We start from the raw sequence: 57,671 nt of genomic DNA, 5'->3' as shown, positions 1-57,671 counted from the left end.
GATAATTGTGTATCAGGTGTTATTTTAAAAAAACAAGGAACAATTTTTTCTGGTGCTGTTGTTTTAACAACAGGTACATTTTTAAATGGCTTTATTCATATTGGTAATAAAACATGGGCTGCTGGTCGTATGGGAGATCAGTCAAGTGTGAAACTTGCTGAACATTTGAAAAAATATCATATAAAACTTGGACGATTAAAAACAGGAACCCCTGCTCGTCTGAGTAAAAAAACAATTGCTTGGGAAACTCTCCAAAAACAACAAGCAGATGAAAATCCCGTTCCCTTTTCTCTTTTAACAGAGAAAATTGAACAGCCACAAATTGAATGTGCAATAACGCGTACAAATGCACAAACACATAAAATTATTCGCGAAAATATCTATCGTTCTGCTTTATATTCTGGAAATATTGAAGGATTAGGACCACGTTATTGTCCTTCAATTGAAGATAAAATCGTTAAATTTGGAGAACGTGATGGACATCAGATTTTTCTAGAACCAGAAGGATTAAATGATGATACTGTTTATCCAAATGGTCTTTCTACTTCTCTTCCTGAAGATGTACAAATTTCTTTATTGAAAACCATTGAAGGATTGGAAAATGCTACAGTTTTGCAACCTGGCTATGCTATTGAATATGATTTTGTTAATCCTCAACAATTAACGAAAAGTTTGGAAGTACGCTCTTTACCAGGTTTGTTTTTAGCGGGCCAAATTAATGGCACAACAGGATACGAGGAAGCGGCAGCACAAGGTCTTTTAGCTGGATTAAATGCTGCACGCAAGGTAGGTAAATTAGATGAAATACTTATAAGTCGTTCTACTGCTTATATTGGTGTTATGGTTGATGATTTGGTTTCACGTGGTGTTTGTGAACCTTATAGAATGTTTACATCACGTGCTGAATTTCGTTTATCTTTAAGATCTGATAATGCTGATACGCGTTTAACACCTTTGGCAAAAGAATGGGGTATTGTGAGTAAAGTACGTTGGGATTATTATCAGAAAAAGCAACAACGGCTTGATCAAGCACGATCAATATGTCAAAATCTCTTTTTAACACCTAATGAAGCTTCTGCTCATGGATTACACGTTAACCATGATGGAATTCGGCGTTCGGCTTATGATTTTCTTGCATATCCTCATATGACTGTAGAGCGTCTTTCACATTTATGGCCACAATTACAAGAAATTGATTCTAAAACAGTTGAAGCTTTAGAAATTGAAGCACAATATGCGGTTTATTTAGATAAACAAGCACAAGATATTGCCTCTCTTCAAAGAGATGAACGTTTAGAAATTCCTTCTTCTCTTAATATTGAGGCAATTTCAGGTCTTTCAAATGAACTTAAATCAAAAATTCAAGAAGTATCGCCTCGTTCAATTGCTGATGCACAAAAAATTGATGGCATGACTCCTGCCGCATTATCACTTATTATTACATATATTCAACGTCAACGGCGTGAAAAGGCTAAAACAGCTTAATGGATTTTTCTACAGAAAAAAAATATCAACAATTATTAAATATTATTCCTTCTGTTTCACGTGAAACGATGGAAAATTTAATGCAGTTTGAGTCTTTAATACTTCAATGGAATGCACATATTAATTTGATATCTGCTACAACTATACCAGATCTATGGACACGACATATTTTAGATTCAGCACAAATTTTTCCTTTATATGCTCATTCTTTACATTGGTGTGATTTAGGATCAGGAGGAGGTTTTCCTGCAATTGTGATTGCTATCTTTTTGAAAGAAAAAAAAGCAGGACATATTAATCTTGTTGAAAGTAATGGGAAAAAAGTTGCTTTTTTGCGAACAGTTATTGCTCAACTTAATCTTCCAGCAACGGTTTATCACGCTAGAATTGAAGATATATATCAAAAAATTCCCATATCTGATATTATAACGGCACGAGGATTAGCGCCGCTTGATACTCTTTTACAACTCATTTTTCCTTTATTAACAGAAAAAACAATAGCTCTTTTGCAAAAAGGTCGGGATTACGCTACAGAAATAAAAAATGCCTCTGCCAATTGGCACTTTGATCTGTTAAAACATAAAAGTAAAGTTGATGAAAATTCTGTTATTTTGGAAATTTCTCATATTCGATCATATAGAGGGTAGAGCAAAATGAGCGAAACACGAATTATCGCTATTGCAAACCAAAAGGGTGGAGTCGGAAAAACAACCACAGCAATTAATCTTGCTACAGCTTTAGCGGCTATTGGTGAAAATGTCCTTATTATGGATGTTGATCCACAAGGTAATGCTAGTACAGGTTTAGGGATTGATCGTAATAGCCGTCCTTTATCTTCTTATGATGTTTTGGTTTCGGGCGTTTCAATTACACAGGCGGCTTTAAAAACAGCCGTACCCAATCTTTATATAGTTCCCTCTACACTTGATCTCTTAGGAGTGGAAATGGAAATTTCTTCATCAAAAGATCGCATACAACGCTTACGTAAAGCTCTCTATGATGATCCGGAAATGGAAAAAAAATTCAATTATGTTTTAATTGATTGTCCTCCTTCCCTTAATCTTTTAACACTTAATGCTATGGGGGCTGCGGATTCTGTTTTAGTGCCTATGCAGTGTGAATTTTTAGCACTTGAAGGTTTAAGTCAATTACTTGAAACAGTAAAACAAGTGCGATCCGTACTTAATCCATCTTTAGAGATCCAAGGTATTGTTCTAACAATGTATGATGGACGTAATAATCTTTCAAATCAAGTTGTTGAAGATGTACGCTCTTTTATGGGAGATAAAGTTTATCGTACTGTTATTCCACGAAATGTAAGAGTATCAGAAGCGCCCTCTTTTGGTAAACCTGTATTGCTTTACGATCTCAAATGTGCTGGAAGTCAAGCTTATTTGCGTCTAGCATCAGAAGTGATTCAACGTGAAAAACAAGCACGCGCTGCTGCTTAGAAATATAAAAAAATAATCTAAAAATTCAAAGAGAAAAATTATGAATGATGATCTCTCAAAAAAAAGACTAGGACGTGGATTAGCGGCATTGATTGGAGATATCAATTTAAACAATAATATTGCACGTTCATCAAGCTTTGATAAATTAAATGAATCCGGTAGTCTTTCTGAGCAATTTATTCCACTTGAATCTATTTCATGTAATCCTCATAATCCTCGGCGTCATTTTACTGAAACAGAGCTTGATAATTTGACACAATCAATTCGTCAACACGGTGTGGTTCAACCGGTTATTGTAAGGCCTTTAAGAGATCATCCTCATCGGTTTGAATTGATTGCTGGTGAACGGCGCTGGCGTGCAGCACAACGTGCAAATTTAAACCAATTGCCAGTTATTATTCGCGATGTAGATGATAAAACGGCTTTGGAATTGGCAATTATTGAAAATGTTCAACGTGCAGATCTTAATCCTATCGAAGAAGCAAAGGGATATGAGATGCTTCTAAATGAACATGATTATACGCAAGTAGATTTAGCGCAAGTTATAGGAAAAAGTCGTAGTCATGTTGCAAATACGCTTCGTTTGTTAAAACTTCCAGAAAAAGTACAACAATTTTTAACTGATGGACAACTTTCCGCAGGTCATGCACGTTGTCTTATAACCGTTGATAATCCACAAGATTTAGCTGAGAAAATTATTCGTGAAGGGCTTTCTGTACGTCAAACAGAAATACTTGCATATGAGCAAGCTAATCCTAAAACTAAAAAACGTACCAATTCGGAGAAAGATGCTGAAACAAAATCTTTAGAAAAATTACTTGCAGATGTGATAGGAATGAAAGTTATTATTCGACATGGTAAAAAAGGTGGAGATTTAAAAATACATTACTCTTCATTAGAACAATTAGATGAAATTTGTCGGCGTTTACAAAGTTAATCAATTGTTCTAAAAATGTTTTTTAACAGTTATCTTTTAAAATTTTTATTATTCTATACATATGCTCTTTAGCAAATTCTATATTGCTTGAAGGTAAAAAGTTTTTTTCATAAGTAGAATTTTCTTCATTAGTAAGTACATACAATGTCGCTTGAAGTGCTAGGTGAGCAACAACAAAATCTTTCGGTGTTATATTATTTTCTTTTAAAATATTCACAAGTTTTGGATTATTAGAAATATAGGCAGCGTATTTTTCAATATTATCATTATAAGTATTTAAATCACTTTTTTTATTCGTTTGTTCTGGTTTTGAATATAAATTTTTACATTCTATTTTGATTTTTTCCAGCTTTAAAAGAAGATCTTCTGTTAAGGGATAATTTGCAATGAAAGGCGATATAAAAGAAAGCTCATCTATTTCTTGTTTTTTTTCTTGAGCGTATGATGCAAAAGGAAAAATGAAGAAAAAGCACAATAGAAGTTTAAACATGACTAAAATTATCCTTTCTTTTTTGAATTTCAATAAATATTTTTTCGTCTGTTATTCTTTATTTTTAGAAAAACATTTGTTAAATGTAATCGAAATAAACACAATTATTAGGAATGATAAAAACACGGTGATTTTTTAATGCACGGACTTTTTTATTAGATTAATGGGATGATATTTTTTAATGTCTCATAGCTGATTAGTTGCTCAAAATGAGTTTTTCACAGCTATCTAAAAGAATTGTCGCTTTAAAAAAATGTTTTTTAACAAATTCAAGATTGTTTAGAAATATAGTATTTTTCTCAGTAGAATATTCCTTTTCAGGTACAAATATGAGAAGCGTTGATATTTCTTTAAGAGCTAAGGTTCCTGAAGCAAAATCTTTCGGTGTTATATTATTTTCTTTTAAAATATTTACAAGTTTTGGTTTACTAGAAATATAGGTAGTGTAATTTTCAATACTAGAATGGATACTAGAATCATAACTTATAAGATTATTTTTTGTTTCTGGAAGTAAATTTTTACATTCTTTTTCAATTTTTTCCAGCTTTAAAAAAAAATCTTCTGTTAAGGGATAATTTGCGATGAGAGATGATATAAGAGAAGAATTATCTGTTTCCTTTTCCTCTGCCCTTGTTAGTTGAATATGTATCACGAAAAGAAAAAGGAGGAACAAACGTAATACGAACTTAAGCATGATTAAAAATTATCCTTTCTTCTTCGAATTTCAGCAAAGACTTCTTCATCTGTTTCTTCTTCCATTACAAGGTTTCTTCGCAACACACTATCATCCCAGCGGAGAAAGGGATTTGTTGTTTTTTCTTGCCCTAAAGTGACAGGAAGAGTCATGGCATTTTTTGCGCGCAGTAAAAAAACATCTTCTACTCTTTGCTGGAGTTTTTTATTATGTGGGTCAATTGTTAGCGCGAAAAGAGCGTTATTTTTTGTGTACTCGTGTCCACAATAGAGGAGTGTTTCATCGGGAAGTTTACGAAGTTTTTTTAAAGAATTTAGCATTTGTGCAGCTGTTCCTTCAAAAAGACGTCCACAACCAAGTGAAAAAAGTGTGTCTCCAGCAAACAGTAATTTTTTTTCAGAAAAATAGTAAGATAGCGCTCCTAGCGTATGGCCAGGTGTTGATAGAGCTAAAAGTGTGTGAGAACCAAAAAAAAGTTTCTCATCATGGTGAAGTGTTTGATCAAGATGATGAATCTTTTCTTTTTCTGCTTCTGGTCCAATAATTATAGCATTGTAAACTTGTTTTAATTCTGCTAGGGCTTCTACATGGTCGTGATGATGGTGAGTCACAAAAATAGTGTTAAGTGTCCAATTACGGCGCTTTAAAGCGTTATGAATCGCTTTGCTTTCTGGAGCATCTATTGCGGCTGTCATACCGCTTTTTTCATCATGAATGAGCACACCAAAATTATCTTCTCGACAGATAAACTGTTCAATCAGCATGTTTTTTCTCCTGAACAGTGTTTCGCAATGAATCTATAAAATAATTTGTGATGGTAAGTTTTTTAAGAATCAGATTTGTCCTCTTCTGTAAAAAGTCCTTTTGAATGTTTTATAATGATAGGCATTTGGGTAAGCATGAAAAGGACTGTTATAGGCATGACGCCAAAAACTTTGAAACTCGTCCAAAAATTATCGCTAAAATTGCGCCAAATAATTTCATTCAAAAGAGCAAGAAAAATGAAAAAAAACGCCCAACGATAGGTCAATTTTTGCCAGCCTAAATCATCAAGTTTTAAGGTAGAATCAAGAGCATAACGCAAAAGCGGTTTTTTAAAAAACATTCCACCAAAAAGTATCAAAGCAAATAAGCTATTAATGATTGTTGGTTTCATTTTTATGAAAGTTTCATTATGAAGCCAGAGAGTTAAAAAACCAAAAACTAAAACAAATATTCCCGAAATAAGAGGCATAATAGGAATTTGTTTTGCAAGGATCCATGATAAGCTTAGAGAAATAATAATTGCTACCATAAAAATAGCTGTTGCAGGGAAAATAGGCTTGCTAAAATTTTGAAAAAATTCAATGTTTTTTATCAACCATTCTCCTTTATAATTAGCAAAAAAGAAGGCGACCAATGGTCCCATTTCTAAAAGAAACTTAAGTGTTGGTGAAAGGGGCGTTTTTTTATTGTTATTCACATTTTTTTCAGAATTATTATGTGAATTAGGGTTAGATAAAGGCTGTTTCATACATGTTTTCCTGCAATAGTTTCGGCAAAGTCAGAAGCAGAAAAGGGTTGAAGGTCTTCAATATTCTCTCCTATACCGATAAAATAAACGGGTAATTTATATTTTGCTGCGATAGCGACAAGAATTCCTCCTCGTGCTGTTCCATCCAGCTTTGTCATGACCAAACCATTAACACCAGCAATATCACGGAAAATGTCCACTTGGTTGAGTGCATTTTGTCCGGTCGTTGCATCAAGTGTTTGAAGGATTGTATGGGGCGCTTGGGGGGTGTGTTTTCTTAAAACACGAATAATTTTTGCTAACTCATCCATCAATTCAGATTTATTTTGTAAACGTCCTGCTGTATCAATAATTAATACATCACTGTTTGCTTTTTTTGCTTTCTCAAAAGCATCAAAGGCTAAACTTGCAGCATCTGCACCTAATTTTGTAGAAATAACAGGAGAATCAGTACGTTCACCCCAAATATGCAGTTGCTCAATAGCTGCGGCTCGGAAAGTGTCACCGGCTGCAAGCATAACTTTTAATCCCCCTGCTGTTAATTTGGCGGCAAGTTTTCCAATAGTTGTCGTTTTTCCAGTGCCATTTACACCTACTAGCAAAATAACATGAGGCTTATGGCTGAGATCAAGTTCTAATGGTATTGCAACAGGTTCCAGAACTTTTTTGATCTCATCAGCTACAATAGTATGAATGTCATCTGGAGAGAGGTCTTTTCCATAACGACTGGAAGCTAAAGTATTTGTGATGCGCGTTGCCGTTTCTACACCGAGGTCAGCTTGAATCAGAATATCTTCGAGCTCTTGCAGTGTAGCTTCATCAAGTTTTCTTTTAACAAAGAGGTCACTAATTGATCCGCTTAGGCGTTGTGAAGAAAGCGATAGACCTTTTTTAAGGCGTCCAAACCACGCTGTCTTTTTTTGTTCAACAAAGGATTCAGACAAAATTTCTTCATCCTTTTTTTCACGGATGGTGTTTGTGACAATAATTTTTCCATAAGGGGGAATTTTAACAGAAAGGGAAGCTTTATCAGAATGAGATTCTAAAGGTGGAGATTTTTCATCACACTTTGTAGGTGTTGACTTTTTATTTTTTGTTTGTTCTTCTTTTTCTGTATCTATAGAGATTTCGTTGTTTTTTGTTCTTTCATTTTTGTCCTTCTTTTTTTCTATGATATCACTTTTATCAGGAATAGAAATTTGTTCCATTTCCTGCTCTTTAGATTTGTTAAAAGAAAATATTTTTTTTATAAAAGATTTTGTCATAAGAAATTTCCTGTTCAAGCAGCGTTTAATTTTGGAAGGACAGCAATTAATTTATCGCCATCATGGTCAACGATAAGGGCTTGAACAATTGTTCCTGCTTTTACACCTTTAATTTGTACAAGAGTATAATCTTCCGTTCGTCCGATTTCATCTCTTTCAACGAGAATTGTTTGTTGACTGTTTTTTAAATGAGCAAGATGCTTTTGGTAAGCTTCCTCACCTGCTTTACGTAGTCTTTCAGCACGCATTTTCACTATTCTACGGTTGATTTGTGGCATACGTGCGGCAGGTGTTCCTTCTCTTGGACTAAAGGGAAAGACATGTAGGTGGGTTAAATTACACTCTTTAATCAAAGCAAGACTGTTTTGAAACATCTCTTCTGTTTCGGTAGGAAAACCAGCAATTAAGTCGGCACCATAAACCATTGTAGGACGTTTGGCATGCAATTCTTGGCAAAATTGAATGGCATGTTCACGCAAATGCCGTCGTTTCATCCGTTTTAAAATCATATTATCACCTGCTTGCAAAGATAAATGCAAATGGGGCATGATTCTTTTTTCATAGGCTAAAAGATTTATGAGTTCTTCATCTGCTTCAATAGAGTCAATAGATGAGAGGCGTAATCGCGCTAAGTCAGGAATATGATGCAAAATAGCTGAAGTTAATTTTCCTAGAGTAGCTTTTCCAGGAAGATCGTGGCCATAACTTGTAAGGTCAACACCTGTAAGGACCACTTCTTGAATACCCACATCTGTCAGCTTTTTAATTTGTTCTATGACAGCACCCATGGGAACTGAACGAGATGGTCCACGTCCATAAGGAATAATGCAAAATGTACAGCGGTGATCGCATCCGTTTTGTACCTGTACAAAAGCGCGGGTACGTTCTTGCATTGCACTAACCATATGTGGAGCAATTTTTTTCACTTCCATGATATCATTGATACGCACCTTTTCGGTATGGTTAATACCAAAATCAGGAAGTTGACGATAAGAATGGGCGTGAAGTTTATCTTCGTTTCCTAAAACGAGATCCACTTCTGTCATTGAGGCAAAATTTTGTGCTTCTGTTTGGGCTGCACATCCTGTTACAATGATGCGCGCATGAGGATTTTCACGTCGCGCTTTGCGGATAGCTTGTTTTGCTTGTCGTACGGCTTCGGCAGTGACAGCGCAGGTATTAAAAATAATAGCACCATCTTTAAGCTGGTTTAGCCCTGAAGAAGTGCTCTCTTTGCGAATTATTTCCGATTCGTAGCTATTGAGTCGACAACCAAAAGTTACAATTTCTACTGCCATCAGGAGTGATCCTTTTTGTAGCACCCTGTTAAAGGGCTTAAAAAACCACTAAATTGATATTTTATTGGTCCTGTCATGATAATATGATTGTCTTCTCGGTAAAAAATATTAAGAGCTCCCTTTGGTAAATTCACATCAACATGGCGCTCTGTAAGTCCACGACGATAAGCAGCCACAGCACTTGCACAAGCAGCACTCCCACATGCTTGTGTTAATCCTGCCCCTCTCTCCCATGTGCGTAAATTTAGACTTTTCTTTGACGTTATGCAAGCAATGGAAATATTGCACCGTTCGGGAAACAGGGGATCATGTTCAAGTTTTGGTCCATATTTTTCTAAAGGAAAATGTTGAATATCATTTTCAATAAAAAAGATAGCATGGAGATTGCCAATGGATATAAGGCAAGCATCTTTTAGAGGACCAGCCGTAATTTCTACGTGATTGGTATCAACTATTTCACGTGAAACAGGCATCTCTTTTGCATTGAAATTTGGGCATCCCATATCAACAGAGATAAGATCGCCGGTTTGGCGTTTTCCTTCAATAATGCCAGCAGGAGTTTCTAAACGAAAATTTTCACCAAAATTACGGTCTGTGAGCCATGCAATAACACAGCGGGTACCATTGCCACAAGCTTTAGCTTTTGAACCATCAGCATTCCATATTTCGATGCGGAAGTCGGCTTTTTTCTGGGTTGGTGTGTGGATAGCCATGATTTGATCAAAATGCATTTCGGGATCTACCGATAAAGCAAGGATTGCTTGTGGTGTAAAAGCATGTGCGCTTTCACGCATATCCGCAACAATAATTTGATTTCCAAGACCGTCCATTTTGCTAAATGGCGTTTTCATGAAACTTCTCTATTTCTAATGATTACTTAATTAAGGGATATATGACTGAAAATCTTATAAATTTCTAGTGTTTAATAAATATAAAATTGGGTATATAAATTATTTCATTTAAAATAAGTAATTTAAATCCTGTTTTTTTTCATTTGTTAATTTATCTTTGTAACTATAACAAATATTCACTTGATTTTTTATAAGCTTATTTATTGCTGTGGGAGAGAGTACAGACATGGCGTTTTCAAAAGTTTCGTTTTTCGTTGCACTATCAACTGTAATGTTTTTAGGGGGATGTTCAACAACACGGTTTGATGGTAATGACGATGGTAACGCATTAGAAGTTTTTTATCCATCTCAACAAATGACAATATTAGAAGCGTCTGATCTGTCGTCCACTTCTTCGTCGATATCTGAAGATGCAAACGCTCCGATGTATGAAAAAGGAGATTCTCAGAGCGATGGACGAATGGCTAGTCTCGAATTGCCAAGCAATGCCACTGATTTATTTCCTGCAAGTATTGCTGGGGTATGGAATCTTTCTATGGGAGGAAAAGTTTGCCGGATTGCAACTCCACAAACAAAGTTTGGACAAGGGTACCGTGCTGGTCCTTTACACTGTCCAGGAATTGCTTCCCAAGTGAGATCGTGGGCTGTTAAAGGAAAAAGATTATATTTTTATAATAACTCTGGACGTGTTATCCTCGTTTTTTATTCTTCAAATGTTGATCGTTTTGAGGGACGCACACTTGATGATTATCCCGTTATTTTAAGTCGTTAAATCATTTTTGACCGTTTATGAAAAAGTAAGTTATAGAAACAGATTCGTGAAAAAAATTTGTATTTTTCATTGAGAACGGTTTGAAAAAGGTTGTTTGGATGATTCTCGTTTCAACACGCTATAAGGAGTTGGTCTCTAAAGGAGAAGTTTGTTTTGATCCAGCTCAATTAGTTTTAACAGAGCATTTTGATCATTTATTAAAAAAAATTGAGGAACAAAATGTTTCTCGTCCTTGGTTTTTGGTATTTTTGTCTTTTTTAAAAAGAATACTTAAAAGGAAAAAACAAAATATTGCTCGTGTTGCAAAACAAGGGGCTGAAAATGGATCTTTTCAGGGGCTGTATATTTATGGTGAAGTAGGACGGGGCAAAACCATGCTGATGGATTTGTTCTTTTCTTGTTTGCCGAAAGGTCATAAAAAGCGCGCCCATTTTAATGACTTTATGGCTGATGTGCATGAGCGCATTAATTTGTATCGTCAAGCATCTGGGCATACAAAATCTAAACAGGATAATCCTATTTTAGCTGTTGCTGAAGATCTTGCACGAGAAACAAAGGTGCTTTGTTTTGATGAATTTAGTGTAACAGATATCGCTGATGCTATGGTGTTGGGGCGGCTTATTTCTGCTTTGTTTGATAAAGGAATTTTCTTTATTGCAACTTCAAATGTGGCGCCCGATAACCTTTATTATAACGGTTTAAATCGCGAACTCTTTTTGCCTTTTATTCAAGTTTTAAAAGCATATGTTCGTGTTGTTAATCTTGATGCAAAAACAGATTATCGTCTTGAAAAATCAAATCTACAGCCCGTGTATGTAACACCTTTAGGGAAAAAAGCAGATGAATGCATGGATAAAGCATGGGCACTTGTATTGCAAGGAAATAAGGAGATATCTGATGAGTTTTCTATAAAAGGGCGCCTTATTCCTATTCCGCGTTTTGGTGCGGGATGTGCACGCTTTGATTATCGAGATTTGTGTGTACAGCCTTTGGCCGCGGCTGAGTATTTGGTATTAGGCGAGCGTTATCATACGATTTTTATCGATAATGTACCGGTTATGGATGATACATGTCGCAATGAAACAAAACGGTTTATTTTGCTCATTGATACTCTTTATGAGCGCCACATACGATTATTTATGTCTGCAGCAGCAGATGTGGAGCATTTGTATAAGGGGCATGCGCAGATCACGGAAACATTTGAGTTTCAAAGAACACAGTCACGTCTTTTTGAAATGCAAAGTCACGATTATTTGAAACTTTGGGAAGAACATTTTCTTTTGAAGAAGAAGCATTGATTATACTTTTACCTTTACGTAAACTGTAAAAATAATAACTCTTTGAAATTAAAGATATGCAATAATTCTGTTGTATTTTTTTTAAATTCACTTTATCGATACATCATGATAATTTTCTAATAGTTGTTTGTGCGGAGGGTTATTGTTTTTGTGAAGAGAGAAATTTGTAAATTTCATTGCTTTACTCCTTTTTATGATATTGTTTAAATATGGTTGAAGTCAAAAATATTCAGTATACGGACGCAAATGAGTGTGCGCTGGATTGTCTAAAAGTTAGGAAAAAATAAAATGGCACGAAAAAAAATAGCTCTCATTGGTTCAGGTATGATTGGTGGTACTTTGGCACATATTATTGGGCTTAAAGAGCTTGGTGATGTTATCTTATTTGATATTGCAGAAGGTGTACCACAGGGTAAAGCTCTTGATATTGCTGAGTCTTCACCTGTTGATGGTTTCGATGTTCATTTAAAAGGGGCAAATGCCTATGATGCAATTGAAGGTGCTGATGTTGTTATTGTAACAGCAGGGGTTGCACGGAAACCTGGTATGAGCCGTGATGATCTTTTGGGTGTTAATCTAAAAGTTATGGAACAAGTTGGTGCTGGAATTAAAAAATATGCACCTTCAGCTTTTGTTATTTGTGTTACAAATCCCCTTGATGTAATGGTATGGGCATTGCAGAAATTTTCAGCTCTTCCAGTGCATAAAGTGGTTGGTATGGCTGGTGTTCTGGATTCAGCGCGTTTTCGTTACTTTTTATCTGAAGAACTTAAAGTCTCTGTCAAAGATGTGACAGCTTTTGTTTTAGGTGGGCATGGTGATTCAATGGTGCCTTTGGTGCGTTATTCAACAGTTGGTGGTATTTCTTTGCCTGATCTTGTTAAAATGGGTTGGACAACACAGGAAAGAATTGATCAAATTATTCAACGTACCCGTGATGGTGGTGCAGAGATTGTTAGTTTGTTAAAAACAGGTTCTGCTTATTATGCACCAGCAGCTTCTGCTGTTTCTATGGCTGAGGCCTACCTAAAGGATACTAAGCGTGTTATGCCTGTTGCAGCCTATCTTTCAGGGGAATATGGGGTTAATGATACCTATGTTGGGGTACCTGTTGTACTTGGTGCAGGTGGTGTTGAACGAGTCATTGAAATTGATCTTGATAAAGAAGAAAGAGGTGCTTTTGATTATTCAGTAAATGCGGTTAAAAAGCTTTGTGAAGCTTGTATTGCTCTTGTGCCTAGCCTCAAGTAAATTGAACAGGATTTTGTTCATTAAAATTAAAGTATTTAGAATATTATAACTTTAGGACTAATAATAATCCATAAAAGAAAAGGACAAATGCATGAATATCCATGAGTATCAGGCCAAACGTCTGCTTCATGAATATGGAGCACCAATTGCAAATGGTGTCGCTGTTTATTCTGTAGAGCAAGCTGAAAAATGGGCGGAAAAATTACCCGGATCTCTCTATGTGGTTAAAAGTCAGATACACGCTGGTGGTCGTGGTAAGGGTAAGTTTAAAGAACTTGGTCCTGATGCAAAGGGTGGTGTTAGGCTTGCAAAATCTGTTGAAGAAGTTGTTGCAAATGTTCAAGAAATGCTTGGAAAAACTTTGGTAACCAAACAAACTGGTCCAGAGGGTAAGCAGGTCAACCGCCTTTATATTGAAGATGGTGCCGATATTGAACGGGAGCTTTATCTTTCACTTTTGGTTGACCGTAGCGTTGGTCGAATTGCTTTTGTTGTTTCAACAGAAGGTGGAATGGATATTGAAACGGTTGCTGAAGAGACACCAGAAAAAATATTCACACTTCCCATTGATGCTGTAGAGGGTGTTACTTCTGCTGATAGTGCAAGACTTTGTGATGCGTTGGAACTACAAAGTAGTGCGCGAGAAGATGGTGAAAAGCTTTTTCCGATTCTCTATAAGGCATTTTGTGAAAAAGATATGAGCCTTTTAGAAATCAATCCGCTTATTGTGATGAAAGATGGTCACTTGCGCGTTCTTGATGCAAAAGTTTCTTTTGATAATAATGCTCTGTTTCGTCATCCAGATATTTTAGAATTGCGCGATCTTTCAGAAGAAGATCCAAAGGAAATAGAAGCATCAAAGCATGATCTTGCTTATGTTGCTCTTGAGGGTACGATTGGTTGCATGGTTAATGGTGCTGGGCTTGCTATGGCAACAATGGATATCATTAAGCTTTATGGAGCAGAGCCAGCGAATTTTTTGGATGTTGGTGGTGGAGCATCAAAAGAAAAAGTGACAGCTGCTTTTAAAATTATTACGGCCGATCCGAATGTTAAGGGCATTTTGGTTAACATTTTTGGTGGTATTATGCGTTGTGATGTCATTGCTGAAGGTGTGGTTGCTGCTGTTCGTGAGGTTGGTTTAAAGGTTCCCTTGGTTGTTCGTCTTGAAGGTACTAATGTTGAGCAAGGTAAAGCAATTATCAATGAGAGTGGTTTGAATGTTATTCCTGCTGATGATTTAGATGATGCTGCCCAAAAAATTGTTGCAGCCGTGAAGGGAGCTTAAGTTATGTCGATTCTTGTGAATAAAGAGACAAAAGTTCTCGTTCAAGGGCTTACAGGAAAAACAGGAACATTTCATACAGAACAGGCGCTTGCTTATCATGGTACGCAAATGGTTGGTGGCGTTAATCCTAAAAAGGGTGGAGAAACATGGGAAGGTTCAAAAGGCGAAACTCTTCCTATTTTTGCTAATGTTGCAGAAGCAAAAGAAAAAACAGGCGCGGATGCTTCTGTTATTTATGTTCCTCCTGCAGGGGCTGCGGCAGCTATTATAGAGGCTATTGAAGCTGAAGTTCGTTTAATTATCTGTATTACGGAAGGTATTCCCGTTATGGATATGGTGAAAGTAAAGGCGCGATTAGAAAACTCAAAGTCGCGTCTTGTTGGTCCTAATTGTCCCGGTATTCTTACACCAAATGAATGTAAAATTGGTATTATGCCTGGTTCTATTTTTAGAAAAGGTTCTGTTGGCGTTGTCTCGAGGTCGGGAACTTTAACTTATGAAGCCGTTTTTCAAACGAGTCAGGAAGGTCTCGGACAAACAACTGCTATAGGGATTGGTGGCGATCCTGTTAAGGGTACTGAATTTATTGATGTGTTGGAAATGTTTTTAGCGGATGATGAAACCGAGTCTATTGTTATGATTGGTGAGATTGGTGGTTCTGCTGAAGAAGAAGCAGCACAGTTTCTGCAAGATGAAGCAAGAAAAGGTCGTAAAAAGCCAGTTGTTGGCTTTATTGCTGGCCGTACGGCTCCTCCAGGACGCACAATGGGACATGCTGGTGCTGTTATTTCTGGTGGTAAAGGTGGAGCAGAAGATAAAATTGCGGCAATGGAATCAGCAGGGATTCGTGTGTCTTCTTCGCCATCACAGATAGGTAAGACTTTGATGTCAGTTTTGAAAGGCTAAAAGAAAGTTTCACCTGAATAAGAAAAGGTTCTTAGATTCAGGTGAAAAAGCTTGAGTATAAATAAGGTAAAACTTTTTTGAATGTTCGATCACTGCTTGTTTGTAAGCATTTAAAGATCAAAAAGAGATATGAGATATAAGGAGACGGAATAAATGTTCCGGAGAAGTATATGGCAAGGCAGGACGAAATAAATAGCCTTTTTGCACAGACATCATTTCTTTATGGTGGGAATGCGGATTATATAGATCAACTTTATGCTCAATATGAAAAAGATCCTACCAGTGTTGATTCACAGTGGCGTGCTTTTTTTGAAGGACTTCATGATAACAAAGAAGATGTTCTTAAAAATGCTGAAGGAGCAACATGGCAGCGTGATCATTGGCCATTAAAAGCAGAGGGTGAATTGATTTCTGCTCTTGATGGTGATTGGTCTTCTCTTGAAAAATATTTTGGCGATAAATTAAAGGAAAAAGCAATAACAGGTGTTGCACAAAAGGGAAAAACTTCCAGTGAACAAGATATTATTCGTGCAACACGTGATTCTGTTCATGCAATTATGATGATTCGTGCGTTTCGAGAACGGGGACATCTTCATGCACAACTTGACCCTCTTCAATTGGCCGAAAAACAAGAAGATTATAAAGAACTTTCTCCAGAAGCTTATGGTTTTACTCCAGCTGATTACGAGCGTCCCATTTTTATTGATAATGTTTTAGGGTTGGAATATGCAACTATTCCGCAAATGCTTGAGATTCTCAATCGTACCTATTGTTCAACAATCGGTGTGGAATATATGCATGTTTCTGATCCGGTTCAGAAAGTATGGCTTCAAGAACGCATTGAAGGGCGAGATAAAAAAAATTCTTTCACACAACAAGACAAGAAAGCTATTCTGAATAAGCTTATTCAGGCAGAGGGATTCGAACAGTTTTTAGACACTAAATATAAAGGTACAAAGCGTTTTGGACTCGATGGTGGTGAGGCGCTGATTCCCGCTCTTGAACAGATTATCAAATGTGGTAGTGCTTTGGGGGTTAGGGAAGTTATTTTAGGAATGGCACATCGTGGTCGTTTAAATGTTCTTTCACAAGTTCTTGCCAAACCGCATAGGGCTATTTTTCATGAATTCAAAGGGGGATCTTACAAGCCTGATGATGTGGAGGGATCCGGTGATGTCAAATATCATTTGGGAACTACCGCTGATCTGGACTTTGATGGTAAAAAAGTTCATTTATCGCTGTTGGCCAATCCATCTCATCTTGAGATTGTTGATCCGGTTGTTATGGGAAAAGCACGTGCTAAACAAGATCAACTTATGGGACCTGCGCATACTGATTTACTCCCATTAAGTGAGCGTTCAAAAGTGATGCCATTGCTTATTCATGGTGATGCTGCTTTTGCAGGACAAGGCGTTATCCAAGAAACTTTTGGTCTTTCAGGTCTTAAAGGTTATCGTGTTGCGGGCTCACTTCATGTTATTATCAATAACCAGATTGGTTTTACAACATCCCCACGTTTTTCACGTTCTTCGCCTTATCCATCAGATGTCGCAAAAATGATTGACGCACCAATTTTCCACGTGAATGGTGATGATCCTGAGGCAGTTGTTTTTGTTGCCAAAATAGCAACAGAGTTTCGCCAAATTTTTCATAAACCAGTGGTTATTGATATGTTTTGTTATCGCCGTTATGGGCATAATGAAGGTGATGAACCTTCCTTTACGCAGCCGCTTATGTATAAAGCAATACGTAATCATAAAACAACACTTCAACTTTATAGTGACCAATTGGTAGAAGAAGGAATGGTTACTTCAGAAGAGATTGAGCAACAAAAAAAATTATGGCGCGATAAGCTTGAAGGTGAACTTGAAGCAAGTGCTTCTTATAAACCTAATAAGGCTGATTGGCTTGATGGAAGCTGGACGGGACTCAAGGCTTTTAGTAGTTCTGATGAGCAGCATTCTAGAACAACTGGTGTTGAATTAAAAACTTTAAAGGAAATTGGTCAGAAAATTGTTGAAATTCCAGCAGATTTTCACGTTCACAAAACCATTCAACGTTTTTTAAATAATCGTGCTAAAATTTTTGAAACCGGTGAGGGTGTTGACTGGGCAACTGCTGAAGCTTTAGCTTTTGGTTCACTTTGTTTGGAAGGAGCACCGGTTCGTCTTTCCGGTGAAGATGTTGAGCGAGGAACTTTTTCACAACGTCATTCAGTTCTTTATGACCAAGAAAATGAAGCGCGTTATATTCCTTTGAATCATTTACAAAAGGGGCAAGCACTTTATGACGTTGTTAATTCTATGCTTTCTGAAGAAGCTGTTCTTGGTTTTGAATATGGATATTCTCTTGCTGAACCACGAGGATTAACACTTTGGGAAGCACAATTTGGTGATTTTTCTAATGGTGCACAGGTCATTTTTGATCAATTTATTTCATCCGCAGAGCGTAAGTGGCTTCGTATGTCTGGTCTTGTGTGTTTATTGCCTCATGGTTTTGAAGGGCAAGGGCCGGAGCATTCTTCTGCACGTTTAGAACGGTTTCTTCAACTTTGTGCGGAAGATAATATGCAGGTTGCTAATTGTACAACCCCTGCAAATTATTTTCATATTTTGCGTCGACAAATTAAGCGTGATTTCCGTAAGCCATTGATTTTGATGACACCGAAATCACTTTTACGTCATAAGCGAGCTGTTTCTCTTCTCAATGAAATGGGGCCAGAAACAAGTTTTTGTCGTGTGTTACTTGATGATGCAGAATGTCTCAAAGATTCTGTCATTAAGTTGCAAAAAGATAATAAGATTCGCCGTGTCGTTCTTTGTACTGGTAAGGTTTATTACGACCTTTATGAAGAACGTGAAAAAAAGGGTATTGATGATGTTTATCTCCTTCGTATTGAACAGCTTTATCCTTTCCCTGCAAAAGTTTTGGTGAATGTGTTGTCGCGCTTTTTGCAGGCGGAAGTTTTTTGGTGCCAAGAGGAACCAAAAAACATGGGGGCTTGGTCATTTATTGAGCCTTATTTGGAATGGGTTTTGACGCATATTAATGCGCAATATTCACGTGCTCGTTATGCAGGACGTCCTGCGAGTGCGTCACCGGCCTCTGGGTTAATGGTGAAACACCTTGAACAACTGGCTGCGTTTCTTAAAGACGCGTTAGGTTCTTAATTTATTACTACTCTGATGTATGGAAAAATATTATGACTACTGAAATTCGTGTTCCTACTTTGGGCGAATCGGTTACCGAAGCAACGGTTGGCAAATGGTTTAAAAAACTTGGCGAAGCTGTCGCTATGGATGAGCCTTTGGTTGAATTAGAAACTGATAAGGTAACCGTTGAAGTTCCTTCTCCTGTTGCTGGGAAATTATCTGAAATCATTGCAAAAGAAGGCGATACGGTTGAAGTAAATGCTCTTTTAGGAGTGGTGAAAGCTGGAGAAGCTGGTATCTCCCAATCACTTTCACCTTCTGCTACACTTGTTCCAGCGGCTTCATCTGAATCGGAGAAGCCTGCTTTGAGCAGTGCAATGCCTCCTTCTCCTTCAGCAGCAAAATTGATGGCTGAAAATAATGTTGCAAAAAGCGATATTTCAGGTTCTGGAAAACGTGGACAAATTCTTAAAGAAGATGTTCTTGGTGGATTAAAACAAAGTACAAATGCTCCTACACCCTCTTCTTCTGCGACGAGTTCTTCGGCAACTCCTGTCCAAGAAACACGTGAAGAGCGGGTTCGTATGACGAAATTGCGTCAAACAATTGCTCGCCGTCTTAAAGATGCACAAAATGTAGCAGCAATGTTAACCACATTTAATGAGGTTGATATGTCAGCGGTGATGGATTTGCGCAAGCGGTATAAGGATCTTTTTGAAAAGAAACATGGTGTTAAGCTTGGTTTTATGGGGTTTTTTACTAAGGCTGTTTGTCATGCATTAAAAGAACTTCCTGCTGTTAATGCAGAGATTGATGGGACAGATATTGTTTACAAAAACTATGTCAATGTTGGAATTGCTGTTGGAACGGATAAAGGACTTGTTGTTCCAGTGGTGCGAGATGCAGATCAAATGTCATTGGCAGAGATTGAAAAAGAGATTGGTCGTTTGGGGCGTCTTGCGCGTGATGGAAAATTAGCCGTTTCTGATATGCAGGGCGGAACTTTTACCATTACCAATGGTGGTGTGTATGGATCGTTGATGTCAACACCGATTTTGAATGCACCACAATCTGGTATTTTGGGAATGCATGCGATTAAAGAGCGAGCAATGGTTGTTGAGGGTCAAGTTGTGATCCGCCCCATGATGTATTTAGCGCTTTCTTATGATCACCGTATTGTGGATGGGCAAGAAGCTGTGACTTTCCTTGTGCGTGTTAAGGAAAGCTTAGAAGATCCGGAACGCCTTGTTCTTGATTTGTAAAATACAGTTTTCAGGATGAAAGGAGAAACGGATGTCTTATGATGTGGCTGTGATCGGAGCGGGTCCAGGTGGTTATGTAGCAGCAATAAAGGCGGCGCAACTGGGACTTAAAGTAGCAATTATTGAAAAGCGTACAACATTAGGAGGAACATGTCTCAACGTTGGTTGTATTCCTTCTAAAGCGTTGTTGCATGCTTCAGAAGTGTTTTCTGAAACCCAGCATGGTTTTGAAACGCTTGGTATTTCTATTGGTAAATCTAAGCTTAATCTTGAACAAATGATGGTTCATAAGAAAGCTGTGGTGACGGCCAATACGAGTGGTGTTTCTTTTTTGATGAAAAAAAATAAAGTTGATACTTTTTTTGGGACAGCCAAAATTTTGAGTGCGGGTCATGTGGAAGTTGTTGCCAGAGATGGTAATAAACAAACAATTGAAACAAAAAATATTATTATTGCTACCGGTTCAGAGAGTTCAGGCATTCCAGGAGTGAATGTTGAAATTGATGAAAAGACTATTGTTTCTTCTACGGGAGCTCTTTCACTTGAAAAAGTACCAACGCATATGATTGTCGTGGGTGCTGGTGTCATTGGTTCAGAACTTGGATCAGTTTGGAGCCGTTTAGGTGCTAAGGTGACCATTATTGAGTATCTTAATAAAGTTTTGGGCTCAATGGATGGTGAAGTTTCACGGCAATTTCAGAAGTTAATGGAAAAACAGGGGATTGAATATAAAACGGGTGCAAAGGTAACAGCTGTTACACAATCTGGCTCAACTGCTCAGGTGAGCTTTGAATCTGTCAAAGGTGGTGAATCTGAAACTTTAGAGGCTGATGTTGTGCTTATTGCTACTGGACGTTCTCCTTATACAGAGGGGCTTGGCTTACAAGAGGTTGGTATTCAGTTAGATGAACGCGGATTTATTGCAATTGATGCTCATTGGCAGACGAATGTTCCAGGAATTTATGCGATTGGTGATGTTGTAAAAGGACCAATGCTAGCACATAAAGCAGAGGAAGAAGGCGTTGCTGTGGCAGAAATTTTGGCAGGTCAAAAAGGGCATGTTAATTTTGATGTTATTCCTAGTGTTGTTTATACACAGCCGGAAATTGCGAGTGTAGGAAGGACAGAAGAAGAGCTAAAAACTGCTGGCATTGAATATAATGTTGGCAAATTTCCTTTTATGGCCAATGGTCGTGCACGTGCAATGCAAAAGAGTGATGGGTTTGTTAAAATCCTTTCTGATAAAAAAACAGATCGGGTATTAGGGGGGCATATTCTTGGATTTGGTGCTGGTGAAATGATCCATGAAATTGCAGTTTTAATGGAATTTGGTGGTTCATCAGAAGATCTGGGACGTTGTTGCCATGCACATCCTACCTTATCAGAAGCTGTGCGTGAGGCAGCTTTGGCAACATTTGCTAAACCACTTCATATTTAAAAAGCTTTTAAAAAGTAAATTTTAAAAGGTACGGGGGGCAGAAAATATTTGTGAAGCATGCAACAACATTTTAAAACTTTAAAAAAGAATATAACCAATTGTATTGAAGTGTTCCGTTTGTTGTATGCTTTTCGATAATTACTGTTTTAGATATCTGTTGTGCAGTTTTGATTGATTATTCTGTTGTGCACTATCGTTTAGAGCGGTGGTGTTTAGTCTATGTAAAGTTTTATATATGGGGTAGTTTTTATACTGTTATAAAATATTTAAGATAGGATTCTGAGCCTATCTGCGTGCTTTGTGTTAAGAAAACATCTCTCAAAATGCCCAAATCTACTTCGCAATGGTGCTCGTGAATGGTATAGCTGTAAAGTTTCTCTTGAAATATATGAAATTCATTCAAACTGTTATAAGACCTATTGTGCACCATCATCTTTATGTTTAGTAAAAGTACACGCTGACATTGATAATACACTTTTTCAGTTCTCAATATTGCTAAAGCTTTTTATTATTTGAGAGTTTTCATAAGAGAATTTTTATCATTTTACCTCACACGCTCGCTTTGTTTGTGATGCGCAGACAAAAGATTTTAATTGCTTCAATGTGAGAGAGTTTGTGATTAAGAGAATTTTACAGTATTCAGCGTTATGAATCAACATGTTATATATGATGATGAATCATATGAAAAGGGAAGCCAAGAGGAATTCATTCACCCGAAGAAATTGAATTGTTTAATGATTGGTATAGGTTAAGGATCTTTGTCATTTAAGATGAAGAAGGGAGGAATTGAATATTCTACAAAATACCGCTCTTCTTTAAAAGAGCGGTATTTTTATATCTTTTGTTTATGACACTATCTTTTTGATGATAATGACAAGTTATACAGTGTGATTAAATTAGTTTTTTCTTCTCTGTTTTTCTTGATCATTGCTCGCTATGTCTTAAAAAGATGCTATGTCTCTTCTTTACGGTTGTTAAGAAATCGCAATGTTGCCAAAACATAACGAATAGCTAAAATTTTTTTGAAAACCATAATTACACGAGAATATTAAGTTTGTTTTCATTGGGCAGTTTTATGATAACTTAAAAAATTAAGCATATGCTTTCTATAGGTATTAAAATTGTAATTTTTTATCCTCTTGTTGTTCTCTTATAAAAGTGGGAAGCCCCATATGATCAAGATATTTAAGGAAAGGGTGGGGTGGTAACTCTTCCACATTGACCATAGTTTTAACATCCCATTCACCTGTGGCAATAAGAAGAGCTGTTGCGGCTGCTGGTACGCCAGCCGTATAGGAAATGCCTTGTGCCCCAGTTTCATGAAAAGCTTGTTTGTGATCGGCTATATTATAGATAAAAATTTCTCTCGGTTTTCCATCTTTTTCGCCTTTAATAAGATCTCCAATACAGGTTTTTCCTGTGTAGTCTGGGGCGAGAGAGGAAGGGTCGGGTAAGACGGCCTTTACGACTTTCAAGGGAACGACTTCTTGTCCTTCTGCTGTCTTAATGGGCTGTTCAGATAAGAGACCAAGATTTTTTAGAACCGTAAAAACAGTGATATAACGATCACCAAATCCCATCCAGAAACGGACATTCTCTACATCAAGATTTTTGGAAAGTGAATGAATTTCATCATGTCCTGTCATATAGGCTTTTTGTTTTCCCACAACGGGAAGATCCCATTCATGGCTGACTTCAAACATTTTATTGGAAGTCCATTTTTTATTTTGCCACGACCATACTTGTCCTGTAAATTCACGGAAGTTAATTTCTGGATCAAAATTTGTAGCAAACCAACGTCCATGATTTCCGGCATTAATATCAATAATATCAATATCTGTGATTTTATCAAAATAATCATCGCGCGCTAATGCTGCATAAGCATTCACTACACCTGGGTCAAAACCTGCTCCTAAAATAGCGGTTATACCAGCTTTTTCACATTCTGGACGCCGAGGCCATTCATAATTTCCATACCAAGGAGGTGTTTCACAAATTTTCAATGGGTCTTCATGAATTGCGGTATCGATATAAGCGCATTTGGTTTCAATACAAGCTGAAAGAACAGACATATTAAGAAAAGCAGAACCAACATTAATGACAATTTCGCATTTGGTCTTTTGGATGAGCTTTATAGTTTCTTCTACATTCATGGCATTGAGCGAATGGCTTTTGAAAACACCTTGTTCTTTCATTGTGTTTTTTTCTTTAATAGAAGAAATGATGGCTTCACATTTTTTGAGTGTTCGTGAAGCAATATGAATTTCACCAAGAATATCATTGTTTTGAGCACATTTGTGTGCAACAACTTGTGCAACACCTCCAGCACCAATAATGAGAACATTTTTCTTCATTGTAGGTTCATCTCCTTTTTAATACTGTTGTATGACGTTTTTTATGGTTATCTCTATGAAAGACTTTCCTGATAGTCGTTATAGCTAAACTGGCGTTGCAGTGTTAATGTGCCATCGCATTCTTTGAGAACAATAGCAGGCATTGTAACACCATTAAACCAGTTTTTCTTGACCATTGTATACCCTGCTGCATCTTGAAAAGACAGCCTATCCCCTATTTTAAGAGGTTTTGGAAACTGAAAAGTTCCAAAAACATCACCGGCAAGGCAGGATTTTCCGCAGATCATAATTTCATGTTCTCCTTGATTGGGTTCTAATTTGGCATTTTCACGATAAATGAGAAGGTCAAGCATATGTGCTTCAATTGAGCTGTCGACGATGGCAAGATTCTTTTGATTATACAATGTGTCAAGAACACTGACTTCTAGAGTGGTGCTTTTTGTGATCGCGGCTTCTCCTGGTTCTAGAAAAAGCGTAACACCATGAGTTTTGGAAAAGTGCTTTAAGCGTTCTGCGAAAGCTTCTAGAGGATAATTTTCAGCGGTAAAATGGATTCCGCCGCCAAGGCTTATCCAGTCAACGGCAGAAAAAAGCTCTGAAAACTTTTCTTCCATATACCCAAGCATTTGATTAAAAAGATTAAAATCAGCATTTTCACAATTATTATGGATCATCAAGCCGTTGATGAGAGGCAGGACTTCTTTAATAGCACTTTGATTTGTTTCTCCTAAGCGACTAAAAGGGCGGGATGGATTGGCAAGATCAAAATTCGATGCACTAATTCCTGGATTTAATCTTAGACCTCGTTGAATGGTTTTTGTTGCATTAGAAAAGCGTTGAAGTTGTTGGATTGAGTTAAAGATAATTTTATCTGCATAACCACAGGCTTCATCAATTTCATGATCGGCCCAAGCAACTGAATAGGCATGCGTTTCTTTGCCAAACTTTTCTCTTCCTAAATGAAGTTCATAAAGGGATGATGATGTAGTTCCATCCATAAACTCAGACATTAAATCAAAAACACTCCATGTGGCAAAACATTTCAAAGCAAGCAAAACTTTTGCTCCGGATATTTCCCGTAAGCGAGAAATCGTTTGCATATTTTTGATGAGTTTTGATTTGTCTATAAGATAATAGGGGGTTTTTATCATCATTTATTCATTCTTTTTTGAAGGATCTTATTGCCAAGATCAACGTTTAGTACAAAGAGTAACAGAATGTCTCAAGAAAAAAGAGTCTTAAGAAAAGAATCTGTTTCTGTCTAGCAAGAGAAAGGCTTTCTGTAATTACTGTTGTTTATTATGTTGAGTTTTTTGTTATGAGTATGAAAAAAAAATTATATTATGCTTTAGCTTTTGTATTTGTTAGCAGTTTTTTCATTATAACAACCACTTTTGTTAATTGGGGGCAAAATAGAAGTGACGCTAAAGCCAAATTGGTTACTCAGACTTCTGTCCTAGATAGTTCGGTGCCTCTGATTTTTACGGGGCGTAGAGAGCTTAATGGTTTCAAAGGTTATCGTCATTATCGGCGTGGTTATCGTAAATACAGTGATAATTGGTGGTATCCTGAAGTGGCATTTGTTACATCACCACACTTAAGCACAAAAGGCGCATCATTAAAAGTTGTACCAGATGCTAAAAAAGTGTTTTTAACGTCTTCTTCGGAAAAATTAGAAAAAAAAGAGCCATGGATGCTTAAACAACACATTGAATCTTGCCGTGTACGTTATCGCTCTTATAATAAAAATGATAATAGTTTTCAGCCTTTTCATGGGGGGCGTAGGCAGTGTCTATCACGCTTTTTTAAAGGATAGAAATTAAATAAAATTTTAATTGCTTCTTGTCGTGAGCGTTATTGTTCTTACAATAAAGAGAAGACTTGTGTGGTGCGCAGTATTTTCATGCAAGCATTGTTTTTTTTAAATTTAAATGCTTTTAAGTTTTATTAAATCTTATTATCATTAAGTGTAGAATGGGGGGTGAGAATATAAGTTTTTGTTTTGTCGATGACAAAATATTAAGGTAAAATGGAGTTTAAAGAATGACAACACGGGAAGCAATGTTGGTATTGCTCGTTTTGCTTCCCTTTGGTGGAAGTGCTGTCATTGGCTTTTTTCGTTCGACAGCAAAAAATAATGAAGCTTGGTTTGCTGGGGTTGTCGCACTTTTCTGTCTTATTTTTACAATAATGCTTTATCCGGAAGTTCGTGGAAACCACATAGTGCGTTTAGATATTTCTTGGCTTCCAGAATGGGGAAGCAATTTGATTCTCCGCATAGATGGTTTGTCGTGGCTTTTTTGCTTGCTTATTACAGGGATTGGGCTGCTTGTTGTCATTTATTCACGTTATTACATAGATCCAGCGGATTCTGTACCGCGTTTTTTTTCCTTTTTTTTGGCCTTTATGGGATCAATGATAGGAATAGTTTTATCAGGTAATCTCGTCTTTTTGGTTGTTTTCTGGGAACTCACCAGTATTTTTTCTTTTTTGCTGATCGGCTATTGGTACCATAATGCAAGTGCGCGTGAGGGTGCGCGTATGGCTCTAACGATCACAGGTTTTGGCGGCTTTGCTCTTTTTATTGGAGTTTTATTGATTGGGTATACTGTTGGCAGTTTTGATTTGGATAAGGTGCTACAGTCTGGAGATATGATCCGGTTAAGTTCTCTTTATAGTCCTATCCTTATTTGTATTTTATTGGGAGGGTTAACAAAAAGCGCGCAATTTCCTTTTCATTTTTGGCTACCCAACGCGATGGCTGCTCCAACCCCCGTATCGGCTTATTTGCATTCGGCAACAATGGTAAAAGCGGGATTGTTTTTGCTCGTTCGTTTATGGCCTGTGCTCTCTGGAACAGAATCTTGGTTTTGGCTGGTTGGCTTTTCAGGACTCTCAACTCTTCTTCTAGGTGCCTATTTTTCCATGTTTCAGCAAGACTTGAAAGGACTGCTTGCTTACTCGACTATTAGTCATCTTGGATTAATTACAACACTTTTAAGTCTTGGTAGTCCACTTGCATGTGTTGCGGCGATCTTTCATATGGCCAATCATGCTACTTTTAAAGCTTCTTTATTTATGGCTGCTGGCATTATTGATCACGAGACGGGAACACGTGATATGCGTAAACTGTCAGGGCTATATCGTTCTATGCCTATTACAGCAACTCTTGCTTTAGTTGCGAGTGCAGCGATGGCTGGGGTTCCTTTGTTGAATGGTTTTTTATCGAAAGAGATGTTTTTTGCTGAAGCTGTTGAAACGCATATGGAATCATGGCTCGATTGGATTGCACCTTATGTGGCAACGCTGGCCAGTCTGTTTAGTGTGACCTATTCTATACGCTTTATTCATGGCGTTTTTTTAGGATCAAAGCCTGACAATTTGCCCAAGACTCCCCATGAACCACCGCATTTCATGCGTTTACCAATGGAGCTTTTGGTGTTTATTTGTTTAGCGGTTGGTATTTTTCCTAATTTAACAATAGGACCTATTTTAGATAATGCGGTCGTGTCTGTTTTAGGACCAATGACAATTCCTTATAGTTTGGCTGTTTGGCATGGGTTTAACACTCCATTAGTGATGAGCTTTGTTGCATTATTAGGGGGCGGATTGCTCTATGCTGTTGGGCATCGTTATTTTTTATCCTGTGATGATGGGGCTCCTTTTTTCCGTCACTTAAAAGGGCCGCGTATTTTTGAACGCATTCTCGTAATTATTTCTTGGAAATGGGCACGTGCGGTGGAGTCTGCTTTGTCAACACGCCGTTTGCAGATCCAATTGCATTGGATTTTTTGGGTCTGTTTTGCCTTTGTTGGTCTTTTACTTTGGTGCGATGGTTTCATTCCAGTGGGGACATTACCGCTTTTTCCACTTGATATTCCTTTTCTCGCTCTTTGGCTGGTTGGCGGATTATGTGCGCTTTTAGTGGCTTGGCGAGCAAAGTTTCATCGTCTTGCTTCACTTATGCTTTTAGGGGGAGCTGGTTTGATGACTTGTACAACCTTTTTATGGCTTTCTGCTCCTGATTTAGCAATAACACAATTGGTTGTTGAGGTTGTTACAGTCGTTTTATTATTGCTTGGTTTACGGTGGTTGCCTAAACGTTTGCATGACCCTGGGCCAGCTGCTGTTCATTTTTGGGTTCGCTTGCGTCGTTTCCGTGATTTCATCATATCCCTTGTAGGAGGTGCTGGTGTAGCATGGCTTTCTTTTGCAGTGATGACACGTCCTCAAGGTACGACGATTTCTGATTTTTTTCTAACACATGCTTACTCAGATGCTGGTGGTCGCAATGTTGTGAATGTGTTATTGGTTGATTTCCGTGGTTTTGATACCATGGGAGAAATTGTGGTTTTGGGTGTTGTTTCCCTTACTGTTTTTGCACTCTTACGACGTTTTCGTCCTGCGCCTGAGAGTATTGATGCGCCTTTTCAACAACGTATCCAGAAAGCCTTTGATATAGCACAGCCTAATCGAAATGTGGGAGATACAGTATTGAATTATTTAGCTGTTCCTGCTGTTATTATGGGTTGGCTCTTTCCGATTATTATCGCTTTTGCTATTTATTTATTCATGCGAGGGCATGATCTGCCAGGAGGTGGATTTGTCGGTGGTATTACTTTGGCTATAGGATTTATTTTACAATATCTTGCACGCGATATTCGGTGGGTGGAAACGCATTTGAGAGTTTTACCTTTGCGTTGGATAGGCTTTGGTTTATTATTGTCAGTCGTAACGGGGATGGGCTCTTGGTTTTTTGGATATCCTTTTTTAACATCCTTTTTTCGATATATTCATCTTCCGTTAATTGGGAAAGTTCCCATGGCATCTGCTTTTTTGTTTGATTTTGGTGTGCTTTCTCTTGTGTTAGGAGCAACTGTTCTCATTTTAATTGCACTTGCACACCAGTCAATTCGGAGTTACCGAATCGGTAAGAAACCTATTTTAAAAGAGAAGGAAAATTAATGGAAATTGTTCTTTCTTTGGGTATCGGTGTTTTTGTCGGATCAGGTATTTGGCTTGTTTTGCGTCCACGTACTTTTCAAGTCATTCTTGGTTTGTCCTTGATCTCCTATGGTGTTAATCTTTTTATATTTTCAATGAGTAGACCGCGTAGTAATGCTGCTCCAATTGTTGATTCTACCACTGTTATTAATCCAGCTAATTATGTCGATCCTCTCCCACAAGCCTTGGTTTTAACTGCGATTGTGATTGGTTTTGCAACAACAGCTTTATTTTTAGTTATCTTGTTGGTTTCACGTGGTTTAACGGGTTCTGATCACGTTGATGGACGTGAGGTGCAATAATGGAAATAGGAGTGCATCATCTCCTTATTTTGCCTATTCTTTTGCCGTTAACCACTGGAGCACTTCTTCTTTTTTATGATGAACGTCGTGCAAAACTTAAATCATTCATCAGTCTTTCTTCTGCGGGACTGTTGGTTGTTACTGCCATTTTATTGATTATACATACTCTTGAAATAGCACCGGCTTGCGATGTTTATCGACTTGGTAATTGGCCGTCTTCTTTTGGAATTGTTTTAGTCCTTGATCGCTTAAGCGCTATGATGCTTTTACTTTCCAGCTTGTTGGTGACTAGCGTGTTGGTTTTTGCGCGGGCTCATTGGTACAAAGCTGGCTCTCATTTTCAGTCACTAATGCAATTTTTTATGGTGGGGATAAATGGTGCTTTTTTGACTGGCGATTTATTTAATTTATTTGTGTTTTTTGAAGTTATGTTAACGGCTTCCTATGGGCTTGCTTTGCATGGTTCTGGTCAGACACGCGTGCGCGCAGGATTGCATTATGTTGTGGTTAATCTTGTTGCTTCATTATTTTTTTTAGTTGGTATAGCGCTCATTTATGGAGTCGTTGGTACTCTTAATATGGCCGATTTGGCTGTTAAAATAAAATATATATCTTCTACAGATATTGTTTTATTCGAAATAGGTGTTGCACTTTTAGGTATTGCTTTTTTGCTTAAAGCGGGTATGTGGCCGCTTAATTTTTGGTTGGTGCCAACTTACAGTGCAGCAGCAGCGCCTGTTGGAGCTTCTTTTGCAATTTTGAGCAAGGTTGGTATTTATATTATCTTACGTTTAACGTTGCTATGGTTTGGTCCTGAAAGTGAATATTTTAACCATTTTGGTCATACGGTTTTGTTTTATGGTGGGCTTGCCACTATGATTGTTGGTTTTATTGGGGTATTGGCGAGCCAAGTTTTGGTGCGTTTGGCAGCTTATAGCGTTCTTGTCTCTTCTGGTACATTGTTGGCTGCGATCGGGATAGGCAATGCAGCACTGACAGCAGGCGCACTTTTTTATATTGTTTCTTCAACTTTAGCACTGGGAGCTTTTTTTCTTTTGGTAGAGTTGGTTGAACGCTGTCAAGATGTGGCTGCTAATGTTCTTGCTGTCACAATGGAGGTGTATGGTGACGATGAAGAGGAGGAAGAAGATGAAGTTGGCATCTATTTTCCAGTAACCTTGGCAATTCTTGGAGCTTGTTTTGGTATCTGTGCCATTTTGATTATTGGATTGCCGCCTTTTTCTGGTTTTGTTGCTAAATTTATGATGTTCATGGCAATTTTAAATCACAGTAGAGAGGATTTTTCTGCCTCTCTACCGGTTTACCAAGATTGGCTTTTTATAGTTTTTGTCACTCTCTCTGGTTTTGCGGCTTTGATTGCATTGACACGAACGGGTATCCGAACTTTTTGGGTTTCTCTTGAAGGGCGTATTCCCCGTGTGCAAGTGATAGAATTTGCGCCTATTGCCGCTCTCCTTGCTTTGTGTTTTCTTATAACAATTGTAGCCAGTCCTGTTAGTCATTATATGTCTGAAACTGCTAAGACTTTGTATGAACCTCAAAACTATATTAGGAGCGTTTTAACGGATTTTTCTCTCGAAAATAGGGAGGTGAGTAAATGAATCGTTTTTGTCCTTCCCCTTTTTTCAGTGGTGTCATTGTCCTTATGTGGCTTATTTTAAATGGTTTTAGTTTAGGGCAATTGCTTTTAGGGATTTTAACCGCTTTGTTTTGTGGTTGGATGATACGGCTTCTGGAGCTGGAGAAGGCTGTTATTAAAAGCTGGAGTGCGGTTTTTCGTCTCGTTTTTCGAGTATTTATAGATTCTATATTCTCAAATGTTTCGGTGGCTTGGTCTGTTTTAACAAAAAGGTCTCGAGAGCAGAAATCTGGTTTTATTGTAGTACCTCTTCTGCTTCATAATCGCACTGCTTTGGCTATTTTAGCATGCATCCTTTCGGCAACCCCTGGAACTGCTTGGGTTGCCTATAATAGTAAAAAGGGTGAACTTTTGCTTCATGTCTTAAATTTAAAAAATGGATATGATTACAAACAGTTGATCAAACAACGGTATGAGCAATTGCTTTTGGAGATTTTTTTATGAGTATGGTGATTCTTTATTGGGGGCTTTTCTTTTCACAGTTTTTTTTAAGTTTAGCGGTGATTTTTGCGCTGTTTCGGTTGATTCGTGGTCCACGGGCGCAGGATAGAATTGTTGGTTTGGATGCCCTTTATATAACCACTATTCTTTTGTTTCTTACATTCGATATTCGTTCAGGAACAACCACTTATTTTGTTGCAGCTCTCATTATTGGGTTGTTGGGATCTGTCTCAAGCATCGCTTTGGCGAAATTTCTTATGCGGGGGGAGATTATTGAATGAAAGATGATATATCGCTTGTGGTTGCTATTGCTATCACAGTTTTCTTAATATTAGGGTCTGGATTGACATTGATCGCAACGATAGGTTTGGTGCGTTTTTCCAATTTTTATAAGCGTTTGCATATGCTTTCAGTATGTACGAGTTGGGGCGTTGGTAGTATTCTTATTTCTTCATTTCTTTATTCAATATTTGTGGACCATTATTTTGTTTTTCATGAAGTTTTGCTGATGTTTTTTTTGTTTTTAACAGCACCGGTAGCTTCTATGTTGCTTTCACATACAGCAGCTTATCGACATCATTCAGAAGAACAGTCAGAAAAACCGCTGGCTCTTTTATTACACCAGACGGAGGAAAAGTTACCCACGTCAGAAGGAACATCAAGAGATGAGAGCCAGCGCGGTTCTTGAAATCTTCTTTATTCTGTGCTTTTTTCTTCTACACAGTGGATGGGTTTTTCTTCTTTTGGATCATTAATAAGATCGTAAAATATGGCTTCATTTTTAGTTATCCACCAAATGTATTGACCACCCACATATTTTCCTCCAGAAGCGGCAATTACATTAGAACCAACGATGCGCTTACCGTTCCATTTTAAATCAACAAGCGCAATATTGCCAGCATTATGATAAGTTGCCTCAACATGCTCTTTACTTGTTCCCATGTCGCATTGATAGGAGACGGTCTCTGTTGTTGGTTCTGGATCATCTGGTACTTCAATGACTAAAGAACTTGCTAATGCATTAATTGAACCGAGGAGTAAAACACTTAAAGTAATGAAAAATTGTTTAGTAAAAGAAATTTTTTTCATAATATTTCCCGTATTATTTAAAATAATAATGTTGACTCATCTTTACAGAGGATAGGTTTTTTTTCTTCTGGATCCTGAGCAAGGTCATAAAGCGTGACTTCTTTGTTCTTCTCCCACCAGATATACTGAGCTCCTGCAAATTTTGCTCCTGTTGCCGCGATGACATTAGCAGCAATGACACGGTCACCGTTCCATTTGAAATCAACCAACGAAATATTGTCAGCATTAAGATAGACTGCCTCTACGCGCTCTTTACCTGTTCCAGTATCACATTGATAGGTAATGGTCTCTGTTTTGGGCTCTGGATTGTCTGGTACTTCAATGATTAAAGAACCAGCTAAGCTATTGTTTGAGCTGAAGAGTGATAAACTTAAAGCGGTGAAAAATCCTAAAATGTGCAAAGTTTTTTTCATGATGCTTCCCTATATTCCTAATATTGTGCACAAAGAATAATTTGACTGATACGATGGTGTCTACGGCAGGATTCGAACCTGCGACCCCAGGATTCATACCACTTCGATTTTCACCGCCAGCCTTATCGGCTGTTTGTGGTCTGGACTGTCTCTTCACCTTGAAGCTTTTGCTCTTTAGGTGCTGCCCGTTCAGTCTCTACACCTTTCTCTCATTTGAAAAGAGACTTGGCTCGGGATTGGCATATAGTCGCCCATGAAGCTTTCCCCGAATTTGAGCAGATTCACTTTGAGGATTTCTCCTAAAAGTGCCCAATTCCTTTAGGAATCCTGTGCTCTATCCTACTGAGCTACGCAGACATCATCATATTTAATCTTTAATAGAAGTATAAAAACGAATCAATTATATTCAATATGAATTAACGAATTTCTGTTAATTTTTGTTCCAAAAAGGATAAAACTGCATCTGGTGAAATATTTTTTGCAATAAATGATTGGCCAAGTCCGCGTGTTAAGATGAAAGTCAAATTGTTTTGCGAAACTTTTTTATCTTGGGCAATGAGAGTCATTAAAGTTTCAGCATCTGGTAGAGGCCCTGGGATATCCTTTAATTGTGTAGGCAATCCTATAAATTTGAAGTGCGCTTCAATGCGTTGTGTAAGCGTGGGGCTTATTAAATTTAATTGAGCAGAAAATTGATGAGCTAGAATCATCCCAATTGCTACACTTTCGCCATGGATTAAACGGTTAGAGTCATAAGCGGTTGCTGTTTCAAGCATGTGTCCAAATGTATGGCCGAGATTTAAGAGTGCGCGCTCTCCGGTTTCGTATTCATCGCGTGCTACAATGTCAGCTTTAAATTGGCATGAGCGAACAATGGCCTCTGTTCGCATAGGGCCATTAGAGAAAATTTTCTGCCCATTTTTTTCAAGCCACTCAAAAAAGTCAGGTTGGTTAATGAGACCGTATTTTACTATTTCTGCGTAGCCAGCGCGAAATTCGCGCGGCGGCAGGGTATCAAGAAGACACGTGTCAGCAATAACGCATTGTGGTTGATAAAAAGCACCGATAAGATTTTTGCCATATTGGTTATTGATTCCAGTTTTTCCACCAACAGAGGAATCAATTTGTGCAAGAAGCGTTGTGGGCATTTGAATGAAGTTCATACCACGGCGGATTATACTTGCTGCAAATCCTGCTAGATCGCCAATGACACCACCGCCAAAAGCAATAACACAGTCGCCTCTTTCTAAACGCGCAGCAAGAATTTGATCAATGACAACTTGCAGGGTTGAAAATGATTTTGATTGTTCTCCCGCTTCTACAATAATAGGGACAGTATGAATTTTATTTTTTGTTAATTCTGCTTGCAATATCTCCAAATAAAGGGAGGCAACATTTGTATCTGTAACAAGTGCCAAGCGCGTTTGATGAGGATCTTTTTTGTTAAGAGCATGTTTAATCTGTGAAGCAGCTTGTGTAATCAGACCCGGACCAATGATGATATCGTAACAGTGTTTGTCCAGTTTAACAGTGACGGTTTTGGTTTGCATGCTGGTTATCCCTATTGTTAATTTCTGTGTATAGGTAGTGCTGTACGGATCGTATAACATTTTGTGCTACGGTATGACGGCTTTCTTTATGACTGTTAATTGTTAAGTTTGCCTTTGCATAGATAGGATAACGCTGTTCCATGAGTTTTTGCATAGTTTCTTTAGGATTGGCTGTTTGAAGCAGGGGACGTGTTGGGTGTTTTGAGACACGTTGCATGAGGATATCAAGATCGACTTTTAGCCATATGGATATACCATTTTGGTGAATGGCTTTTCGGATATTTTCATTTATGTAGGCACCACCACCTGTTGCTAAAACAAGGGGACTTTTTTTCATGAGGTTTAGAATAACACGCTGTTCAAGAGCACGAAATTCGGATTCACCATAAATTTCAAAGAGTTCCGTGATTGTCATTTGTGCAGCTTTTTCAATTTCTTGGTCAGAATCATAAAAAGGTAAACGAAGCATGGTGGCGACGCGTTTTCCGATCACTGATTTTCCTGCCCCCATAAGACCAACAAGGACAAGTGCTCTTTTATCAAGGGACGATAAGAGCTGATTCTTTATTTGTGTTATGGGGACGCGTTTTTGTCGATTGCTTTTCATAACTTTATTTCGGCATTTATCCATCTTAAAGTCAATTCCTGTTAATCTTTGTGAGGCATAATACGAGATAGAATATTTTTGGGTAGGTTATTGTCTTATGCCAACATTGACTAGATTTTTGATGATTCTTTTCATTTTGCTTTCTGTTCTTTTCATTATAATGGGTGCTCTTGTGGTTTGGGTTGAACCAGTAACTGTGGATATGTACATTGATGTTCCTTTGGATTCATGGAATCTTTCTACGGGAGCGAATCAATGAAATGAAAAGTGATGCTGTGATAGATCATTTTCTTGAGATGATGAGTGCGGAGAGAGGGGCTTCGCCTCATACGCTTGCGGCTTATCAGCATGATTTGCAGTGGGCACAAGACGAATTGTCTTCACACTCTGTTTCGCTTTTTTCAGCACAAAAAGAAGATTTAATTACCCTTTTGTCGCTTATGCATACTTTTGGTTTTGCGGCATCGTCGCAAGCGCGCCGTTTATCGACTTTGCGTCAGTTTTATCAATTCCTTTATGCTGAAGGGTTGAGAGCAGATGATCCCTCTCATGATATTGATGCACCTCGTCAGGGGCGTCCTTTGCCCAAAATCATGAGTGAAGATGCAGTGATAAAATTGCTTGATTTTGCGGAGTTAGAAGTCAATCAAGCAGACTATGGGTCCAAAGGTTATTTCCGTGCACTGCGTCTTCAGCTATTGATTGAAATGCTTTATGCAACAGGGTTACGTATTAGTGAGTTGGTGAGTCTGTCGGTTCAGTCTGTTCGAAGGAAAGAGTACAGCGTTTTGGTTCGTGGTAAGGGCAAAAAAGAACGAATGGTGCTGTTATCAAAAAAAGCATGCCAAGTTCTTTCACAGTGGTTAAATTTGCGTGATCAGGGAAAGGATGCTACGAGTTCTTATCTTTTTCCGGCGCATTCCGAGACAGGATATATTGCTCGTCAAGTCGTTGCACGGGAGTTGAAAAATCTCGCTAGAAGAGCAGGGATAGGAAGTGATAGCTTTTCTCCCCATGTGTTGCGTCATGCTTTTGCTAGTCATCTTTTGCAAAATGGTGCTGATTTGCGTGCCGTTCAACATTTGTTAGGTCACTCTGATATTGCTACTACTCAGATTTATACCCATGTGTTGGAAGAGGGACTTTATCGTTTAGTCAATGAGCATCATCCACTTGCCGATGAGCAAAAGGCTCGTTAAAGAAAAGGTGATGTTTTTGAAAAAGACTTTATAAAGCAAATTATAAGTGTATAAGTGACACTGAATGAGTTGACACAAATGTATAATTATCTTGATTTTGAAAAACCAGTTGCTGATCTTGATGGGAAAATTCTTGAATTAAAAAAAATTTCTCAGGAAAAAGGCAGTCTTGATATGAGTGACGAGATTGCTCGTCTTGAAACGCGTTCCCAAACAGCGTTGCGCGATATTTATAAAAAATTATCGCCGTGGCAGAAAACACAAGTTGCTCGTCATCCGGATCGTCCCCATTTTATGGACTATTCTAAACGCCTATTGAGTGACGTTACGCCTTTGGCCGGAGATCGCAAGTTTGCTGAAGATGAGGCTATTCAAGCGGGGTTTGCACGCTTTAAAGGTGAGGCCATTGCTTATATCGGTCAAGAGAAAGGTCACGATACGCAAACACGTTTGCGCTATAATTTTGGTTCTGCACGTCCAGAAGGCTATCGTAAAGCTGTACGTATTATGGAAATGGCTGACCGCTTTGGTTTGCCACTCCTCACTTTTATTGATACAGCAGGTGCTTATCCTGGGGTAAGCGCTGAAGAACGTGGGCAAGCGGAAGCAATTGCTCAATCAACAGCTACAACTTTGCGTTTGAAAGTTCCTGTGGTTTCCGTTGTTATTGGAGAAGGCGGTTCTGGAGGGGCGATAGCAATCGCGGCTGCCAACAAAGTTTATATGTTGGAGCACGCAATTTACTCTGTTATTTCACCAGAAGGAGCAGCTTCTATCTTATGGCGTGATCCAGCTCGTGCAAAAGATGCTGCAATGAATATGCGTATTACCGCTCAAGATTTGTATCGCTTAAAGATTATTGATGGCATTATTTCGGAACCTTTAGGGGGAGCGCATCGTGACAAAGAGATTGTCATTGATGCAACGGGTGATGTTATTTCAGAGGCTTTAAAAGCTATGGCTGGAAAAGATGGTCAAGTGCTTAAACAAGAGAGAAGGGAAAAATACCTTCAAATTGGTCGATCTCTAACATAGGTTATTTTTTGTGAGGGGTGTTGGATTGGAGTTTTATTCGATGACATTTAGCAGATTCCTCGCTGTTTGCGTGTTGTTTGTAATGGGACTATTGACAGCATGTGAAGGAAGATTACCAGCCTCTATTCGCGCTAAAGTTGAGCAGCCATTGCCGCAAGAAATTAAAAATAGAATGGTTCTGTATGATATAGATCCCTATGCACCGATTATGATGCGGTTTTTTAAGGAAGAAAATCTTGCTGAAGTTTGGAAGCAATCTCGTTCAGGACCTTTTATATTGGTTGCTCGCTATGGCATTTGCAAATGGTCTGGTAAGCTTGGACCTAAATATAAAGAAGGGGATCTTCAGACACCAGAGGGTTTTTATACTATTAGCGCAAACCAAATGAATCCTTATTCAAAATATTATCTCTCTTTTAATATAGGATTTCCTAACCTGTATGATCAGGAAAATGGTCGCACAGGAAGCAATCTTATGGTGCATGGTTCTTGCTTTTCCGCAGGTTGTTATTCTATGAGTGATAAGAACATGGCTCAGATTTATGCGTTTGCACGGGATGCTTTTAAAGGAGGACAAAGAGAGTTTCAGTTGCAGGCTTTTCCTTTCCGCATGACCGAGGATAATATGTCACGTCATAGCAAGAATCCTCATTATCAATTCTGGGTTATGCTTAAGAAAGGTTATGATTTTTTTGAAAAAAATCGTCAACCTCCAACTGTTGAGGTTTACGGAAAACGTTACGTTTTTAATCGCGATATTGATAAAACTTCAGTTTCTCTAATGCAGTGAGTGTTATTGTATCCTACAGCACCGTAAACACTATCACTTAATAATGGTGATACAGGATATGCAAAAACTTTGCACATAAGGTTTTTAAGTGAGTAGTCAATATTTTAAAGCGCAGAGTTTTTTCATAGAGCTTTATGTAAGTAAATCATATGAAGTGGGAAGCCAAGAGGAATTTTCTCAAGGAAGTTGGATTGTTTGCACATCGTTACTGGTCTCAACCTTCGTTTGAGTAAGTTAACATGAAATGTACCTCTCTTTTTATTCTTTTATGCTGTGAAATATTGTCTTGTCGTGCTGTTATAAGATACATTCACATATTTTAAAATGCGATATTGCCTCTGTCTGATTTTGGTTTTTTTCTTAACAGGGATTTTGATTTCAATTAGCTTGAATAAATATAGAGTTGAGCAGAATATTTTAGAACCAAGAATTTGGCCAATCGGTCTGTGAAATGAATCACATGAAGTTATTTGCAGATGAAGCGCATTTAGAGAGAAAACAATCTGTTTTCAGATTGATGGGTATTAATTTTTTTATCGTAACAATTTGATTTATAATGATAATTTAGTGTTTTCAAGTCAAATTAGAGCCCTGAATACCGTAAGATTTTCTCATTTCAAAGCCGTTCCATGTTGAATAAATTAAAACCATTTGCTTGCACGTTACAAGCGGGGATCGCTGCGTGGGTGAAATTGTACAAGAAAGACTAAAATGCTTTTTACAAACCGTTTTAAGTGCCAAGAGCTTGTTTCAACATTGGGAATTAGCAAAGTGTGTAATGGTGCCGGTTTGCTCCTTTAAAAGCATAAAGATGGTGGTGCCAATGAATTTAATGTTATATCATTGAAGGGGCGAAAAAATTAAAATTTTATTCCTGGAATGACCAGAGGATTTTCTAAGAGAGCTGTTTTATCTGCAGTATCTATTGCTGGTTTATTAAAAAAAGCATTGAGGAGCTTTTGTATTGCTTCTTTTTCAACACCATCGGCAATGATGACAAAACGTGTTTGTTTTATTCCTTTTGGCCATGCTGGCAATCTTATGGGAGGATGAAAAAATGTTTGTACGCCATGTAATACAAGTGGGCGATAAGGGTCATCACGCAATGCGATAATTGCTTTAATACGTAATAATTTTGTACCATAGCGCTCTTGTAGGAGATCTAAAAAAGCTTCAATTGTGGCGTAATCAACAGGATCCTCACAGTTTAGTGAAAAGGTACGAATGGTTTTATGGGGGGTATGATCATGTGGGGTAGTCGTAAGATTTTGTTTAAGTTTTGTATTTTCTCCTTTTTCATCCCATAATGTGTTATTTATTAATAGATTTGAACAGAAATCTTCAGAATGGGCGTCAATGATTTGTGCTGTGGGATTCATTGTTTTAAGTGTGCTAAGGAGTGTATCTGAAAGCGTTTGTGGGTCTCTAAGATCTGTTTTGGTGAGAATGATTTTATCAGCAAATATTAATTGTTTATATATTTCAGGGTAGCGCTTACATATGGAAAGTGGGCTTAATGTATCAAATGTTGCAATAACAGCATTTATGGACAATGTTTGAATAAACAATGGGTGGCTTAAAAGTATTTGTAAAATAGGGGCGGGATCAGCCATCCCTGTGGTTTCAATGATAATATGATGGAGTTGTTTGATCTGTCCTGTCTGAACGCGATTTATTAAATCAATTAATGTGTCGATGAGATCACTGCGTAAATTGCAACATAAGCAACCATTGGCAAGCTCAATAATTCCTTCTGTCGTTTTTTCAACCAGAAGGTGATCAATACTGATTTCGCCGAATTCATTGATGATAACAGCACATTCTGTTAGAAGAGGGGCTTGTAGCATACGGTTAAGCAAAGTTGTTTTGCCAGAGCCTAAAAAGCCCGTAATAAGCGTGAGAGGGATGCGCTTTATTTTCATGTTAATCATCAATCATAGTTTTGTTTTTAAAAAATATATCTCAGTATGTCGAACCAATTTATAATGGTGTCCGTGAGGGATATAATGGTTAATCCCCCATGAAATCTATTGTACCACTATCTTTACGCTTATAAAGATAGGTGCACGTGGGTATATCATACACTTTTTAGCGTCAATGTTATGATAATTCTTGGTTCTTGAAAGGATTTATAGGAAGGATTTTTATTCCTTGTTTTAATTATTTTATCTACATGTTCATCCATCTTGTGGCGCGCAAGAGACTGGTTTTATTGATTCAACAAATACAGATTTGAAATGAGAGAATCTTACAATACTTGTGGGTCTGACATAAGGTACAAAATAATTAATTATCATTATAAATCAAAGTATTATAATTAATTGTAGATTATGATTTATGGCTTTTTATAGAATGGTTTGCGTGCTTTTTATACGGAATATAGGGTTTTCTTAGTGGTTTTACTGTCATTTTAGGTGCTTGTGGCGTACGAATGAGGTGTACTGATAAAGGATGAGAAAAAGAAGGTGGAGCAGTGATAAAAGGTGAGGTGAGAATAATATTTCCTTGATCATCATATGAATTTGCATGCATTTTTATGGCTTCAGGTGTGCATGTTTGTTGTCTCATATTGTTGGCTTGTGTTATGTTGCTCCCATAAGGTTTTAATGTTGCTAGTGTTAATTGGGGGCTTCCTTGGTGCAAAAATCCTATTTCAAGAAGTTGTGCAGCTTTTTCTTCTCTTTCGCTTATGTTGTTAGCACCTAGAATGACAGCAATAATTGTACGTTTATTGCGGGTGGCTGAGGCAACAAGATTAAAACCAGAGGCACAGATAAAGCCTGTTTTCATACCGTCTATCCCATAAAAACGGCCAATGAGGTTGTTTGAATTATGCTGAATTTTTCGATTATTACCAAAATCAATGGCTGGAATAGAAAAATAATGAGCATATTGTGGAAATTCTCGACGTATTTGAACGGCTAAAAGAGCAATATCGCGTGCCGTGGAGTAGTTTTGAGGGTCTGGTAAACCACTTGCGTTTGCAAAATGGGTGCCAAACATGCCTAAACGTTTAGCTTCGCTATTCATTTTACGTACAAAATCTTTCTGTGAACCTGCAATGGCTTCACTCATGGCAATAGCTAAATCATTGGTAGATTTAACCATGGTGATACTTAAGGCTGTATCAAGTGTGAGTACAGAACCAGCTTTATAGCCTGAACGATATGAGGGAGCTTTTGCGGCGTATTCACTGATGGTGATATGTTTGTTTGGTGAAACTTCTCCTCGGCTCATGGCACGAAAAATAACATAAGCGGTCATTAATTTTGTCAAGGAAGCAGGATACCAACGCTCAAAAGCTTGATTATGTTTTAAGATACGCCTCGTTGTAACATCAACAGAAATAAAAGGCTGCGCTAGAGCGACAGCGCTGGATAAACTCAAAATCACAGAAAAAAATAAATTATAGAAGAGACGTTGCATTAATTTAAATCTAGTTCCCTCTTATTCGTTATTTAGAATTGTTTTAATGTAGCACACAAAGCTTTTAAGTCTAGGATAGGGAGGAAAGATGGTTAATTGCTGTATCCGTTGTGTCTGTGGGATAAAAACCAACACTCATTTTTATTTTCCCCTTGAATTTGGTTTGATGACTTAAGTATCTCAAGAAATACTTTTTAAATAATGAAGATTGTACAAGATTTCATGTTCTTGGAGGGATTGAATTTCTCAGAAAAGAATGAATCTGCATAATCATGCATTTTTCTTGCTCTCCTGTTAGGATAGCCCTTGGCACTTGAGACTGTTCGTAAAAAGCATTTTAATCTTTTCTTGTATCGTTTATTCACACAGATATCCCCGCTTGTAATGTGTAAGAAAATGATTCTAATTGATTCAACCTAGAATAGATTTGAAATGAGAGAATCTTACGGTATTCAGGGTTCTCATTCAAGTTGAATAACGCTAAAACATCCTTATAAGTCAATGAGATGTATGTTATTTAAATGATTTTAAAGAGAGGAAGAATTCTTTTTCAAAAAAATTTACACATTGATTATTTCTTATCATGTACATGTGTTTTATAATTTTGAATTAGAAAGTTTGAAGTATCTTTCTTATATTTTTGTTTCTTATACTCCGCTCAATATACAAAGTGATACACTATTCTTATCAATCAGTGCATTGTTTCATGATGATTTAGTTTTTGAAGTTTCTGAACAGCGTATGGTGGCATAGGAGGAGGGCTAGGATCTTGAGCTGCTAAGAGAAGCAGTTCATCACACGCTTTTTCAGTTTTTTGGACAAGTTGATCTAGAAAATCACGTTTGCTTAAACCTGCCTCTATCGGGGGAAGAATACGGACACGAATTGTTCCGGGATAGCGGCGAAAATTATTGCGTGGCCAATATAAACCCGCATTGTGTGCAATAGGAACAACTTGAAGTCCTAATTCATTATAGAGCGCGACAATTCCTGACTTATAATCTGGTTTTTGACCGGGTTGTCGGCGTGTTCCTTCGGGAAAAATCAAGATTTGGCGCCCTTGTTTTACTTTCTCTTTTGCTTTTTGTATAACCATTTTTAAGGCTTTGATGGGGGTTGTACGGTTAATGGGGATAATTTGTGTTTTTGCCATATACCAGCCAAACAATGGAATCCACATCAATTCACGTTTTAAAATGAGAGTGGGATCATCAAAATAGGGAACAAGACTGAAAGTTTCCCAAGCCGATTGATGCTTTGGAGCAATGATATAGGGTCCTTTGGGAAGATTTTCTAAACCTTCAATCTCATAACTTGTGCCTGCGATGTATTTTTGCAAAAAGAGTGTAACGCGTGCCCATGTTTTAGGGACAATCCATGCCTTTTTGCGGGGCATTAAAAAATAAACGGGAGCGTAAAGAATCATTTGTATGAAAGTTGTTGTATAAAAAGCGAACGTAAAAAGAATAGAACGAAGGATAAGCACTACATTTTCCATTTTATATCTATAAGAAGACTTCATATATAATATAATTCACATGAGAAAACATCTTCTTTATGTTTTTTCAAGCATCTATTTTTTCGGTAACTCATTTTCCGATATTTAAAAACAGAAGGGAAGAGGTTAATGGAATTACAAAAAGATAAACTTTTTATTCCACGGATTTTATCTATTGCGGGAACAGATCCTTCTGGTGGCGCTGGAATGCAGGCGGATTTGAAGGTTTTTTCAGCTATGAAAACTTATGGTATGAGTGTGGTTACAGCTGTTGTTGCACAAAATACTCAGGGTGTGCGTTCTTTTCAGGCATTAGATGCTTCTTTTGTTGCAGATCAAATTGATTCTGTTTTTGAGGATATCCATGTTGATGCCGTTAAAATTGGTATGGTTGCAAATGCTCAGATTGCACAGGTTATTGCAGAACGTCTTGCTTATCATAAAGCGCGTTTCATTGTTTTTGATCCGGTTATGGTTGCAAAAAGTGGTGATGTTCTTTTAAAGTCTGATGCAATTGAAATTATGCGTGATGTTCTTGTGCCGATGTCAACTTTGATCACGCCAAATTTGCCTGAAGCTGCACTGTTATTGGGAGGTGAAGTGCAATGGTCTTTAGAGACTATGTATCAATATGCTCCACGACTCTTGGCGCTAGGGTGTCATGCAGTTTTGTTAAAAGGGGGACATTTGAATACGATTACCAAAAATAGTACAGAAAATTACGATTGTTCTAGTCCAGATCTTTATTGTGATTGTGAAAACCTTTTTATACTTGAAGCCTCTCGTCTTTCAACCACTCATGATCATGGGACAGGGTGTACCATTTCTGCTGCCATTGCAGCTTTGTTACCTACTCAACCTTTGGATTGCGCTGTTAAACAAGCAAAAGATTATTTGCATGGCGCTTTAACTGCCTCAGATGCTTTAAAAGTAGGGAAAGGGCGAGGGCCGCTTCATCATTTTTATGCATTATGGAAAGATTAATACAACGGTTGATTGTGAAAAATCTTCATTCTATGAATTTGTGTCGTCATTATATGATGTTTTGGGCTTATGATTGATAAGTGTTAGCGCATTGTAGCTTAACAGTTATTTTGTATTAAGAAGGATAAGAAAAAATGTTATAATTTGCTTCTTTTATATATTTTTTACGATTAATCTATCCTGTTTCAGAGGCAATTTTGAGTATAAAAAAGAGAGCAAGGAATTGAAAATCAGGATTTGATAGCAAAAAGTGTAGAGGGAAAGACCTTTTACAAGGCGATATTAAAGCTGGCGGATCCACTATATTTGCTGTTTCTTATATTGGTGGCAAAACAGGATGAGTCAAAATCGTCATCAAAATTATTATATATCTAACATTTACATAGTTTTTGTCGGCACGGATAGGGTTTTCTAAATAGAAATTGATACTTCCTGATGGAATTATCAATGATCTTTCAGGTGATATGGTAAATTTTTTTCGGATATTACAACGTCATTATCCTTTTTTATGGAGATGCTTTATGGAATTATTGGCGTTTCAGATGAGTAGCCATGAGGAGTTTCAACATTTATACAGCAAGATCTAGAAATTTTTACGAATTTAGAGCGGACTTTAAGGTTTTTATATTTATAGTGATTAAATTTTAGCAAGAAGGTAGTCGATTGCACAATCGGAGTTTCAATAGACCTGTAGCGTGTGGTTTAATCTTTTCAAAATTGAATTTTTATTCTGTTGTTTAGCAGATGTTACCATTAAACATTTAAAATGGTCTAATTTTGTTGTGCACTATGACGATTTCAATACTTTATGTTACCTTATCTTGATTTGAAGTTATGCTTCTCATGTAAAATAGGATGCATTTATATTGTTAATTCACATGTCTATTTTAAAGAGATTTCTCTCAAAGTGTGTCACATCCATTTTATAATAACGTTCGTGAATGGTCTAAAGCCTCTATGAAGTGTATAAAGCTATTATGCTTCCCATTTTTACATTTTCAAGGTGAAAGGGGTACCTCCTATACTATTTGGGCTCCCAATTTTGCGATAGTCTTTGGTATTTCAGAGCGTTCAGAAGAAGAGTTTTTATTCCTTTCTTCAAGTGAATTTTATTGATGCCTCAATTTTTCCTGTTATGTGTGAGCAGATGATTGTGAGTGATTTTAATGTATAGAGATTTGAAATGAGATAATCCTATGATATTTGAGACGCTTGCTCAATATGAATAATGATAAATTATCTTTATAAACCAAGTTATTAATTTATTTTTGTATTGAAGATTATTCTGGATAAGAATTTGTTCAAGAAAGAGGATTATCAAATGATGTCTACGCTGTTTGCACAAGTACAAGGGAAAATTTCTTTTATCTTTCAAATGATGTGCCAGAAATCCCAAAAATTTAATTTACTCTAAATAATAGGTGAAAACAGTTTATTTCGTTTGAAAATAATTACAATTAGCGTGAGAGATTTTTCATCATCAACTGTAATATAGAAAAAGAAACAATACATATAAAGGACCTTTAAAAGTTTTTTTAAGCTCCTTTGGTTATTGTATAAAGCAAAAATTTTTTCTATTAATTAACTAACAGACTAACCATCTAACAAACTATGATGCAACTGTCGTTTTAAATGTTTTCTTTCGAGTTCTTCATAATTATCAGTAACATACAGTAGATTATCGATCATATAAAAAATTACATTTGTTCAACTTAGATTTGTGATAGATATCTTTTTAAGACAAATTAAAAAAATAAGAAAATTTGAGTGCGTCATTTGAAACAATTATGTTTGTAATAACTGATTTTAGCTTTTCACTATCAGTATTAAAGGGGATTGGTCAAGCTTCCTTGGTTATATCGATTGCTTGATCATATTTGAGTTTTGTTGAAAATAATAAATTTTTTAATTGATGAGCAAAAAAAGAGTTCATAGCTAAACCACTACGTGTTTATTGGAATAAATTTTAAATTTACCAAAGTTTGTAAAACCAAATTTTTTATAAATGCTAATTCCCTCGTGAGAGGCTTGCATACCAATTACATGACATCTCCTTCTTTTTAAATGCTCAATAGCAATTTTTGTCATGAATGTCCCAACACCTCTTTTCTGAAAATCCGGCTTGGAGACAATATCATACACTCCACCAATCCCATCTGCTTTAATACAAAAACATATTGCTACAGGATTATTATTTATATAACCAACGAACATCTCTACATCAGAGTCTTTTTTATAATAATGGCCTATTGCTTCATAAAATATAACCGCTTCTTCATCAAAAGGCTCGAATACTGATGCCATAACATTTCCGTAATCTCTAAAATCTTGAAGGGATTCAACTTCTTTGATTTTGAAGTTATCCGGCATAGAAGTAACATGTGAGTCTATATCTTGCGCTAAAGCTGCCATTCCTACCTCTGTTTCAACATGCTCTAAGCCAATAGATAAGAGAACTTCATCAACTTTATAATGAGACGAATGAGGTCAACCCACCAAGCTAAAGGTAGTTTCTGCGCATTAAAGGAATCGATAATAGACTTTGCCTGCTCTACAGGTATAGTTTTTTGTAAATTTTTAGCAGAGATAATATTGAATGTATCTGAAGCAAATGTTGAATTAATAGAAGACACGCCATTTGGAAAATCAACAATCTTTATTTTAGGGCACAATTTTGGTAAAAAACATACTTTTGAACAAAAATTATTCTCTAATGATAAGTCAATTTTTGATTTGTTTAACATTTGTTTTTCTTATCATTGCTCATCATTTTTAATTAATCTTTTATATGGTGGCTGTAAAAAATCCGTCTAAGTTCAAAATTATTATCTTAAATCTAAGCCCCCAATCCAATAGATGTTTCATAAGAAATTACGAAGCTTAGAAAAACTTTGAAAAAAATAAATTGATACAAAACCGAATGGAAAAATATACAAAACCTGCTGGCAAGCTACATACAGCTACAACAACCGATGACAAGCTATAACTCCACACAAGAACGAATAAATACAAAATTCAATGGAGCGGGCGATGGGATTCGAACCCACGACCCCAACCTTGGCAAGGTTGTGCTCTACCCCTGAGCTACACCCGCTTACCGATTCGATATATGTCTTGTCTGTATGGCGTAGGCTTCTACGAATTGCAACAAAAAAATATCATTTTAGTTTGATTTATTTTGTCCATGTTTAAATAAAATGAAATAAAGATTGATTTTAGAAAATTCTTCAGTAATAAATTATTCCTTTTTTAATTTTTGCATGGAGAGGGGTGGAGTATAATGTTGAAGAGAATAAATATATTAGGGATTATCATTGCAACTGTTTTTATGATGAACAGTGTTGCAAAGGCCGATGACCAAGTTAAACACGTTAAAGTTGCAATAACGCAAATTATGGTCCATCCTGCTGCGGATGCTGTTCGTAAAGGTGTGGAAGATGTGCTTGCAGCAAATGGTTATAAGCAAGGTGAAAATTTTCACCTTACCTTTTTATCAGCGCAGGGTAATATTTCAACAGCAACGCAAATTGCACGTAAATTTGTTGGTGATAAACCCGATGTTATTGTCGCAATTACCACGCCTTCAGCACAAACGATGCTTGCGGCAACAAAAACAATTCCTATCGTCTTTGCAGCAATTTCTGATCCTATCGGAGCTAAAATCGTTTCTTCGCTTACCAAACCTGGCGGTAATATGACAGGGAGTTCGGATCGTATAGATGTTGCAGAAAGTGTTAGACTTTTACAAGAAGTAAAACCAGATTTAAAAAAAATTGGTTACCTTTATAATGCTTCTGAGGCAAATTCTGTTTCGACACTTAAGGTATTAAAGGATGTAGCAAAAAAAGCAGGAATTGAAATCATTCCTTCATCGGCACCAAAACCTTCAGATGTTCAGGCAGCAACACGCGCTTTAATCGGTAAGGTCGATATTATTTTTGTTCCTGCTGATAATACGATTTTATCTGTTTTAGAAGGTGCAATAAAGGTCTCAGAGGAAGCCAATATGCCTGTATTTACTGTTGATGCTAATACTATCGGGCGCGGGCCTTTTATGACGCAAGGTGTGAATTTCTATGATGTAGGGGTTGATGCTGGGAAATTGGTTGTACGTATTCTAAAGGGTGAAAAGCCTGGTGATATTGATGTTGTGCAGGCGGCTAATAATGACATTCGAATTGATTTGAAAGCAGCTAAAAAAGCAGGGATTGTTATTCCGCAGGCAGTTATTGATCGTGCAACAAAAGTGATTCAATAACTTTTATTGATAGAGTGTTGATACAATAAAAATACGTTAAGTTTTCATGGGGATTGTCTTTACATGAATATATTTGCGTTTTCTGGCGCTGTGGAATTAGGCCTTATTTATGCGTTTGTTGCTATAGGGGTTTATCTTTCATTTCGGGTTTTAGATTTTCCTGATTTAACGGTTGATGGTTCGTTTCTTCTTGGTTCCTGTGTCTGTGGCGTCTTGATTCTTTTAGGTTTTAACGCATGGGCAGCTATGGCATGCGCTTTTTGTGCAGGTATGGCGGCTGGTTTATTAACAGCTATGTTAAATTTGCGTTTTGGCATTTTAAATCTTTTGGCTTCCATTTTAACAATGTCGGCACTTTATACGGTTAATCTTCGTATTATGGGAATTATGGGAGGGTCTAATGTTAATTTAGCCCTTGCTGATACGGCGTTAACGCCCTTTTATAATCTGTTTGGTTTGTCCGATATTTTTGTGCGTCCTCTTTTCGTTGGTATTGTGTTGCTAGTTATGGCGTTTTTGATTTGGCGCTTTTTGGAAAGTGAAATTGGTCTTGCTATGCGTGCAATGGGCGCTAATCCACGCATGGCGACGGCGCAAGGTGTTCATACATCAGCATTGATTTATTTTGGTATGGGGCTTTCTAATGCGTGTGTTGCTCTTGGTGGTTCTCTTTATATTCAAACTGCCATCGCAACTGATATTACCGGTGGAATTGGAACTATTGTTTTTGGGTTGGCTGCCGTGATTATCGGTGAGACTCTCTTTCGCACGCGCAATATTTTGTGGATTATAATCAGCTGTATTGTGGGGTCTGTGCTTTATCGTGTAGCGGTGCAATTTGCATTTGAAGCAAATGGCATTGGTATTGATACATCGACAGATCTTCAGTTGATTACTTCGCTGTTGGTTGTTTTAACTCTTATTGTGCCACGTTATTGGAGGAGGCGTAAACGTGATTGAGTTGTTTCATGTTGGGGTCACATTTAAACCGCAAACGCCTTTGGAAAAACAGGCTTTAATTGATATTAACCTCAAAATTGAGCAGGGTAGTTTTGTTACGGTTATTGGTTCAAATGGTGCTGGTAAATCCACTTTGCTTAGTGTTTTGGCAGGTGCAACGCTTCCCTCGACAGGAAGAGTCGTTATTAATGGACAAAATGTTTCTAGGCAATCAGTCAGTGAACGTGCGGGAAAGATTGCTTGTGTTTTTCAAGATTCCTTAGAGGGAAGTTGTGGTTCTTTAACAATTGAAGAAAATTTGGCTCTTGCTGCTCTTCGAGGAAGTCGTCGTGGTTTGCGTTCAGCTTTAAACCATGAAAAACGGCAACTTTTTCGAGAAAAAATTGCTCAATTAGGCATTGGTCTTGAAGCATATATTCATAATCCTATGGATAGTTTATCAGGTGGGCAACGCCAAGCAGTTTGTCTTGTGATGGCAACATTAGCACATGCGGATGTTTTATTGCTTGATGAACATACCTCAGCACTTGATCCTGGAATGGCTGATTTTGTGATGCGATTGACTGAAAAAATCGTTGAAGAGAAAAAATTAACGACTATCATGGTGACTCATTCTATGCGTCAGGCTCTTGATTTTGGTGATCGCACATTGATGTTGCATGGTGGAAAAGTGATTTTGGATGTGAGTTATGAAGAGCGTAAGGGCTTGGATGTCAATGATTTAATTGGTATGTTTCAGAAAGTTCGCGGGGAAGTTCTTGATGATGATGAACTGTTAATAGGTTAATAATGTGGCTCAGAAAAAAGCACATGAAGTTGATCAATTTCTAACGCGTTTTTCACGTGCTTTTCCTATTGTTCTCATTTATGGGACGGATCGTGGACTGATTTGTGAGCGTGCACAACATTTTGCTAAGCTTACACGGGTGGCAATAGAAGATCCATTTTCAACAGTTCGTTTGGATGCTGGTGAAATTGATAAAGATCCTGCACGTTTGGAAAATGAAGCGCGTACGTTATCGCTTTTTGGGGGAGATCGTTTGATATGGATCTCTAATGCGGCTAACCAAAAAGGTTTTCTTGCTGCTTTAAAGCTTTTAATTGAGAAGCCACCAGAAGCTTGTTTTATTCTCATTGAGGCAGGAGATTTAAAAAAAGGAACAGGGTTGCGCAATGTTGTTGAAACAGCGTCAAAAGCAATGGCTTTGCCTTGTTTTGCTGATGATATGCGTTCTCTTGACAGTTTAATTGATGAGGTTTTAGGACAGTTTAAGAAGACTCTTTCTTTGGATGCACGTAGATGGTTGCATGAAAGTTTAGGGGCGGATCGTCTTGTGTCTCGCGGTGAATTAGAGAAGCTTTGTCTTTACGCTGAAAATGTTCATATTACTCTTGAAGATGTGAAAGCTGTTGTAAGTGATGTAAGTGTTCTTTCTCAAGATGAAGTCATTGATGCTCTTTTATTGGGCGATATATCAGGCTTTGAAGCGCATTTTAACCGACATGCAGCATTGCATGGGACGCTTTTTTTTATTTTAAGTACAGCACAGAGGCATTTTCAGCAATTACAGCTCTTGCGTTATCAGGTAGAGATTGAAGGAAAATCGCCTTTTACGGTGGTTTCTCAAGCACGTCCTCCTATTTTTTTTCAACGGAAAAAGATCGTTGAACAAGCTTTAAAATATTGGAAGTTAGAGCAAATTTCTTATGCGATGGAAAGAATTCAGAGTGCTGTTTTAGACAGCCGTAAAAATCCGCTTTTGGGTGAAGCTATCATTCGTCAAGTTTTGTTAGGGCTTACAATTATTGCACGACGCCAGATGGCTGCTTAGTGTTTTAAAAATATTATGATTTTTTATTTTAAATACAATACAGAAGCATTTTCAGCAATTACAGCTTTTGCGTTATCAGGTAGAGGTTAAAGGAACGCTATTTTTGAGGAGGCGTTTTAAGAGCTTTAAAGTTTGATAAAAACTTTCCTTCAAAAGACAATCTTGATACAGTTTTATTATCTTATTGTGCCGCAAAACACTGTTCTTTAGGTTAGTAATATAAGGCTCAGGTGAAATTTTACGCATTCGGTGTTTTTTGTGTGGGTATTTGGTGAATATTAGGTTGGTTCATAGAGTCTTAATGGAGTAACACCCCCATGTAAAACAGAGTATCTCAAACAAAAGAAGACATTTGTATGGTAGATTCATACGCTTTCTTAGAAATATTTTTCAATGCGCGTCATATCTATTTCGCGTCGGTGTTTATGAATGGTGTAGAAGTAAAGTTCCTTGTGAAGAATATAAAACCCATAGAGCAACTTTATCTTTACGCTTAATAAAAGTGCAAGTCGACACTCATTATATACTTTGCTAGCCTCTAATGTTGCTACAGTTTTTAGCATTAGAGAGCGTTTTTCATCATTTTGCTCACATGTCTTCTTGTGACGTGTAGACAAGAGATTTTAATTGATAAGAGGGTTTGTGATGGAAGAATTTTACAGTATTCGAAGTTATGATTTAAACTGAAAACAATAATTATATTTATAAATCAATGTATTATAGATTAATTGAATCACATAAAATAGTGAGCTAGAGGAATCTTTTAGACAAGAAAATGAATTGTTTGCAGATTGGTATGAATTAAGAATTTTCTTGGGATGAGGAGAAAGTCAAAATAGATTATGATGAAAACGACAGCACCTATGGGGAAACTTTTATGTTTGATACAGAGATGATAATCTTAGCAATGAATGTGTCTCATAAACAGAACTAGCCATTGTTTATTATTAATAATTTATTATTTTTCATATTGAATCAATCAGAACAATGTCTTTTGCACGTCATAAGTGGGGGGCGTGTGGATAAAAACTGTACAAAAAAGCACTAAAAATGCCTCTTATGAATGCTCTCAAATTCCAAGGTTTTTTGCAACATTGGGGGTAGGAAAATATAATGATAGTGTTTTATTAAGTGTGAAGAGGGTCGTGCTTAATAGATTATAGTTATAACATTTATGAACACTGTCGTGAGATAGGCTAGGGAGCGAGATGCCTTTTAAAACAAACCCATGAATTTGTAATCCAAATTTATTCTGTTGAGGGCGTTCTATTTTACGTGAGGGGTGTGATTCCATTAAAGGGATATTCGGTGTTTTTGTTATCAAACTTTTTCTTTATTGAGAGGGCGTGTTTTTCTCATATTTATTTGATTTATGGTATCCGGAATCGGGAGAGGAAAATGTTTTTAATGGTATCTGTTGGTATGCGTTGTTTTACGGTGTTTTCAATATTCGCGAAACTTATGTTGATGTTGTAGGTGGAGGCGTAATACGTTTTTATATAGGTCTAATGTACAAATTAATGAACGTATCGGGATAATTGGAGAAGAGTTAGTGTCTGCTTACGCTTTTGATGTGTTTTTTTGTGAGTAAATTAGTAAGATAAAGTAAACTGATGGGATTTTATGTAGAGTCGTTATTATCCTAATTGAGAGTGCATTTTATTTTGTTTCGGTGATGCGCTTTGATCAGTAATTAAGAGGGAGCTTTAGAGCGTGATGTTAGATTTCTCGTCATTTATTTTTTATGTGTTTTCTAGGTAAAGTGATCTGTTGTCAGCTTGTGCAGATGATAATTGGTAAATTGCGTTATTCTTTATTTCCTAGTTGTCATTTTTTAATATTTTACGCATAACTCGTGAACAAACAAACAAGAAAATTGTGATTTTACGATTGTCTTTATTGCCATTTGCAAAGAATCTTTGAAGGTGAAAGATGCTCCATATTCAGTTTGAAAAAATAGCACTCATTGGGATCGGTCTGATTGGGTCTTCTTTAGCAAGAGTGATTAAAAAGAAAAATCTTGCAGCTCAGATTTCTATTGCAACACGTCGTACAGAAACCCTGAAAAGAGCGCGTGAATTGGAGCTTGGGGACTTTTATACGACAGATAATGCAAAAGCTGTTGAAGGAGCAGATTTGGTTATTCTTTCTGTTCCTGTTGGGGCTAGTGCAGAAGTGGCAAAAACCATTCGTGATCATTTAAAACTTGGAGCGATTGTCAGTGATGTTGGTTCTACAAAAGAATTGGTTATTACAGAAATGGCACCTTTATTGCCCAAAACGGTTCATTTTATTCCAGGGCATCCTATTGCTGGAACGGAATATTCAGGTCCAGACGCTGGTTTTGCTGATTTGTTTATCAATCGCTGGTGTATTTTAACGCCTTTTGCAGATAGCGATGTTGCTGCTGTCGCACAATTAACAGCGTTTTGGGAAGCTTGTGGTGCGCGTGTCAAAAAGATGGAGCCTAAGCATCATGATCTTGTTTTGGCTATTGTTTCACATTTACCCCATTTGATTGCGTATAATACTGTTGGGACAGCGAGTGATTTAGAAAAAGTAACAAATTCAGAAGTGATTGCTTATTCTGCTTCTGGTTTTCGTGATTTTACGCGTTTGGCCTCTTCTGATCCCGTTATGTGGCGGGATATTTGTTTGCATAATAAAGATGCTATTTTAGAAATGTTGGGTCGTTTTAGTGAAGGGCTTGCTTTTTTAGAACAGGCAATTCGTTTAGGGGATGGTGAAACACTGTTTAATTTTTTTACGCGTACGCGTGCTGTACGTCGCAATATTATTGATGCCGGACAGGAAATTGATGCTCCTGATTTTGGACGTCAGAGTGTTTCTAAAAAAGGGTGAATAAAAGCAAGGGGGGTTGTTGAATTTCGTTGGTTTTTTCTAGAAATCGATAAGAAGTTTTTTCTTTATTCAGTCATAGATTGCAATAAAAAAGGGTGGCGATTGCTTCGATACAGATAACCATGACTTCAAAAGGTTTTATGTGTGCACGATCATCTTGCTTAGTTCTCTATAGGGCATGTGATGTACAGAAGAGGTTACTGATCTGTAGAAGTAACAAAAAAATGAAGTCGTTGTAGAACTTCATAGAGTGGGTTATTGTTTTTGTTTTGGTATAAAGTCGGGCTTGACCGTATTGATTATTGACCTTTATATTGCAACATTGCAAAATGTTTATTTGCAGAGTTTTGATGATTTTTATAAAACTTGAAATAGACTGAGGAAGAGTTTTACCAGAAAGTATTGAGTTTTGTTAAAAAATATCTTTTGGTATAGCTATCGTATTTTTGGTGACGCAGTAAGTCATTATTGGCGTGATAATGGGAGTGCTTTTGCAAGCCATGTTGCGCTATCGGGGCTTTTAGCATTTTTCCCTTTTTTTATTTTTGGAACATCTTTTGCTCGTTTTCTAGGTGCTTTTACCTATACACCGCAAAAAATTAAAGCACTGGTGCAGTTATTGCCTGATGTTATTGCAGAGCCTTTATCTCAGGAAATTGTCAATGTTTTAACCATTCATCGAGGAGGTGTGTTGACGCTTTCTGTCATTGGAGCGGCTTATTTTGCTTCTAATGGGATAGAGGCTTTGCGTACGGCTTTAAATAAAGCTTACCGTGTTACTGATCGACGGAGTTTGTTGTTTTGTCGTTTTCAAAGTCTGTTTTTTGTAATCCTTGGAGCTTTTGGTCTTGTTGTGATTAGCTTTTTATTGATTCTGGCGCCTTTGCTGACCAAAATTATGCAAAATCATTCTTTTTTTATGACTGAATACATTGGTGTTATTCGTTTATGGCGTTATACAGTTGCAGTCGTTATTTTGTTTATCAGTCTTTTGATTGTTCATAAATGGCTTCCAGCAGGACAGCGGAAATTTATAGATATTTTACCAGGAATCGTGGTGACAATGTTTGTATGGTTTATGGCTTCTCTTGCTTTTGCACAATATTTGACGATGTTTGATTATATTTCAACCTATGCGGGGTTAGCATCTATTATGGTTGCCATTATTTTTCTTTACATCTTAAGCGCAATTTTTATTTTGGGAGGTGAAATAAACGCCGCAATAATGTTTTATCGTAACTATTGGCGCTCTCTTCGATGAATGAAAAAAACAGTAGATCGTACGAAAATCAAAAGATAGATAGAGGAATAAAACTTGCCATTACTTTGTTGGTTGATGCGGATGCTTGTCCCGTAAAAGATGAAGTTTATCGTGTGATGAATCGTTATCAGCTTAAGACATTTGTTGTGGCAAATCGTTCTTTGTTCCTTCCAGATGAAGCGCTCATTGAGAGAGTAGTCGTTGCTGGTGAATTCAATGGTGCTGATGATTGGATCGTAGAACATGTGCATGAGGCGAGTATCGTTATTACCAGTGATATTCCTTTAGCAGCAAGGGTTGTGCAAGCTGGGGGTTTTTGTCTTTCGCCAACGGGGCGTATTTTTGATGTAAATTCAATTGGTCAGGCTTTGGCGATGCGCAATTTGATGGAAGATTTGCGTGGACAGGGCAGTATAATAGGTGGTCCCCGTCCTTTTTCTCGTAAAGACCGTTCTGCTTTTTTGTCAGCACTGGATCTTGTTATACAACGTTTAAAAAGACGCGGTTATTAAAGTTATAGGGCCTCTTTAATCACTGCTTTTATAAGTGTTTTGGCATCGTCATTGGCCCATGGAGCTGCACCATTGAAGGAAGCAATGAGATATCCCTCTTTATCAATGAGCAATGTAATGGGGAGTCCTAAAGCAAGCCCCTGTTTTCTAACATTATTGAAAATATCCATTGTTTTATCGCGATAGTAAAGCAAATTATCTGAATGAATATCTCGTAAAAATTGCTGAATTTTTTCAGGAGAAGCAGTTTTATCGATATTAATCGCTATGACATCAAAGTTTTCTCCACCTAATTCACGTTTTAATTGCGCAAGTTCGGGCATTTCTGTGCGGCAAGGTGCACACCAAATAGCCCATAGATTGACCAGCATTGGTTTTCCGGTAAATTCGCTGAGTGTACGCTCTTTTCCTAGAATATCCTTGAAAGAGAGTTTATTCATATCCGAGGGTGTATCAGCAAATCGTATGTGGCTAAAAAAGCCTTTTGCTGCTTTTCGTATCGCCATCATTTTTTCTGCTCGTGCTTTATCAGTGTTTATTTCTTGTGCTTGTGCTGCTGAAATGAAATTGAAAAGAAAAAACTCTCTTTTAGTATCGTAGTTTATGGTTGCGTATAAACTCAATGCAATGATAAAGAATGCAAGGGAGATTTGCCTTTTTTTATTGTTTTTTTCGCTGATGAAAATTTGAAAAATCATAATTTTGTCCTTTGGATGGGTGTTTTCAGAATATGACAGATGAGAAGTTAAAGAACCAAATATGGGGTGGTCGGTTTACGGCAGGTCCTGCTGCAATTATGGAAGAAATTAATGCCTCTATTGATTTTGATCAAAAACTTTATCGACAAGATATTGAAGGTTCTCTTTCTCATGCGGCTATGTTAGCGCAAACGAAAATCATTTCACAATCAGATTATGAAAAAATTGTTCATGGTTTGAAACTTATTCGCCAAGAAATTGAAGACGGTAAATTTGTTTTTTCACGAAAGCTTGAAGATATTCATATGAATATTGAAGCGCGGTTGAGTGAATTGATAGGTTCTGTAGCAGGGCGTTTGCATACGGCGCGTTCACGCAATGATCAAGTTGCTGTTGATTTTCGCTTGTGGGTACGTGAAGCAACGCAAAAGATAGCACAAGCTTTAAAAGGATTGATAGAGCAATTACTTATTCGCGCAGAACAACATGTTTATACCTTTATGCCGGGCTTTACGCATTTACAATTAGCCCAACCTGTAACATTGGGCCATTATATGATGGCTTATGTTGAAATGTTCGGTCGAGATTTATCGCGAATGCGTGATGTTCTTGAGCGAATGAATGAATCGCCTTTAGGGGCTGCTGCTTTGGCAGGAACAAGTTTTCCGATTGATCGCTTTATGACAGCACAAGCACTAGGCTTTCGGGAACCTACACGCAATTCAATTGATAGTGTTTCTGATCGTGATTTTGCGTTGGAGTTTTTAAGCGCTGGTGCTCTTTGTGCGGTGCATCTTTCGCGTTTGGCGGAAGAAATAATTCTTTGGTCAAGTGAACAGTTTTGTTTTATTCATTTGTCAGATGCCTTTTCAACGGGTTCGTCTATTATGCCACAAAAGAGAAATCCGGATGCGGCAGAGTTAGTACGAGCGAAAGCAGGTCGATTGAATGGTGCGCTTATGGGATTGTTAACGGTGATGAAAGGATTACCGCTTGCTTATTCAAAGGATATGCAAGAAGATAAAGAATATGTATTTGATGGGGCTTTGAGTTTGAAATTATCACTCGCAGCAATGACAGGGATGATTGCTGATTTGAAAGTGAATAAAAAAGCCATGAAACAAGCAGCGGATTTAGGGTATGCAACAGCTACGGATTTTGCTGATTGGCTTGTCCGTGAATTAGGGATTCCTTTTCGTGAAGCACATTACATAACAGGGCGTGCTGTGGCATTGGCAGAAAGAAAACAGTGTCGCCTTCATGATTTATCATTAGATGAACTTCAAGCAATTTGTCCTGATATCAATGCGACACTTTTTGATGTTTTGACCGTTGAAAAATCTGTTGAAAGTCGTAAAAGCTTTGGGGGAACAGCACCTTCAGAGGTTCTTCGGCAAATTGCATATTGGAAAAAGCGTCTCGTGAGCGCTTGAATAATTGTATTTTAAAAGTAAAAAAGAAAGCAAGATGAGGAAAGAGGACTAATGAAAGTTATAATAAAGGGGTTGATGGTTGTCCTTTTTGGGGGCTTTGGTGTCGTTGGGTGTGGGCGTAAAGGATCATTGGAGATGCCTCCTACAAGTGT

At 37.4% G+C, this 57,671-nt stretch carries 51 protein-coding genes and 1 tRNA gene (2 of these 52 cut by a window edge); 32 read left to right on the top strand and 20 right to left on the bottom strand.

Annotated features, from left to right (window positions below; translation table 11 throughout):
* The 4 genes in view from mnmG to ACFIMU_RS02670 are tightly spaced (at most 40 nt apart) and all read left to right on the top strand, a layout consistent with a single transcriptional unit that may run on beyond the window.
* Window positions 1-1,485, top strand: partial view of a tRNA uridine-5-carboxymethylaminomethyl(34) synthesis enzyme MnmG gene (gene mnmG / locus ACFIMU_RS02685; RefSeq protein ID WP_375614337.1) — the 3' portion only. Its footprint begins 384 nt before the window's first position; the window shows 1,485 of its 1,869 coding nt (coding positions 385-1,869); its start codon lies beyond the left edge, outside the window; the stop codon is at window positions 1,483-1,485.
* Complete coding sequence (gene rsmG, locus ACFIMU_RS02680) at window positions 1,485-2,132, top strand: 16S rRNA (guanine(527)-N(7))-methyltransferase RsmG (RefSeq protein WP_375607902.1); 648 nt, start codon at window positions 1,485-1,487, stop codon at window positions 2,130-2,132. Before mnmG ends, rsmG begins: the two co-directional genes overlap by 1 nt.
* A 6-nt stretch (window positions 2,133-2,138) precedes the next feature.
* Window positions 2,139-2,936 (top strand): ParA family protein, encoded by a 798-nt coding sequence (locus ACFIMU_RS02675; protein WP_375606091.1) that lies wholly within the window; start codon window positions 2,139-2,141, stop codon window positions 2,934-2,936.
* Window positions 2,937-2,976: 40 nt separating this feature from the next.
* Complete coding sequence (locus ACFIMU_RS02670; RefSeq protein ID WP_375606090.1) at window positions 2,977-3,873, top strand: ParB/RepB/Spo0J family partition protein; 897 nt, start codon at window positions 2,977-2,979, stop codon at window positions 3,871-3,873.
* A gap of 22 nt (window positions 3,874-3,895) precedes the next feature.
* Here the strand turns inward: ACFIMU_RS02670 and ACFIMU_RS02665 are convergent, their stop codons facing one another.
* From ACFIMU_RS02665 to dapF, 7 genes are all read right to left on the bottom strand, one after another.
* On the bottom strand, window positions 3,896-4,363 hold the full coding sequence (locus ACFIMU_RS02665) for a hypothetical protein (protein ID WP_375606089.1): 468 nt from the start codon (window positions 4,361-4,363) through the stop codon (window positions 3,896-3,898).
* Between the two features lie 196 nt (window positions 4,364-4,559).
* Window positions 4,560-5,057: a hypothetical protein gene (locus ACFIMU_RS02660; RefSeq protein ID WP_375606088.1), complete on the bottom strand. Its 498-nt coding sequence runs from the start codon at window positions 5,055-5,057 to the stop codon at window positions 4,560-4,562.
* A 2-nt stretch (window positions 5,058-5,059) separates the two neighbouring features.
* Window positions 5,060-5,821, bottom strand: coding sequence for a hydroxyacylglutathione hydrolase (gene gloB / locus ACFIMU_RS02655; protein ID WP_375606087.1), 762 nt, complete (start codon window positions 5,819-5,821; stop codon window positions 5,060-5,062).
* A 62-nt stretch (window positions 5,822-5,883) separates the two neighbouring features.
* The gene (locus ACFIMU_RS02650) at window positions 5,884-6,570 is read right to left on the bottom strand and encodes a septation protein A (RefSeq protein ID WP_375606086.1); all 687 of its coding nucleotides are present in this window, start codon (window positions 6,568-6,570) and stop codon (window positions 5,884-5,886) included.
* A complete protein-coding gene (gene ftsY, locus ACFIMU_RS02645) occupies window positions 6,567-7,835 on the bottom strand; it encodes a signal recognition particle-docking protein FtsY (RefSeq protein WP_375614920.1) in 1,269 nt (422 codons plus the stop codon). The genes ACFIMU_RS02650 and ftsY overlap by 4 nt, the downstream gene beginning before the upstream one ends.
* Window positions 7,836-7,849: 14 nt before the next feature.
* Window positions 7,850-9,133, bottom strand: coding sequence for a tRNA (N(6)-L-threonylcarbamoyladenosine(37)-C(2))-methylthiotransferase MtaB (gene mtaB, locus ACFIMU_RS02640; RefSeq protein ID WP_375609976.1), 1,284 nt, complete (start codon window positions 9,131-9,133; stop codon window positions 7,850-7,852).
* Window positions 9,133-9,984: a diaminopimelate epimerase gene (gene dapF, locus ACFIMU_RS02635; protein WP_375614921.1), complete on the bottom strand. Its 852-nt coding sequence runs from the start codon at window positions 9,982-9,984 to the stop codon at window positions 9,133-9,135. Before dapF ends, mtaB begins: the two co-directional genes overlap by 1 nt.
* A 226-nt stretch (window positions 9,985-10,210) precedes the next feature.
* On the opposite strand from dapF, the gene ACFIMU_RS02630 reads away from it, so the two are divergent.
* The 8 genes from ACFIMU_RS02630 (at window position 10,211) to lpdA (ending at window position 21,351) form a co-directional block, all read left to right on the top strand.
* The gene (locus ACFIMU_RS02630; RefSeq protein ID WP_375696798.1) at window positions 10,211-10,756 is read left to right on the top strand and encodes an AprI/Inh family metalloprotease inhibitor; all 546 of its coding nucleotides are present in this window, start codon (window positions 10,211-10,213) and stop codon (window positions 10,754-10,756) included.
* Window positions 10,757-10,854: 98 nt separating this feature from the next.
* On the top strand, window positions 10,855-12,054 hold the full coding sequence (gene zapE, locus ACFIMU_RS02625; RefSeq protein ID WP_375606081.1) for a cell division protein ZapE: 1,200 nt from the start codon (window positions 10,855-10,857) through the stop codon (window positions 12,052-12,054).
* A gap of 288 nt (window positions 12,055-12,342) precedes the next feature.
* The gene (gene mdh, locus ACFIMU_RS02620; RefSeq protein WP_375606080.1) at window positions 12,343-13,305 is read left to right on the top strand and encodes a malate dehydrogenase; all 963 of its coding nucleotides are present in this window, start codon (window positions 12,343-12,345) and stop codon (window positions 13,303-13,305) included.
* 91 nt (window positions 13,306-13,396) lie between these two features.
* Entirely contained in the window at window positions 13,397-14,593 is a 1,197-nt protein-coding gene (gene sucC / locus ACFIMU_RS02615) for an ADP-forming succinate--CoA ligase subunit beta (protein WP_375606079.1), read from the top strand.
* Between the two features lie 3 nt (window positions 14,594-14,596).
* A complete protein-coding gene (gene sucD / locus ACFIMU_RS02610) occupies window positions 14,597-15,499 on the top strand; it encodes a succinate--CoA ligase subunit alpha (RefSeq protein WP_375606078.1) in 903 nt (300 codons plus the stop codon).
* A 170-nt stretch (window positions 15,500-15,669) separates the two neighbouring features.
* Window positions 15,670-18,669 carry a 2-oxoglutarate dehydrogenase E1 component gene (locus ACFIMU_RS02605; protein ID WP_375606077.1) on the top strand — a complete coding sequence of 1,000 codons (3,000 nt, stop codon included), beginning with the start codon at window positions 15,670-15,672 and terminating at the stop codon, window positions 18,667-18,669.
* A 32-nt stretch (window positions 18,670-18,701) separates the two neighbouring features.
* Complete coding sequence (gene odhB / locus ACFIMU_RS02600; RefSeq protein WP_375606076.1) at window positions 18,702-19,913, top strand: 2-oxoglutarate dehydrogenase complex dihydrolipoyllysine-residue succinyltransferase; 1,212 nt, start codon at window positions 18,702-18,704, stop codon at window positions 19,911-19,913.
* A gap of 31 nt (window positions 19,914-19,944) precedes the next feature.
* Window positions 19,945-21,351, top strand: a complete 1,407-nt coding sequence (lpdA, locus tag ACFIMU_RS02595) for a dihydrolipoyl dehydrogenase (RefSeq protein ID WP_375606075.1) — start codon at window positions 19,945-19,947, stop codon at window positions 21,349-21,351.
* 1,115 nt (window positions 21,352-22,466) lie between these two features.
* On the opposite strand, the gene ACFIMU_RS02590 is transcribed toward lpdA, so the two are convergent.
* Window positions 22,467-23,705: a saccharopine dehydrogenase NADP-binding domain-containing protein gene (locus ACFIMU_RS02590; RefSeq protein WP_375606074.1), complete on the bottom strand. Its 1,239-nt coding sequence runs from the start codon at window positions 23,703-23,705 to the stop codon at window positions 22,467-22,469.
* A gap of 53 nt (window positions 23,706-23,758) precedes the next feature.
* The gene (locus ACFIMU_RS02585; RefSeq protein WP_375696822.1) at window positions 23,759-24,856 is read right to left on the bottom strand and encodes a carboxynorspermidine decarboxylase; all 1,098 of its coding nucleotides are present in this window, start codon (window positions 24,854-24,856) and stop codon (window positions 23,759-23,761) included.
* Between the two features lie 167 nt (window positions 24,857-25,023).
* On the opposite strand from ACFIMU_RS02585, the gene ACFIMU_RS02580 reads away from it, so the two are divergent.
* The 7 genes from ACFIMU_RS02580 to mnhG all read left to right on the top strand — a co-directional run bounded on the left by ACFIMU_RS02580 (window position 25,024) and on the right by mnhG (window position 31,800).
* Window positions 25,024-25,521 carry a BA14K family protein gene (locus ACFIMU_RS02580; RefSeq protein WP_375696797.1) on the top strand — a complete coding sequence of 166 codons (498 nt, stop codon included), beginning with the start codon at window positions 25,024-25,026 and terminating at the stop codon, window positions 25,519-25,521.
* Between the two features lie 227 nt (window positions 25,522-25,748).
* Complete coding sequence (locus ACFIMU_RS02575) at window positions 25,749-28,670, top strand: monovalent cation/H+ antiporter subunit A (protein WP_375609970.1); 2,922 nt, start codon at window positions 25,749-25,751, stop codon at window positions 28,668-28,670.
* Window positions 28,670-29,011, top strand: a complete 342-nt coding sequence (locus ACFIMU_RS02570; protein WP_375606071.1) for a Na+/H+ antiporter subunit C — start codon at window positions 28,670-28,672, stop codon at window positions 29,009-29,011. Before ACFIMU_RS02575 ends, ACFIMU_RS02570 begins: the two co-directional genes overlap by 1 nt.
* A complete protein-coding gene (locus ACFIMU_RS02565) occupies window positions 29,011-30,633 on the top strand; it encodes a monovalent cation/H+ antiporter subunit D (RefSeq protein ID WP_375606070.1) in 1,623 nt (540 codons plus the stop codon). The genes ACFIMU_RS02570 and ACFIMU_RS02565 overlap by 1 nt, the downstream gene beginning before the upstream one ends.
* A complete protein-coding gene (locus ACFIMU_RS02560; protein WP_375606069.1) occupies window positions 30,630-31,115 on the top strand; it encodes a Na+/H+ antiporter subunit E in 486 nt (161 codons plus the stop codon). Before ACFIMU_RS02565 ends, ACFIMU_RS02560 begins: the two co-directional genes overlap by 4 nt.
* A complete protein-coding gene (locus tag ACFIMU_RS02555; RefSeq protein ID WP_375606068.1) occupies window positions 31,112-31,393 on the top strand; it encodes a K+/H+ antiporter subunit F in 282 nt (93 codons plus the stop codon). Before ACFIMU_RS02560 ends, ACFIMU_RS02555 begins: the two co-directional genes overlap by 4 nt.
* The gene (gene mnhG / locus ACFIMU_RS02550; protein ID WP_375614351.1) at window positions 31,390-31,800 is read left to right on the top strand and encodes a monovalent cation/H(+) antiporter subunit G; all 411 of its coding nucleotides are present in this window, start codon (window positions 31,390-31,392) and stop codon (window positions 31,798-31,800) included. Before ACFIMU_RS02555 ends, mnhG begins: the two co-directional genes overlap by 4 nt.
* An 8-nt stretch (window positions 31,801-31,808) precedes the next feature.
* Here the strand turns inward: mnhG and ACFIMU_RS02545 are convergent, their stop codons facing one another.
* The 4 genes from ACFIMU_RS02545 to ACFIMU_RS02530 all read right to left on the bottom strand — a co-directional run bounded on the left by ACFIMU_RS02545 (window position 31,809) and on the right by ACFIMU_RS02530 (window position 34,771).
* A complete protein-coding gene (locus tag ACFIMU_RS02545) occupies window positions 31,809-32,201 on the bottom strand; it encodes an MliC family protein (protein WP_375606066.1) in 393 nt (130 codons plus the stop codon).
* A gap of 17 nt (window positions 32,202-32,218) precedes the next feature.
* Entirely contained in the window at window positions 32,219-32,614 is a 396-nt protein-coding gene (locus tag ACFIMU_RS02540) for an MliC family protein (RefSeq protein WP_375606065.1), read from the bottom strand.
* A 416-nt stretch (window positions 32,615-33,030) separates the two neighbouring features.
* The gene (gene aroB, locus ACFIMU_RS02535; RefSeq protein ID WP_375606064.1) at window positions 33,031-34,164 is read right to left on the bottom strand and encodes a 3-dehydroquinate synthase; all 1,134 of its coding nucleotides are present in this window, start codon (window positions 34,162-34,164) and stop codon (window positions 33,031-33,033) included.
* Window positions 34,139-34,771 carry a shikimate kinase gene (locus ACFIMU_RS02530; protein ID WP_375606223.1) on the bottom strand — a complete coding sequence of 211 codons (633 nt, stop codon included), beginning with the start codon at window positions 34,769-34,771 and terminating at the stop codon, window positions 34,139-34,141. The genes aroB and ACFIMU_RS02530 overlap by 26 nt, the downstream gene beginning before the upstream one ends.
* A 260-nt stretch (window positions 34,772-35,031) precedes the next feature.
* On the opposite strand from ACFIMU_RS02530, the gene ACFIMU_RS02525 reads away from it, so the two are divergent.
* The 3 genes from ACFIMU_RS02525 to ACFIMU_RS02515 all read left to right on the top strand — a co-directional run bounded on the left by ACFIMU_RS02525 (window position 35,032) and on the right by ACFIMU_RS02515 (window position 37,795).
* Window positions 35,032-35,970, top strand: coding sequence for a site-specific tyrosine recombinase XerD (locus ACFIMU_RS02525; RefSeq protein ID WP_375606063.1), 939 nt, complete (start codon window positions 35,032-35,034; stop codon window positions 35,968-35,970).
* A 78-nt stretch (window positions 35,971-36,048) separates the two neighbouring features.
* Window positions 36,049-37,005, top strand: a complete 957-nt coding sequence (locus ACFIMU_RS02520; protein ID WP_375606222.1) for an acetyl-CoA carboxylase carboxyltransferase subunit alpha — start codon at window positions 36,049-36,051, stop codon at window positions 37,003-37,005.
* 40 nt (window positions 37,006-37,045) lie between these two features.
* Window positions 37,046-37,795, top strand: coding sequence for a L,D-transpeptidase family protein (locus ACFIMU_RS02515; RefSeq protein ID WP_375606062.1), 750 nt, complete (start codon window positions 37,046-37,048; stop codon window positions 37,793-37,795).
* 860 nt (window positions 37,796-38,655) lie between these two features.
* Here ACFIMU_RS02515 and ACFIMU_RS02510 read toward each other — a convergent pair.
* The 3 genes from ACFIMU_RS02510 to ACFIMU_RS02500 all read right to left on the bottom strand — a co-directional run bounded on the left by ACFIMU_RS02510 (window position 38,656) and on the right by ACFIMU_RS02500 (window position 42,719).
* On the bottom strand, window positions 38,656-39,717 hold the full coding sequence (locus ACFIMU_RS02510) for a CobW family GTP-binding protein (protein WP_375606061.1): 1,062 nt from the start codon (window positions 39,715-39,717) through the stop codon (window positions 38,656-38,658).
* Window positions 39,718-40,123: 406 nt separating this feature from the next.
* Window positions 40,124-41,221 carry a D-alanyl-D-alanine carboxypeptidase family protein gene (locus ACFIMU_RS02505; RefSeq protein WP_375609965.1) on the bottom strand — a complete coding sequence of 366 codons (1,098 nt, stop codon included), beginning with the start codon at window positions 41,219-41,221 and terminating at the stop codon, window positions 40,124-40,126.
* Between the two features lie 691 nt (window positions 41,222-41,912).
* The gene (locus ACFIMU_RS02500; protein ID WP_375606059.1) at window positions 41,913-42,719 is read right to left on the bottom strand and encodes a lysophospholipid acyltransferase family protein; all 807 of its coding nucleotides are present in this window, start codon (window positions 42,717-42,719) and stop codon (window positions 41,913-41,915) included.
* Between the two features lie 129 nt (window positions 42,720-42,848).
* Here ACFIMU_RS02500 and thiD point away from each other — a divergent pair, with 129 nt between their 5' ends.
* Entirely contained in the window at window positions 42,849-43,703 is an 855-nt protein-coding gene (gene thiD / locus ACFIMU_RS02495) for a bifunctional hydroxymethylpyrimidine kinase/phosphomethylpyrimidine kinase (protein WP_375614353.1), read from the top strand.
* Between the two features lie 1,935 nt (window positions 43,704-45,638).
* On the opposite strand, the gene ACFIMU_RS02490 is transcribed toward thiD, so the two are convergent.
* The 3 genes from ACFIMU_RS02490 to ACFIMU_RS02480 form a co-directional block, all read right to left on the bottom strand.
* Complete coding sequence (locus ACFIMU_RS02490) at window positions 45,639-46,115, bottom strand: GNAT family N-acetyltransferase (RefSeq protein WP_375696796.1); 477 nt, start codon at window positions 46,113-46,115, stop codon at window positions 45,639-45,641.
* A 23-nt stretch (window positions 46,116-46,138) separates the two neighbouring features.
* Window positions 46,139-46,447 carry a hypothetical protein gene (locus ACFIMU_RS02485; RefSeq protein WP_375606056.1) on the bottom strand — a complete coding sequence of 103 codons (309 nt, stop codon included), beginning with the start codon at window positions 46,445-46,447 and terminating at the stop codon, window positions 46,139-46,141.
* A 275-nt stretch (window positions 46,448-46,722) separates the two neighbouring features.
* Window positions 46,723-46,797, bottom strand: a tRNA-Gly gene (locus ACFIMU_RS02480).
* A 186-nt stretch (window positions 46,798-46,983) separates the two neighbouring features.
* Between ACFIMU_RS02480 and ACFIMU_RS02475 the strand changes: the two genes are divergently transcribed.
* The 7 genes from ACFIMU_RS02475 (at window position 46,984) to ACFIMU_RS02445 (ending at window position 55,388) form a co-directional block, all read left to right on the top strand.
* Window positions 46,984-47,961: an ABC transporter substrate-binding protein gene (locus tag ACFIMU_RS02475; RefSeq protein WP_375609962.1), complete on the top strand. Its 978-nt coding sequence runs from the start codon at window positions 46,984-46,986 to the stop codon at window positions 47,959-47,961.
* Window positions 47,962-48,024: 63 nt separating this feature from the next.
* A complete protein-coding gene (locus tag ACFIMU_RS02470; protein WP_375614356.1) occupies window positions 48,025-48,921 on the top strand; it encodes an ABC transporter permease in 897 nt (298 codons plus the stop codon).
* On the top strand, window positions 48,914-49,708 hold the full coding sequence (locus tag ACFIMU_RS02465) for an ABC transporter ATP-binding protein (RefSeq protein WP_375606053.1): 795 nt from the start codon (window positions 48,914-48,916) through the stop codon (window positions 49,706-49,708). The genes ACFIMU_RS02470 and ACFIMU_RS02465 overlap by 8 nt, the downstream gene beginning before the upstream one ends.
* A 4-nt stretch (window positions 49,709-49,712) precedes the next feature.
* Entirely contained in the window at window positions 49,713-50,753 is a 1,041-nt protein-coding gene (holA, locus tag ACFIMU_RS02460; RefSeq protein WP_375614358.1) for a DNA polymerase III subunit delta, read from the top strand.
* Window positions 50,754-52,685: 1,932 nt separating this feature from the next.
* Window positions 52,686-53,615 (top strand): prephenate/arogenate dehydrogenase family protein, encoded by a 930-nt coding sequence (locus tag ACFIMU_RS02455; protein WP_375606051.1) that lies wholly within the window; start codon window positions 52,686-52,688, stop codon window positions 53,613-53,615.
* Window positions 53,616-54,024: 409 nt separating this feature from the next.
* Window positions 54,025-54,876, top strand: a complete 852-nt coding sequence (locus ACFIMU_RS02450) for a YihY/virulence factor BrkB family protein (RefSeq protein WP_375606050.1) — start codon at window positions 54,025-54,027, stop codon at window positions 54,874-54,876.
* A complete protein-coding gene (locus tag ACFIMU_RS02445) occupies window positions 54,873-55,388 on the top strand; it encodes a YaiI/YqxD family protein (protein ID WP_375606049.1) in 516 nt (171 codons plus the stop codon). The genes ACFIMU_RS02450 and ACFIMU_RS02445 overlap by 4 nt, the downstream gene beginning before the upstream one ends.
* Before the next feature lie 2 nt (window positions 55,389-55,390).
* Here the strand turns inward: ACFIMU_RS02445 and ACFIMU_RS02440 are convergent, their stop codons facing one another.
* On the bottom strand, window positions 55,391-56,086 hold the full coding sequence (locus tag ACFIMU_RS02440; protein ID WP_375686436.1) for a TlpA disulfide reductase family protein: 696 nt from the start codon (window positions 56,084-56,086) through the stop codon (window positions 55,391-55,393).
* A gap of 32 nt (window positions 56,087-56,118) precedes the next feature.
* Between ACFIMU_RS02440 and argH the strand changes: the two genes are divergently transcribed.
* Window positions 56,119-57,519, top strand: a complete 1,401-nt coding sequence (argH, locus tag ACFIMU_RS02435) for an argininosuccinate lyase (RefSeq protein ID WP_375686437.1) — start codon at window positions 56,119-56,121, stop codon at window positions 57,517-57,519.
* 51 nt (window positions 57,520-57,570) lie between these two features.
* Window positions 57,571-57,671 carry the 5' portion of an LPS translocon maturation chaperone LptM gene (locus ACFIMU_RS02430; RefSeq protein WP_375606046.1) on the top strand. It continues 79 nt past the right edge of the window, so the window shows 101 of its 180 coding nt (coding positions 1-101); the start codon lies at window positions 57,571-57,573; its stop codon lies beyond the right edge, outside the window.

This window comes from Bartonella sp. AC70YNML, assembly GCF_042196545.1.
Taxonomy (GTDB): Bacteria; Pseudomonadota; Alphaproteobacteria; order Rhizobiales; family Rhizobiaceae; genus Bartonella.
Note: the sequence above shows the minus strand (reverse complement) of the source record. Positions and strands in the feature narration are given on the sequence as shown.

Bases quoted from the DNA above. Each gene is read 5' to 3' on its own strand.
- rsmG (WP_375607902.1), top strand. From the start codon at position 1,485: ATGGATTTTTCTACAGAAAAAAAATATCAACAATTATTAAATATTATT.
- ACFIMU_RS02675 (WP_375606091.1), top strand. From the start codon at position 2,139: ATGAGCGAAACACGAATTATCGCTATTGCAAACCAAAAGGGTGGAGTC.
- ACFIMU_RS02670 (WP_375606090.1), top strand. From the start codon at position 2,977: ATGAATGATGATCTCTCAAAAAAAAGACTAGGACGTGGATTAGCGGCA.
- ACFIMU_RS02665 (WP_375606089.1), bottom strand. From the start codon at position 4,363: ATGTTTAAACTTCTATTGTGCTTTTTCTTCATTTTTCCTTTTGCATCA.
- ACFIMU_RS02660 (WP_375606088.1), bottom strand. From the start codon at position 5,057: ATGCTTAAGTTCGTATTACGTTTGTTCCTCCTTTTTCTTTTCGTGATA.
- gloB (WP_375606087.1), bottom strand. From the start codon at position 5,821: ATGCTGATTGAACAGTTTATCTGTCGAGAAGATAATTTTGGTGTGCTC.
- ACFIMU_RS02650 (WP_375606086.1), bottom strand. From the start codon at position 6,570: ATGAAACAGCCTTTATCTAACCCTAATTCACATAATAATTCTGAAAAA.
- ftsY (WP_375614920.1), bottom strand. From the start codon at position 7,835: ATGACAAAATCTTTTATAAAAAAAATATTTTCTTTTAACAAATCTAAA.
- mtaB (WP_375609976.1), bottom strand. From the start codon at position 9,133: ATGGCAGTAGAAATTGTAACTTTTGGTTGTCGACTCAATAGCTACGAA.
- dapF (WP_375614921.1), bottom strand. From the start codon at position 9,984: ATGAAAACGCCATTTAGCAAAATGGACGGTCTTGGAAATCAAATTATT.
- ACFIMU_RS02630 (WP_375696798.1), top strand. From the start codon at position 10,211: ATGGCGTTTTCAAAAGTTTCGTTTTTCGTTGCACTATCAACTGTAATG.
- zapE (WP_375606081.1), top strand. From the start codon at position 10,855: ATGATTCTCGTTTCAACACGCTATAAGGAGTTGGTCTCTAAAGGAGAA.
- mdh (WP_375606080.1), top strand. From the start codon at position 12,343: ATGGCACGAAAAAAAATAGCTCTCATTGGTTCAGGTATGATTGGTGGT.
- sucC (WP_375606079.1), top strand. From the start codon at position 13,397: ATGAATATCCATGAGTATCAGGCCAAACGTCTGCTTCATGAATATGGA.
- sucD (WP_375606078.1), top strand. From the start codon at position 14,597: ATGTCGATTCTTGTGAATAAAGAGACAAAAGTTCTCGTTCAAGGGCTT.
- ACFIMU_RS02605 (WP_375606077.1), top strand. From the start codon at position 15,670: ATGGCAAGGCAGGACGAAATAAATAGCCTTTTTGCACAGACATCATTT.
- odhB (WP_375606076.1), top strand. From the start codon at position 18,702: ATGACTACTGAAATTCGTGTTCCTACTTTGGGCGAATCGGTTACCGAA.
- lpdA (WP_375606075.1), top strand. From the start codon at position 19,945: ATGTCTTATGATGTGGCTGTGATCGGAGCGGGTCCAGGTGGTTATGTA.
- ACFIMU_RS02590 (WP_375606074.1), bottom strand. From the start codon at position 23,705: ATGAAGAAAAATGTTCTCATTATTGGTGCTGGAGGTGTTGCACAAGTT.
- ACFIMU_RS02585 (WP_375696822.1), bottom strand. From the start codon at position 24,856: ATGATAAAAACCCCCTATTATCTTATAGACAAATCAAAACTCATCAAA.
- ACFIMU_RS02580 (WP_375696797.1), top strand. From the start codon at position 25,024: ATGAGTATGAAAAAAAAATTATATTATGCTTTAGCTTTTGTATTTGTT.
- ACFIMU_RS02575 (WP_375609970.1), top strand. From the start codon at position 25,749: ATGACAACACGGGAAGCAATGTTGGTATTGCTCGTTTTGCTTCCCTTT.
- ACFIMU_RS02570 (WP_375606071.1), top strand. From the start codon at position 28,670: ATGGAAATTGTTCTTTCTTTGGGTATCGGTGTTTTTGTCGGATCAGGT.
- ACFIMU_RS02565 (WP_375606070.1), top strand. From the start codon at position 29,011: ATGGAAATAGGAGTGCATCATCTCCTTATTTTGCCTATTCTTTTGCCG.
- ACFIMU_RS02560 (WP_375606069.1), top strand. From the start codon at position 30,630: ATGAATCGTTTTTGTCCTTCCCCTTTTTTCAGTGGTGTCATTGTCCTT.
- ACFIMU_RS02555 (WP_375606068.1), top strand. From the start codon at position 31,112: ATGAGTATGGTGATTCTTTATTGGGGGCTTTTCTTTTCACAGTTTTTT.
- mnhG (WP_375614351.1), top strand. From the start codon at position 31,390: ATGAAAGATGATATATCGCTTGTGGTTGCTATTGCTATCACAGTTTTC.
- ACFIMU_RS02545 (WP_375606066.1), bottom strand. From the start codon at position 32,201: ATGAAAAAAATTTCTTTTACTAAACAATTTTTCATTACTTTAAGTGTT.
- ACFIMU_RS02540 (WP_375606065.1), bottom strand. From the start codon at position 32,614: ATGAAAAAAACTTTGCACATTTTAGGATTTTTCACCGCTTTAAGTTTA.
- aroB (WP_375606064.1), bottom strand. From the start codon at position 34,164: ATGCAAACCAAAACCGTCACTGTTAAACTGGACAAACACTGTTACGAT.
- ACFIMU_RS02530 (WP_375606223.1), bottom strand. From the start codon at position 34,771: ATGAAAAGCAATCGACAAAAACGCGTCCCCATAACACAAATAAAGAAT.
- ACFIMU_RS02525 (WP_375606063.1), top strand. From the start codon at position 35,032: ATGAAAAGTGATGCTGTGATAGATCATTTTCTTGAGATGATGAGTGCG.
- ACFIMU_RS02520 (WP_375606222.1), top strand. From the start codon at position 36,049: ATGTATAATTATCTTGATTTTGAAAAACCAGTTGCTGATCTTGATGGG.
- ACFIMU_RS02515 (WP_375606062.1), top strand. From the start codon at position 37,046: ATGACATTTAGCAGATTCCTCGCTGTTTGCGTGTTGTTTGTAATGGGA.
- ACFIMU_RS02510 (WP_375606061.1), bottom strand. From the start codon at position 39,717: ATGAAAATAAAGCGCATCCCTCTCACGCTTATTACGGGCTTTTTAGGC.
- ACFIMU_RS02505 (WP_375609965.1), bottom strand. From the start codon at position 41,221: ATGCAACGTCTCTTCTATAATTTATTTTTTTCTGTGATTTTGAGTTTA.
- ACFIMU_RS02500 (WP_375606059.1), bottom strand. From the start codon at position 42,719: ATGGAAAATGTAGTGCTTATCCTTCGTTCTATTCTTTTTACGTTCGCT.
- thiD (WP_375614353.1), top strand. From the start codon at position 42,849: ATGGAATTACAAAAAGATAAACTTTTTATTCCACGGATTTTATCTATT.
- ACFIMU_RS02490 (WP_375696796.1), bottom strand. From the start codon at position 46,115: ATGGCAGCTTTAGCGCAAGATATAGACTCACATGTTACTTCTATGCCG.
- ACFIMU_RS02485 (WP_375606056.1), bottom strand. From the start codon at position 46,447: ATGTTAAACAAATCAAAAATTGACTTATCATTAGAGAATAATTTTTGT.
- ACFIMU_RS02475 (WP_375609962.1), top strand. From the start codon at position 46,984: ATGTTGAAGAGAATAAATATATTAGGGATTATCATTGCAACTGTTTTT.
- ACFIMU_RS02470 (WP_375614356.1), top strand. From the start codon at position 48,025: ATGAATATATTTGCGTTTTCTGGCGCTGTGGAATTAGGCCTTATTTAT.
- ACFIMU_RS02455 (WP_375606051.1), top strand. From the start codon at position 52,686: ATGCTCCATATTCAGTTTGAAAAAATAGCACTCATTGGGATCGGTCTG.
- ACFIMU_RS02445 (WP_375606049.1), top strand. From the start codon at position 54,873: ATGAATGAAAAAAACAGTAGATCGTACGAAAATCAAAAGATAGATAGA.
- ACFIMU_RS02440 (WP_375686436.1), bottom strand. From the start codon at position 56,086: ATGATTTTTCAAATTTTCATCAGCGAAAAAAACAATAAAAAAAGGCAA.
- argH (WP_375686437.1), top strand. From the start codon at position 56,119: ATGACAGATGAGAAGTTAAAGAACCAAATATGGGGTGGTCGGTTTACG.